Raw genomic sequence first — 54,138 nt, 5'->3', positions numbered from 1 at the left:
CATCGTCGACACCAATGGCAGAGTCTCCGCGATCTCCTCATGGAAGACGGAGACCAACGTCAACGGTAAACGGGTGGCAACTGGCATTGTTCAGGGCAGTAACGGAGAGGTTGGTGAGATCCTTCTCTCTGCGCAGCGGGTTGCGATCATCAATGGCATCGATGGGCCAGAAAGCAACTTGTTCGTCTTCCAGGACGGCCAGGCGTTTATCAACGCCGCCTTCATCAACAAGGCGTTCATCCAAGAGTTAATCCTTGGCATGACGCTGCGCTCGCAGGCTGTCAACTCACAGGGGCTCCCCTTGATTGAGCTGAACATGGTCACGGGGGCTGTCGCGATCCGTGGTCAATCTGCGGAAGGTTCGACCCTCCTGAATAACAATGGCCTCTACGTTTATGACCTCAACTTCATTGAGCGCACTGCAGTAGGGAGGATGTCCTGATGGCCGCCCAATATGGGATCCGGACGCGAGACGCGGCCGGTGCTATCACTCTCGATACGACGATTACCCCGACTGCTCAATGCTGGCAACTATGCCGCGGCCGCTGAGCAATTCCCGCGCTGGAACACCCGCGCCGCCATGGTGCTCTCCGACTTGCTCTCACGGGCTGATGCTCGAGCGGGAGAGCTGGCGTCAGCGTATGACCGTGCCAGAATAGCTGGGCTTGCGTGCGAGGCGTCCTATAATGCCTTGGTCAAACCGGCAGGATAATGTCGTGAAGCGAAGCATCGAAGGGCTAGCGCAGGCTGGCGAGCCGCTGATACGCGAGGCCCTTGAGGCAAGACGCGCGTATCAGGACGCTGCGGATGCTGGCGCGCCGGTTGAAGAGGTGAGGCGGCTGAAGCTGCTGGCCGATTCGCTTTACCAGGCCGTGATTGACTACCAGCTCCTAGCAGCTGGTAGACCTCCGTCGACGATCCAATAAGCAGGCCAAGCGCATGAAACGACCAGCACCACTCATGCCTGATCACCCCATGTATACAGACGCTGTCGCAGCATTCAAGCGGTATCAGGAAGCGCAGGAAGCCGGTGTGCCCGCTGAAGAAGTCGAGCAACTGCGGCAGCATGCTGAGTTCCTGTTCCAGTCAGTGACGGACTACCAGCTTGAAGCGTTGGGAGGCCAATCGCTTAACCGTCACTGAACCGGATCTATGAGGCCTGCGCCCTGGTTGCGCACGTTGCCGACAGCGGTGCCGACCCGGTACCAGTCGAAGGCCTCTGCAGGTTCTCCAAGGTTGGCACAATCTGTTCCGCGTACTCGCTGGACATGCCGGCCGCGATCCATTCGACGTAAGCGTCCAGCCAAGTGTTGCCTCACTCAGCGCTTAACGCTAGAGTCTGGCCTGGGCGTTCGCTGCGCCCGCGGTCCGCGCGAAGGGGCAACCCAGGCTCGCTTTACTCACTTTCTTTTCCCAACTCCCGGCTTGCGGGCGGACCGAGCCAGACAAGGAGTTGGCATGCCCGCCATTAATACTTCCCGCCATCACGGCCGCCTCGATCTACCCACCTTGCGTAAGCGCGCCAAGCGCATGTTGACGGCGTTGAAAGATAACCAGGCCAGCGAAGCTCGCGCACAGCTTTGTGCGCTCGGCCTGCCTGGCCCCTCTTACTGTCTTGCTGACACCCAGTGGCTGGTGGCCCGCGAGGCCGGCTTCGCCAGCTGGCCCAAGCTCAAGGCCCACGCCGATGCGGTGGCCTTCGCTGCGCGTCACCCGGGTTTCGTTGCCGATGGCGAGACCGCAGTACAGCACTGGCGCTGCGGCAACGATATCGAGCACAGCTTGCGCACTGCTGGCTTCCAAGGCGCGTTTCACATGTTCGACGACCCGATGGTGATGGGGCCAGTCCCCACATTATCGGAACCTGAGTACTGGCAGGTACGCAGCGCCTATGTGCAACAGGCGTTCGGCCTTGCCGCCAGTGATATCGCACAGCGCCAGGCCACACAGCGGTCGGCATTGGCGCAACTTCATGCCGATAGCGAAGTGGTGCTCTGGTGCGAAGCCGACGCCTATGACCAGTTGTTCCTGGTCCGGCTGCTGGCAAGTCTCTCCAGCCGACCGCGCCGACTCGAACTGATCGAAATTGCCCAGGTGCCGGGGGTTGAACGGTTTATTGGTATCGGTCAGCTGGCGCCAGACCTGCTCGCCTGGCTCTGGCCACAACGCCGCCCACTGGGGGACGACGCGCTGGCGCTGGCGCGCCAGACGTGGACCGCGTATACCGCGCCGGATCCGTGCGAATGGGCGCAATTGGCGGGCCAGCAGCATCCGGCCTTGCCGCTGCTGGCCCCCGCCCTAGCACGGCAACTGCAGGAGCTTCCGGGCGTAGACGACGGCCTGAGTCTGACCGAGCGTCTGGTGCTGCGCATCCTGGGAGAGCATGGCGAGCTGCCCGCAGGTCGGGTGTTCGCCCAATTGATGCAGCACGATGAGCCGCTACCGTACTTGGGCGACTTGATGTTCCATGCATTGCTGCGGCCATTGATCGATGCTCCTCAGCCGCTATTGCGCGAAGGGCTGGGAAACACCTGGCCGCAACGACTCCTTCAGTTGACGGAGCTGGGTGACAGGGTTCTGACCGGACAGGCGCATTGGCTCGACCAACAGCCGCCGGAGCGTTGGGTGGGTGGAGTACATTTAGCTGCCGGCAAGATGCCCTGGGTGGTTAGCACGCAGGGGCAGGTATGGCGGCGCTGAATGATTGCAGGCCTTCCTGGACGATCTGGGATTTGAACGGCTTTGGATAGGCGTTTCGTTGGTGCATGGCGATCCCGCTTGCAGGAGCTAAAAATGGTGTCCACTTAAATAGGTGGACACCATTGCCCTTAATGCAGGGATCAGGTAGCTGGTTTGGCCGGACGGTTACCATTCGACCGCCAGACATCACCGCCAGCGTCTTGCCCTGGGTGGGGTGCACGGCGCCGAGCGCCAGGGGAATCCAGTCGATCTGCGCCTTGAACACGGCAGACATTGCTCCGTGGCGCTCCGGCGAGCACCACACCTGGCCTTCCGACCACTGCACCAGATCGCGCAGCTCCTGCACCTTGGGGTGCTCTACCGGCATATCGTCAGGTAGCGGCAGGCCCGAAGGATTGAAGATGCGCGTCTCGGCGCCGAAGTGCTCCAGCAGGCGCGTGGCCTCTTCCACCAGCTGAGGGCTCAACAGGCCGACACTCCAGTCCGGAAAGCGCTACACATCCTGGTAATTTGCTCATCGTCTATTCAGTACCAGCAGTATTGATGTATGAGGCGGCAGCCTATGGCATCTTCAGGTGGTTTTGCATCGTACAGATAGAGACGGCCTGTGCTGGCTTGAACAGAGAAATCCTACTGTCTATAGTGATTTTGCGTACTCAATCGTCACGGCGCGCATGAGGCTCTCCTCAGTAATGGAAAATTCAAAACATGGAGTTGTTATGAAAAAGATATTCTCGAGTGCTGTGCTTGCTTCACTGTTTATGGTCGCCTCTTCACACGCTTTAGCCTCGCAAGATTATACGGTGCACTTCGAGAATACGAGTGCTAAGGCTAAATATGTTAAACAACTAAATAGCCAGTGCATGCACAGTCCGAAGGATGGTAGCACCAATACCGTTCCGCCTCGGGGAGGTATTGATTTGCCTATGACTGACTCGAATAACGTTTCTGGTGCATGCACGAATGGGTCAAAGGAAATAAACTGGGCTGTAGATGATGAAAACCCCACGATTGCAAACTTGACTTTCAAGCATTATAAGCTCAATGGTACTTGGTATACTAAAGTTAGTACTTCCTCTGGCTTGTCTGCGACCATTACTTGCAATAATAGAGACTGTTCGACATCTGGCAGCCCCGGTGTCTCTGGTGAGCCTTCGCCTATTATCATTACGTTTAACTGATGATTTTTGTTCTCCCCCGGACATGTCCAAGTGTCTGGGGGCAACTCAAATTTCCTTTAATGTTCGCCGGGGCGCACTCGGTTCGGTGATGATCCCGCGAGTCTGGGGGCGTGATCAGATCGATTCGCACCATGGCCAGGGCAGAGCGTTCTAGATCGTTCATGGTTTTCTCCATGCAGGCGCCTCCCTCCGTGCTGATGGTGACAATCTGGGAGGGATGGGGTATTACGGATGACCGGCATGGGCCGGGGCAAAAGGAATTTGAAAATGCATCACACTGCCACAGGCTCGTTCGACGTCGCCCTCAATCCGGAAGCTTTGAGCGGTGTAGCCAAGCAGTCAGGCCTCGGTCGATTGTCTTTGGATAAGAAATTTCAGGGCGATCTGGAGGCCACAAGCCTGGGAGAGATGTTGTCGTATCGCAGTAGCGTGCAAGGGTCTGCTGGCTACGTTGCGATGGAAACTGTGCAAGGAACCTTGCACGGCCGCCGCGGAAGCTTCGTACTTCAACATAGTTCGACGATGAATCGTGGGGCACCCGTCCAGTCTATAACTGTTGTACCTGACTCCGGTACTGACGCACTCTCTGGGCTGGCTGGGAGCATGGTCATCACGATTGTCGATGGGCAGCACTCATACACATTTGAGTATGTGCTACCCGATCCAGCCTGATTTGTAGTGGTCAACGAGTGCTACCCAACTTCCACTCATGTTCTAGACCAGAAGCATAATGGGGTAGCATCTCCATGGGATTCAGCTAACGTTTTCTGCGCAGTAATTTAGACATTCGTTTTGGACATCAGGGAGATTGTTCATGAAGAAAATGATTGCAGCCTCTGCCATCACGCTCTCGGCGCTGTTGACTCTGCAGATGGTGCATGCCGAGGGGGAGATTGCTGACGGTGTACGCCATGACGTGCGCGAGGTGGACGATGGCGTTGACCACGATGCCAAGGACATAGACAAAGGTGCCAAGCACGATGCCAAGGAAGTCGACAAAGGCATCAAACATGATGACAAGGAAATCGATAAAGGCGCCAAGCACCTTGGCAAAGAGGCCAAGAAGCACCTTTGAAAGATCATCGGCCCGCCAGGCGGGCCTTCGACAAGAGGGACTTTGCATGAAGAAGATCATCGTGCTGGCATTCTGCGCCATGCTGTTGCCTGGTTTCACCTTTGCCAAAGATGACCACCATGAGTGCGAGGCTGCACTGGACAAGCTGAAATCGGCCACGGAGTCCGACTTCACCAGCAGCGGACACCATGAGCACGAGCAGGCCAAGCAGGCGCACGCCGACGGCGACTTCAAGAAATGCGCCGATCAGGCAGAAAAAGCACTTTCCCACCAAAAGAACAGTTGAGCCCAGATAGAGTGCAAGGGGCGAATGCCCCTTGTATTCGCAATCACCCGGTGTTGAGGGTGCTGATACAAGGCTTTGCTAAAAGTGCAAGCGCGAGCATGCACTTCTCATCCAGGGGCACCCGTGGCCAGCGTCCGCTCGACGAACCTCAGGATCGCCGCATTCATCTGTTCCAGGCCGGGCTCCTCCAATGGGTAGTGACCTGCGTTGTCGAGCAGGGACGTGGTCACCTCGACATGGCGCAGGCGTTGCAGGAACGGCTGGCTAAGGGCAAGCGGTGTCCAGCGATCCGCCGCCGGCTGGGTCAGCAGAACAGGGCAGACCTTGAAGGTTTCCGGTTCTATGGCTGGTACGTAGCTGAGGTAGGAGCTCAGGAAGCGCAGGCTGGCCCAGTTGCCAGCCGAGGTGCGGTCCTCCAGGCAGGCCTTGAGCGCGGCTTTGTCGTTGACCAGAGCGTGCATCTTGCTGGCCAGCCACATGGGCAGCTTCAGGCCAGCCAGGGGCGTGCGCGCTGCCGCGTGGATCATGGGAATGCCCAGACGCCCCATCAGCGGGAACAGCGCAGTTTGTTCCCTGACGCGTGCCATTCGCTGATCGAGGAAGGTCATGCCAACGATGCCGGCGACGTGGCCGTTCAACGCAGCCGCGTGGTAGGTGAGCATTCCCCCAGCGCTGAGCCCGTAGAGGAATATCGGCCGGCGATCTCGGGTGCGTTCGTGCTCGATGAAGTCGCTGGCCAGCTCCACCCAGGTGTCGTAGCGGACCTTCGCGCCAGCAGCGACCTTCGTTTCGCCGTAGGTGGGCATGTCGATGGCCACGGTCTCCAGTCCCAGGCGGGCCAGAGGCCGGCCGGCGATAGTGGACATCTGTCGCCCGTTGGTGCCGACGCCGTGGAAGAGGATCACCTTGGCCGGCGCCGCGGCATGGGTATAGCGATCCAGATGCACTTGGTGTCCGCGCCAGGGCCAGTACTCTTCCTTCGGCGCACTGCTGGCATCGATGCGGTAGGCAGGGGGGAGGAAAGCCTGGATCACTTGCCACTGGGGCTGTTCTGCGTAGCTCATCGAGGTACTCGCACTGGACAGGATCGGTAGGGAAATCTATAAAGATGACATTTGTCACGATTGAAAACATAACATATGTCTGATTTTGTCGATATGCAAGCGTCTTCAGCACCGTCCAAGGGCAAGCGGGTGGGCCGCCTGCCACAGCAGGAGCGCTCGCAGACGCGCATCACGAAGGTGCTGGAAGCGGCGGAGCAGTTGCTGAGCGAAGTCGGCCCTGATGCTGCGTCCATACCGGAGATATCCAAGCTGTCAGGAGTGCCTCGGGCGAGCATCTACCAGTTCTTCCCTGACAAGTACGTGCTCTTCGCCCATCTGGCGCAGTTGCAGATGGAGCGTATAGGGCAGTTGATCGTCTCGATGCAGCCGCAGGTGAAGGAAGACTGGAGAGCCGCGATTGGCCGGGTCGTTCGCGGCGTAGTGGACTACTACAACGCCCACCCGGCAGCGGCTGCGCTTCTGATGCGCGGCAACTTCACCTCCGCCGATCGTCAGGCACACCAGGAGAAGGACTCGATGATCGGGTCGCTACTGCGCGAGTTCCTCCAGGCAGAGGGGGCTTTCGAGAAGCTTCCGCAACAGCCGGATACAGCCACCCTGTCGGTCGAAATTGCTTTTGCCTGCATGCGCTATGGCTACCTGGAGCAGGGGCACATCAGCGAGGCGATCTGCTCCGAATCGATCGAAGCCGTCATCGCCTACTTGTCACGCTGGGAGTAGTGACTCTGGCCGACGGCAGCTGGTGTGAGGCAACTGCCGACCCATAGCGGACGATCCATGCTTTGGGGGGAGTGCGGTGTTCGGATGTGATCGCCGGGAAATTTTCAGCGCCTATGAGATCGAGCGCCGCCCGCGCGGCGCATCGCGAGCTGCGCTCGCTCCCACATTTGTTTCGGGCCAGTAATGCCTGTGCCGGTCGGGCGCGACCGCCTTGTTGGTACGACGCGGTATCGAGTCAGGCGCTAAAGCGTTCGCGCGCAAACCTCACGGGAATGCTTCGATCCTCCCTCCCGCAGATGTCCGCTCAGGCTCGGTGACGGATGTCGAGAATATCGAGATGATGATCAAGCCTCTTGCGCCAGGCAGGCTGTCTGATTGGCCATTACTCACGTTGCAGCAATCACCGAAGATGGCGGTTCGACGCGGTAATACCTGCTGCTTGGCTACGCGACCATCACAGCCCTTCACGGCGATAGCGCAATAGGTCATCCTCGTCTGCGTATTTCGGCAGAACCCTGTACGAGAAGAAGAACCCAGTCAGGAGGATCGATATGGGCAAGACAGCCAAGCCGTTCTATTTCGCAGGCACTGCAGTGGTCGCTGTCGGCGTGATGTTCGCCGCCGTTGGCGCTTTTGGCCAGGTGGCATTCGGGTACACCGCCGTGGGCCTGCTGGTACCTGGCCTCATGCTGCTCGGCGCCGGTGCCTGTTCGAGCCGTCGGCGAGCTTGAGTGCGCAGAGGTGTCCAGGCAAGAGCGATTCAATTCTTCGAATGAGGTCAAGATGGCTGGATCAAGGGAGCTGTCGGATCAAGGCGCTTCACATGAGCTGTTGTGGGCGGGCGCCACGTTGCTCAGCCTTATCGCCTTTGCCGCCAATTCAATCTTCTGTCGATTGGCGTTGAGAAGTGGTGATATCGACCCCGAGTCCTTCACTGCAATTCGTCTACTGAGCGGTGCGATCTTCTTGCTCGTGCTCATGAAGGGCCAGGGCACAGGAACGCTCGGCGGAAGTTGGCGAGGAGGTCTGTACCTGTTCGTCTATGCCTACCTGTTTTCGCTTGCCTATACACACCTGGATGCCGGCGTGGGCGCGCTCATCCTGTTTGGGGCAGTACAGATCACCATGTTCGTACTGGCCTGGGCCAATGGCGAAAAGCTGCGGCCCAAGGTGGCGACAGGCATGCTCATCGCCTTTGCAGGCCTGATCGTACTGCTTTCTCCTGGAGGCAGCGCTCCACCGCTGCTCAGTGCACTGGCGATGGTCATCGCAGGGGCTGCCTGGGGGATCTATTCGATGCTTGGCAAAGCCTCAACCAATCCGGTCAGTGATTCCGCGGGAAACTTCTTGCGCAGCTTGCCGCTGGTAGGCCTGGCTGGCGCAGTAACCTTTGCGCAGGGTCAGGTGTTCATGACCCCCGCAGGGGCCCTTTATGCCGTGGCCTCGGGAGCGCTCGCGTCAGGGGCCGGATATGCCTTGTGGTATGCGGTGATCGCCCGGATGAGCGCGCAAACGGCGGCAACGCTGCAACTGAGCGTGCCGGTCATCGCTTCGGTCGCTGGCGTGATCCTGCTCGACGAGCCTCTGTCGGCTCGTCTGCTGCTCGCATCGCTGATTGTGCTTGGGGGGATCGGGTTCGCGCTGCTTGGTGCCCGAAGAAAACCCCAGGGTTGACTGACCATCGCGCGGTTTGCCTGGATCAGCTGGGTGAAACGCCAGCCTGCCAGCGCATGCTCAGTTCCATGGCCCCGGTATGTTCATCGACCCCCTCGGCAATGATCGAGAAGCCATGGCGCAGATAGAAGGCGATGGCTCGTTCATTCGCGCGGTACACGCTGAGTTCCAGGCTGTCTCGACCCGTTTTCACGTAATCGACCAGTCGTGTACCCAGCCCTTGTCCCTGGGCGGCGGGGCTGATGAACAACGCAGCCAGGCTATGCCCATGAAGCGAGACGAAACCCTGAACTTCACCATCGTGCTCATGGACAAACGTAGTGGCGGCCGGGATGTATTGAGTCCGCATGGCTTCGACCTGGCTTAGCCAGAAGTCTTTCGGGATGAAGTGGTGAGCGCGGATAGATGCTTCCAGCCAGATTTGCAGAACGGCATCACTATCAGAAGGGGTGTAGGGGCGGATCATGAACAGGTTTCCTGGCGGTGTCCTGGGACACTAAGCGAGGGCAGGCGCGCATGCAAGTCGTTCCCACCGGTCAATATTCCGATGCAAACCTGTGGAAATGGACTACGGTTGTTGTCTGGCCGTGGGACGGCAAGCGTCGCTCCCTGGGCATCGATTTCAGGATGGACCTGAATCAAGGCGTGGTGCACCGCCTTGGCGGTGGGTAGCCCGCCACCTCTTCCGTGTTAAGGAGAACACACATGGCAATCGATCAAGTACGCGAAGCAGCAGATCAGACAGCACTCGTGGAGGCCGAGGTATACCGTTGGTACAACCTCTTCTTCCCGTGGTCCCGCGGTAAGTGCAGTCAATCGGAAAGTGCCATCAAGCCCTTGTACGATGCGCTCGACGATGACTTCCGGGTAGTGCTCACCAACGGCCAGATCATGGGGCGGGCCGACTATTGGGCGCGACTCTGGAGCCTTTATGGCGAGCGTGAGGGGAGCCCGGAGTCGCACATCATCGATCTTTCGATCGAAGCGCTGCCAGGCGGTTTCTTCCTGACGGTGTTCGACCTCGTCAAGGACGGTATTCCCAAGAAGAAAGTCGACTCGGCGCTGATGCGCCTGGATCCGAAATCCCCCTCTGGCGTTTCGTGGATCTATGTCCACGAGAGTGAGCACGAGAGGGCGGCCGCGTAAGCGCTGCAGTTTTCGTCAGTGATAATCATCTGACGGGGACATGCGCTGGGGCGAGTGTGGGGGAGTGAAGTGGCTCTCCAACCATCCCCCTGAGCCTGAAAAAGGACAGGCCGCAGCTGCCGGCCTGTCCTTGGGCGTCTTTACTTGCGCTTGCCCGAAGCGTCCTGCTCGACCACGAGGTCCAGCACATAGACCTCGGACGAAGCGTCTGCCGGCGGGTTCTTCCATTCGTACTGCTTGACCCGCAACACGGTGCGCACGCCATCCTGGTGCTCGTAGCCCTGGATGGACTGGTACAGCGGGTGCCAGGTGTCCTGGGTAGGCAGTTGCAGACCGGCGTCGTCATAGCGACGTTCGCGCACTTGCAGGCACTGGTAGCCTGGGATCAGCGGGTGGCTGCACTTGGCAGTCTTGGCGGCCACTTCCAGAAACTTGATCTCGCCCTTGCTGCCGTAGAGGGTTTCCGGGGTAGCTTCGCCCTGGAACTTGAGCACCGAACCGTCCTGGGTGGTCAGTTGCAGCACGGGGGCCTGGGCATCATCGCTGGCAGTCGCACGCAGGTCACCCTTGATCAGATGGCCGACCTGGGCATCCAGGTCCATCAGGCTTTTATCGCAGGCCATCAGGGTCGAGGCCAGTGGCTGTACCTTCAGCACGCCGTTCTGGTAGCTGTAGCCGCCGAACTGGCGATTGCAGCCGCCGCTGATGTTCAGGCTCTGCTCGGCGAAGCTCAGGCGCAGCTTGCGCTCGATGCCAGTGGTCATGGCGGCGATTGGCTTGCCCGCTGCATCAGTGGCCGATTCCAGCTGCCAGTAGTAGGCCGGCAGCTTGGATTGGACGACGGCAGAGGTGGCGGTGACAGGCATGGAAGGCGATCCTTCATGGGAGGTGGACGTCGGGGCGCATGCCTGGAGCAGGGCCGCGCAGACGGCAACTAGGAGAATGTTCTGTTTCATGGTTCGCTCTTTCAGCCTTGAAAAGTAGGGGCGGCATCCTTGGGGAAGGCTGCCAGCGCCGGTAAAACGGGGTGTCGAGGTCGCCGCGGAGGTGATTCTGCATGCCCCTGGAGGCGCGTCGGGCGGTCTTGTCCGTTACCGATGGCAATCGGACAGTATCTATACCCTCTGGTTCACCAAACCCCTGTCCAGGAATGTTTCTAGATATTGCATCACGAAAAACAAACTGTTTTGCTGGGGCGACTTCACTCAAGGAGGTCTGGCGCATGTTTCATCTTTCGCTACCCGTCAATCGGTTTCACGAATGCCTGCGGTTCTACGTCGACTGTTTCGGCGCGCGGGTGGTCATGCTCGGTGATCAGGCGGCGAACCTGTTCGTCTTCGGTGCCCAGGTCACCTTTCATGACAAGCCGGACACCCCCTTGGGCGAGCAGGGGCGCAAGCAGATGCACTTTGGCCAGGTCGTACCTGCTGATGAGTGGATGAGCATTCGCGATGTCCTGATCGCCCACGGCCATGAAATCCTGCTCCAGGTGCCCCCGGGCTCGACCGAAACGGGCCGTGGCAAGCTGGTGGTCGAGGACCCCAGCGGCAACCTTGTCGAAATCAACAGCCATGCTCCGGCTTGATCAGCCTGCTTCTGGCAAGAACCATGATCACCACTTTCGTCCATGTTGTTTGCTGCGCTGCAGTCAGTAAAATGCAGCATGTTCACCCTGGTAAATTGCAAATGCTTAACTTTCGCATCATGGCGTTTTCCCTACTGATGGTCGGCCTGGCCGGTTGTGCTTCCCCAGGCTCGCCGACCGCCAGCAAGCTCACCCGCAAGGCGCCCGCCGATTATGCTGCTTGTGTCCTGCCCAAGTGGCAGGCTCTGGCGCCGCAGGCCACGCAGAAGTCGATCTCCAATGGCTACCGGCTGACTGCACCCAGCGCAGTGGCCTCGGACAACGTGCTGGAGGTCGTCAAGTCCCAGGACGGCAGTCGGGCGACCTTCTACAAGGGTAGCTTCCTGTCCAGCGACAAGCTGCGCATGGCCGCGCGGGAGTGCCTGGACTGACCGCCTACGCATGACGTGGCGCGATGATGAAACTCTAGCTAGGACCTGAACCTCCTGCCTGGGTGCGGTCAAAATTTGGCAAGGCCCGGTTTCTCCGGGCTGGAGACCATCACATGAAACGCACTACTGCTTGGGTCGTCATACTGTCTGGCGTGTTGTTGCTCAGTGGCTGCTGGCCTTACTGGCGTGAAGGGCATCATCACCGGCATTACTACGATGGCTACCGGGGTGGCCAGGAGTATCATCGCTACTGATCCGGAGCGGCCTCAGGCCGGCCCGGAGCGCATGGCGCTCTTGCCCTGAAGTATGCAAGGACGGGGCGTCGTGCGTGAACTGAGCCGAGCCTGGAACTGGCCGTCATGGGCGCGGAGCCTGGCAAGGGCATCGAATCATTTATGGATATCGCACATGACCCAGCCAGATCACCTTGCCCACTACGTCAGTGCCATCCTGGGGCATGCCTCGCTACGGACTGCCCGGGTCGAAGCGGCGAATGAACAGACCTGGTTCGACCAGGGCTGCCGGGTTACCGCCGAGGAAAAGATCTATGCCTTCGATGATGGCGCCTTGGTCAAGCGGCTGGCGGAGCAGGACGACTTTCCAGACGATGCGGTCTGCGCGGAATGCTGGATCAGCTACGAGGTGCTGCGTCAGCCCCACGGCAAGGTAGTCACCCCTTGCCGAGTGAGCTTCAACAACGCCTGCCGCGAGGCATACTGGTTGCGCTATTTCGGCAGCTAACCTCGTCAGGGCTCGCGGTATAGCAGTACGTAGTCGTTGTTGTCGAAGCGCCCGTTCAGTTGCGGGTGCAGCGCCTGGGCCGACGTCGCTTGCAATGCCTGGAAGTCGTGTCGATCCATCATCAACCATGCCGGGCCAGGCACGGCCTGCAACTGTGCAGGCGTTTCGCTGAATACCGGTTGCAGGTCCTGGTCAAGGTTGACCATGAATTTGATGGCCTTGGCGTCCTTGCCCAGGCGGTGCAGCACCAGCGGGGCAGGGTGCTGCGCGATCTCGGCGGCCACGGCCTGGCTGAAGCCACGGGTGTCGTACAGGCGCCGTTCCACGGGCTCGAATACCACCACGTACACCAACCACAGCGCGAGCACCGCACAGCCGGCCATGACCTCTGCTCGCCAGCGCGGCAACCACAGTCGAGACACTGCCGCCACTTGCAGTACCAGCAACACCGCAACGGGCACGCCGATGTCTGCCAACTGCGCGGGATATCGCCGTTGGACGATCAACAGTGCGATGGCCAGCAGGCCAGGCGTCAGCAGCCACAGTGCGAGCACGATGCGGCGCAACCAGGCAAAGCAACGCCCGTGGAGCACCTGGAACGGGTAGGCGGCAACGATCGCCACCATCGGCAGCATCGGCAGCAGGTAGCGGGCTTTCTTCGCCTGTGGGATCGACAGGCCGAGCATGACCACCAGCGCGGCTGCCGTGCAGTACCACACCAGGCTCAGCGCCGGCCCGCGCTGTTGCTCGCGCCCCAGCCAGGCGGCCAGCAGCCCGGGCAAGGCGAGGGGATAGGCCAGCGCGTAGTTGCCCAGCGAGCTGGTGAAATAGAACAGCGCGCCACTGGAGCCCTCGCTACCGTCCATGCGACCCATGAACTGCATGCGGATCACATCCTGCAGGAACGCTTCGCCGCCACTGACCCGTGCCAGCCACAGCAGCAGCCCGATACAGGCGGCAAGCAGCAGGCTGGCCAGCAGGCCAAACAGCAGCAGTCGCCGCCACTGGCCGGTGAGCAGGTAGTAACCACACAGCATGCCGGTCGGCACCACCAGGCCAATAGGGCCACGGATGCCGAATCCCAGCAGCAGCAAGACAAAGACCCAGGGCCAGCGCCGCCCGGCGCCACGGTGATCGTGGGCGTAGCCGAGGTAGAACACGGCCAGTGCGACAGCCGCGAGCATCAGGTCCTGGGACACGGCGCGCACTTCGCTGACGAAGGTCGCGGTCAGCAGCAGCAGGACGATGCTGCTCCAGGCCCAGCGCTGCGAGAAGGGCGCCAGCAGTCGGTACATCAAGGTGACGATGACCGCGCCGGCAATGGCGCTGGGCAGCCAAGCGCTCAAGCTGTCGACCGCGCCGAACGGCAGCGACAGCAGCCAGATGAACAACGTCGAGAGCGCCGTGTAGTCTGCGTAGGGCTGCCCGTAGGTGGTCGGGAACACGGTTGGCCCATGGCGCAGCATTTCCTGGGCGAACAGCACGAAGCGCGAGTCGAAGCCGATGGGCGCCTGCCCATGCGCCCCGGCGCAGAACAGCAACAGTGCCAGCAGCCCTGCGAACAGGGACTGCCGGCGGATGGCGGGCGACAGGGTCATCACGCCGCTGCCGTGGTCCGGCGCGGTTGCCCGGGGGCTACCGGCAACTGGCAGGAGTCGCCACGGCCGATCGGGAAGTACTTGAAGCCTTTGCGCGACAGGCGCTCGGCGTCATACAGGTTGCGCCCGTCGAAGATCACCGGTGCCTTGAGGCGTTGCTGGATCAACTCGAAGTCCGGTGCCTTGAACTGCTGCCATTCGGTGCAGATGATCAGCGCGTCGGCACCAGACAGCACCGACTCCGGCGTCCCCATCAGCATCAGCTTTTCCTCGTCCGGGTACAGGTGCTGGGTTTCCTGCATGGCCTCGGGATCGAACGCGCGCACGCTGGCGCCGGCGGCCCACAGCGACTCGAGCAGCACCCGGCTGGGCGCATCGCGCATGTCGTCGGTGTTGGGCTTGAACGCCAGGCCCCAGACCGCGAAGGTCTTGCCGCGCAGGTCGCCCTGGTAGAACGCCTTGATCCGTTCGAACAGCTTGTGCTTCTGCCGTTCGTTGATGGCCTCGACTGCCTGCAGCAGGTCGCTGGAGCAGTGGGCCTGCTCGGCACTGTGGATCAACGCGCGCATGTCCTTGGGGAAGCATGAGCCGCCATAGCCGCAGCCGGGGTAGATGAAGTGGTAGCCGATGCGGGTGTCGGCGCCGATGCCCTGGCGCACCGACTCGATGTCGGCGCCCAGGTGCTCGGCCAGTTCGGCGATCTGGTTGATGAAGCTGATCTTGGTGGCGAGCATGCAGTTGGCGGCGTACTTGGTCAGCTCGGCGCTGCGCAGGTCCATGAACATGATGCGGTCATGGTTGCGGTTGAACGGCGAGTAGAGGTCGCGCATCACGTCGCGCACATCCTCGCCTTCGCAGCCGATGACGATGCGGTCTGGGCGGCGGCAGTCGGCGACGGCCGAGCCTTCCTTGAGGAACTCCGGGTTGGAGACGATATCGATGCGCAGCTCGCGGCCACCCAGCGCGGCATCGATATGGGCGCGCAGCTTGTCGCCGGTGCCGACCGGCACGGTGGACTTTTCCACCAGGATCAGCGGCAGCTGGCGGTGGCGGGCCACTGCCTCGCCGACCGACATCACATACTTGAGGTCGGCCGAGCCATCCGCGCAGGAGGGCGTGCCAACGGCGATGAAGGCGACGCGGCCATGCTCGACGGCGAGCTTTTCATCCGTGGTGAAGTGCAGCCGGCCACCGTCCATGCCTTCGCGCACCAGGCTGGAAAGGCCTGGCTCATAGATGCTGACATGGCCCTGGCGCAACAATTCGACCTTCTTTTCGTCGACATCCATGCAGACGACATCGTGGCCGACTTCGGCCAGTACCGCGGCTTGCACCAGGCCGACGTAACCGCTGCCAAACACTGTGATTTTCATGGAGCACTCCTGAACGCGGGCGCACGGGCCGGACGGGTATTGATAGTGATGACACCGAGCATGACCAGTGCCACGCCCAGTGATTTGGTAAGAGAGAACGATTCGTCGAACAGCGGCAGGCTGGCCGCCAGCAGGTAGACCAGGGCGTAGCTCAGGCTCAGCAGCGAGTAGGCCCGGCCCAGCGGCAGGTCGCGCAGGGCCAGCAGCCAGCAGAGCATCGACAGGGCATAGGCGGCGATCGCTGCCAGCACCACGACCACGGGCAGGGCGGCGATGCCCTGGCCCGTGAGCGCGGCCAGCCATTCACTGGGCTGTGGCAGGCGAGTCATGCTCCAGCGCATGGCCAGTTGGGCGCCACTGACCAGCAGCACGCTGCCCAGGGCAAAGGTGATACCCAGGCGCTGGTTCATGCTTGCTGTCCCAGCAGGGCCACACCGGCGATGACCAGGGCCACGCCGAGCCAGTGACGGCGGTCGACCGGCTCATGGAAGGCGAAGCGTGCGATCAGGGTGATCAGCACGAAGTTCAGACTGAGCATCGGGTAGGCGATGCCGACCGCCATGCGCTGCAGCACCAGCAGCCAGACCAGCAGGCCGCTGCCAAGCGCGGCCAGGGCCAGCCACAGCCACCCGGAGCGCAGCTTGCTGGTCCAGGTGCTGTCCTGCCCGCGCCAGCTTTCCACGGCGAACTTCTGTGCCACCTGGCCCAGGCAGGTCAGCAGGCAGGCGCCCAGCAGCAACAGCCAGCTCATGGCGTGTCCCCGGGCAGGATGACGATCACCAGGTTGCCTTGCTCGTAGCGTGTGCCGTCGTCGGGCAGCAGGTCGAGCTCGCGGCGCTCGTCCTCGCCCTTGACCCGCATCACCACGGCGACCGGACCGGTCCGGCGGGCGTCGTCAATCCACTGCTCTACAGTGGTGTCGGTCACCCGTTGCGCGGCACCTTCAGGATAGGCCAGGCCGTACTTGAGTTCGCCGACGGTGTTGTACAGCGCGACTTTCGGCTGCTGCAGGCGCCAGGCCAGGGCCGACGCCGCACCGAGGTCGTTGCTCAGCAGGTGGGTGGCGCCGGACAACTCGTCGAGGTGTTCGAGAATGAACTGGTCGGGGGTCTTGTTGGCTTCCACCGACTTGGGCAGTGCGGCCGGCATCAGGCCGACCAGCAGCAGGCTGCCCAGTGCCGGTGCGGCCCAGCAACGCAGCGGCGACATGGCCTGGGCCAGGCTGGCGATGACCCATCCGCTCAGCGCCACGCACAGCAGCAGCAAGGTGGACAACTCGTGTTCATACACGGGTTTCTTCAACTGCAGCCAGGCCAGCGCGATCAGCGCGACCACGCCCAGGGCCAGGTTGATCCAGCCATTGATGCCCAAGGCCCGGCCTTGCTGCTGGCGCAGCCGGTCGGCCAGCGCGTGGCCCAGCAACAGGGCCAGGGGCAGCAGGCAGGGCAGGATGTAGGTCGGCAGCTTGCCTTTGCTCAGGCTGAAGAACAGCAAGGGCATCAGCAGCCACAGCAGCAGGAAGCCGATACGTGGCTGGACGCGTTCCTGCCAGGCCTGCTTCAGCGCTGTTGGCAGCAATCCGACCCAGGGCAGGCTGAAGGCTACCAGCAAGGGCAGGTAGAACCACCAGGGCGCGTCATGCTGGGCGTTGTTGCCAGCAAAGCGGCGAATATGTTCATGCCAGAAGAAGAACCGCCAGTAGTCCGGCTCCTGGGCATGCACGGCCAGCACCCACGGCAGGCTGACCAGAATCGCCACGCCGACCGCCACGGGGCCGTAGACCAGTAGCTCGCGCCAGCGTTTCTGCCAGAGTATCCACGGCAGTGCGATCAGCACCGGCAGCAGCCAGGCGAGAAAACCCTTGGTCATGAAGCCCATGCCACAGGCCAGGCCGAGTACCGCCCAGGCCGCCAGGCGTTGCCCGGTGCCGCGGCTGTCCAGGGTGAACCACAGGGCAACCAGGCTGAGGTTGACCCACAGGGTGAACTGCGGGTCCAGGTTGGCGTAGCCGGCCTGGCCGGCGACCATGGCGAAGCTCATGTAGAGCAGGGCGCAAGCCAGGCTCTTGCGTGGGTCGTTCCACAGGCGGCGGGCCATCAGGAAGCACAGCAGCACGCTCAGTCCGGTACTCAGTGCCGAGGCGAAGCGCACGCCGAACAGGTTCTGGCCGAACAGCCCCTGGCTGAGGGCGATCATCCAGTAGCCGGCGGCCGGTTTTTCGAAGTAGCGCAGCCCCATGAAGTGCGGCGCGACCCAGTCGCCGCTGAGCAACATCTCCTGGCTGATCTGCGCATAGCGGGTTTCGTCGGGGATCCACAGGCCGTGGCTGCCCAGCGGCAGCAGGTAGGCCAGCACGAACAGCCCCAGCAACAGCGGTAGTGTCCAGCGTTTGCTCATGCCCCTTGCACTCCCAGCCAGCCTTCACGGCCATCCAGGACGCCGCGCTGCACGCAGGCGATAGGCAGGGTGTCGAGCGAGGAGGGCAGCAAGTCCCCCAAAGGTTTGAACGTGATGCCACGCTGGCGTGCGTCAGCCAGCAACTGGCGAAAATCCTGAGCCATCAGAATCCCTTCTACTTCTGCATGGATGGTGTAGACGTTGAGTGCTTGTGGGCGGAATCGCCCGAGGATGAAGGCGTTGAAGTCCGCGGCGGCGACCTGCGGACCGACGACTTCGTCGAAGGTCGGCAGGTCCACCGGGACCTGTGGCGCCCCCGGCGTGCCATCGGCCAGGCGAGGGCGGAACAGGCTGGCTCCGCGGCAGTCGCTGTTATAGCGAAAGCCGAAGGCCTGCTTGGCCTCGATCACCCGTTCGTCCGCGCGCCAACCGGCGGCGGCCGAGCAGTCGACCGGCGCACCGAGAATGTCGCTGAGGGTGTCGACCCCCTGGCGGATCTGCTCGATCAGCTGCGTTTCGCTCCAGCGCCCGGCGTTGGCCTGCCAGCCATGGTGGTCCCAGGCATGCAGGCCGACCTCGTGGCCGGCGTCCCGGGCCTGACGCATCAGGTGCCCGAGGTCGCGACCTATCGGCTTGCCGGGCCAGGCGGTGCCGGCCAGGAGAATGTCCCAGCCGTACAGCCCGGCGGCATTGGAGCGCAGCATCTTCCACAGGAATTGCGGACGGATCAGCCGCCACAGGTGGCGGCCCATGTTGTCCGGCCCGACACTGAAGAAGAAGGTCGCCTTGACCTGGGCCTCGTCGAGCAGTTCCAGCAGACGCGGCACACCTTCACGGGTGCCGCGGTAGGTATCGACATCGATGCGCAACCCTGCCTGCATCAGCGTGCTTCTTCTGCCGGACGGGCCTCGATCTCGCGCATGGCTTCGCGCAGGAAGAAGTCCAGGGTGTTGCCGATGGTCTCGCGCATCTCCACGGTCGGCTCCCAGTTCAACAGGCGCTTGGCGTTGGCGATGCTCGGCTTGCGGTGGGACACGTCCTGGTAGCCGCCGCCGTAGAACGCCTTGCTCTCGACGTCGCGGAAACCGGCGAACGGCGGGAAGTGGCCACGCAGCGGGTGAGCTTCGAACTGACGCAGCAGTTCTTCGCCCAGCTGGCGGATGCTGGCCTCGTTGTCCGGGTTGCCGATGTTGATGATCTGGCCGTTGCAGACATCGTTGTCGTTGTCGATGATCCGTGCCAGGGCCTCGACACCGTCGGCGATGTCGGTGAAGCAGCGCTTCTGCTCGCCGCCGTCGAACAGGCGGATCGGCGTGCCTTCCACCAGGTTCAGGATCAGCTGGGTGATGGCCCGGGAGCTGCCGATGCGCGCGGAGTCCAGGCGGTCCAGGCGTGGCCCCATCCAGTTGAACGGACGGAACAGGGTGAAGTTCAGGCCCTTCTGGCCATAGGCCCAGATCACCCGGTCGAGCAGTTGCTTGGAGACCGAGTAGATCCAGCGCTGCTTGTTGATCGGCCCGACCACCAGGTTGGAGCTGTCCTCGTCGAAGTTCGGGTCCTGGCACATGCCATAGACTTCCGAGGTCGAAGGGAAGATCACCCGCTTGTTGTACTTGACGCAGTAGCGCACCAGACGCAGGTTTTCCTCGAAGTCCAGCTCGAACACACGCAGCGGGTTGCGGGTGTATTCGATCGGCGTGGCGATGGCCACCAGCGGCAGCACCACGTCGCATTTCTTGATGTGGTACTCGATCCACTCGGAGTGGATGCTGATGTCGCCTTCGACGAAGTGGAAGCGCGGGTGATGGCGCAGGCGCTCGATGGCGTCGGAGCCGATGTCCAGGCCGTAGATCTCGTAGCGCTCGTCACTGAGCAGACGCTCGGACAGGTGGTTGCCGATGAAGCCGTTGACGCCCAGGATCAGTACCCGGGTGCGACGTGCCGGCCGGCCAGCGTCGCCGCCGCGCAGCAGCGAGCCTTCGACCAGGCCCAGCTCGTTGGCCAGTTGCGGGCCGCTCAGGAACAGGCCGTTGTCGTTGCGCTGGCCGGCGCTGATCACCAGCGAGTCCTGGCCGCAGGCGATGCGCAGCGGGTCGGTGCTGATCACCCGGCCCGGGGCCAGGCCATCGTTGCCCTTGACCACGTCGGCGCTCCAGACGATCAGCTTGTGCTCGCCGACCGGGCAGAATGCGCCGGGGTAGGGCTGGGTCACTGCACGGACCAGGTTGAACAGGGTTTCGGCAGGCTGTTTCCAGTCCAGGCGGCCGTCGGCCGGGGTACGGCGGCCGAACACGGTGGCCTTGGACTCGTCCTGCGGGGTTTCGCTGACCTTGCCCTGGCGCAGCGCCGGCAAGGTGTCGCGCAGCAGGTCGGCGGCAGCGCTGCGCAGCTTGCCGTGCAGGCTCAGCGCGGTGTCGCTGCGTTCGATGGCGACGCGCAGTTGGGCGACGATGGCGCCAGCGTCGGCGCGCTTGACCATGCGGTGCAGGGTGACGCCGGTTTCGGTCTCGCCGTTGACCAGCACCCAGTTGGCCGGTGCGCGACCACGGTAGCGCGGCAGCAGCGAACCGTGCAGGTTGAAGGCGCCCTTGCGGCCGGTGGCCAGCAGCGGTTCGCTCAGCAGGTTGCGGTAGTAGAACGAGAACAGGTAGTCCGGGTTGAGCTGGCTGATGCGCTCGACCCACAGCGGGTGGTTGACGTCATCGGGCGCATGCACCGGGATGCCCTTGCGCGCGCACAGCTGGGCGACCGAGCCGTAGAAGGTGTTTTCCTTGGGATCGTCGGCATGAGTGAACACCGCTGCAATGTCGTAGCCGCAGTCGAGCAGGGCTTCAATGCCGGCGCAGCCGATATCGTGATAGGCGAAGACAACAGTTTTTGCACTCATGGGGTGACCTGACCAGAAGTAGAAGAAGTGAAACCATCAACCGTGACAGCGGCTGCCGGAGTAGGGGCAGGGCCGCTGCGCAGGACTTTCTCGATGAAGAACCGTGGGCGGGCGCGCACGTCGCTGTACATGCGCCCCAGGTATTCGCCCAGCAGGCCCATGCCGATGAACTGGCCACCGGTGAACACGAACAGGACGGCGAACAGCACGAACAGGCCGTTACCGGCCCAGCCCGGGCCGAAGGCCAGGCGCAGCACGATCAGGGCCACGGCGAACAGCACGCCGAGCGCGGCCATGCTGAAACCGACGATGCTCAGCAGACGCAAGGGCGTGGTGGTCATGCAGGTGATCAGGTCGAACATCAGGCTGATCAGGCGCATCGGGCTGTACTTCGAGTCCCCGTGTTCGCGCTCGGCGTGGTTCACGATGATCTCGGTGGTGTGGCGGGCGAAGCTGTTGGCCAGGATCGGGATGAAGGTGCTGCGCTCGCGGCAGGCGAGCATGGCGTCGATCACCGTGCGGCGGTAGGCGCGCAGCATGCAGCCGTAGTCGCTCATGGCCACGCCTGTGGAACGTTTCACGGCGTAGTTGATCACCTTCGATGGCCAGCGGCGCAGGGCCGAGTCCTGGCGGTTGCTGCGCACCGTGCCGACCACGTCGAAGCCGCGTTCGGCCTCGGCGACCAGGCGCGGGATTTCTTCCGGCGGGTTCTGCAGGTCGGCGTCGAGGGTGATCACCACGTCGCCCTTGCATTGCTCGAAGCCGGCCATGATCGCCGCGTGCTGACCGTAGTTGCGGTTGAGAATGACCGCCACGAACGGGCTGTTCTCGGCCTTGGCGGCGTCTTCGAGAATTTGCGCGGAGTCGTCACGGCTGCCGTCGTCGACCAGCACGATTTCATAGGGGTGGCGCAGTTGCTGGCAGGCCGCGCCGGTGCGGCGCAGCAGCTCGGGCAGGCTCTCCTGTTCGTTGTAGACCGGGATGACGATCGACACGCAGTTAATCGGGTAAGGTCTCACGCCTGTTTTTCCATAAGCAGTTCAATGGCACCCACGACCCGGTCCAGGTCGTGGTCGGTCATGTCGGGGAACAAGGGGATCGAGCACAGCCGTGCCGAGTTCCATTCGGTGTTGGGTAGCGACACATCGGGATAACGCTGGCGGTACCAGGTGTGCAGGTGGGTGGCGATGAAGTGGATGCCGGTGCCGATGCCACGTTCCTGCAGGCCTTTCATGAAGGCTTCGCGGTCGAGGCCGCAGCGTTCGCTGTCGATGCGCAGGATGTACAGGTGCCAGGCGTGTTGCTGCGCGTACTGCGGTACGGCCAGGGGCTGCACCGGCAGGCCTTCCAGGCGTTGCTGGTAGCGTGCGGCCAGTTCGCTGCGGCGGGCGTTGATCGCGTCCAGGCGCTTGAGTTGCACCAGGGCGATGGCGGCGTTGATGTCGGCGAGGTTGTACTTGAAGCCTGGCTCCATGACCTGGGCCTGGGGCTTGCGGCCGTGGGTCAGGCGGTCATAGGCGTCTACACCGAGGCCGTGGAACTTGAGCATGCGCACCCGGTTGGCCAGGGCTTCGTCGTCGGTGACGAACATCGCGCCCTCGGCGCAGGTCATGTTCTTGATCGCGTGGAACGAGAAGATCGCCGTGCCCTGGGCACCGACATGGCGGCCCTTGTAGCGGGTGCCGACGGCGTGGGCGGCATCCTCGATGACGCTGATGCCATGCTTGTCGGCCAGGGCGTACAACGGATCGAGGTCGAAGGCGGCACCGGCGTAGTGCACCGGAATGATGGCCTTGGTCCGCGCAGTGATGGCAGCCTCGATGCGCGCTGCGTCGGTCATCAGGGTGTCGCGGTCGACATCGACGAACACGGGTGTTGCGCCGAGCAGGGCGATCATGTTGGCGGTGGACACCCAGGTCTGCGACGGGGTGATGACCTCGTCCCCGGGGCCGATGCCCAGGGCCAGCAGGGCGATGTGCATGCCGCCGGTGGCGGATGACAGGGCGATGGCATGACGGCAACCGACGTACTGGGCGAACTGCTCTTCAAGTGCCTGGTTCTGTGGTCCGGTGGTGATCCAGCCCGAGCGCAGGACCTGCTCGACAGCCGCGATTTCTTCTTCGCCTATACTCGGGCGGGAGAAGGGGAGAAACGCCTCACTCATGAGCACCTCGGTGATGCAGGAAAATGACAGAACCCATTGATTTCATTGGATCCAATCACAGCGTAGACGCAAAAAAAGCTTTTGCATCCAGTGCATTGGCAAAAAGGTATTACGTTGCGCAGGGTCAGTTTTTCGGCATTGACCTGGCCGTGCATGCCTCAAGGCGTTATCCGGCAAAGGGTATGCCGGTTTTTGTGAAAGAAGTATGAAAAAGCAGTTGGTGTCTCGTGATATCTAAAATACCGACAGCTCTGGTTCAGGTTTGTGATTTAGTGTGCTTATGTTTAATAAAGTGTGAAGTTGGCAAGTAACTGACTCGGTTAGGGTTTTTTTATGCTTGCAATTGGCTGAAGTGTCACTTCTGCTGGCCGGTCAGGCCTTCGGTATATAAGCCACGCTCTGGTCTTCGCGGGCATGCAACCATCGCTCGCCCCTGCTGGGCAGGGTAGTGACGATCTGGTGATCGCCGCCCAGGTAACCGAACGGTGGCGTCTCGCCATGGCGGTAATGCGCCACGATGATCGTGCGCTGCGGATCCCAATGTTCGCCGCTGGTGCGCTCCAGCCAGGCCATGAGGGCGCTGGTGTCGCCGCTGCGCGGGTAGTCCTGGGTCTGCTCCACGTAGTAGAAGGGTGCGCCGCCGGTCTGCAGGTACATGGGCAGCTTGTTGTCCACCTCGACCATGACCAGTCGCCACTGTGTCAGGGGGGCCTGCCGGCTCGCCAGCTCGCGCACGGCCTCGCCGAAGCGGATCACGCCGCCACCGCTGTTGCTCCAGGGCACCAGGACACCAAGCACGGCCACCAGCAGCGCGGCAGTCACCCCGAAGCCCAGGTGCAGGCCACGCCCCTTGGATTGGCGCGCGGCCATCCAGCGCGTGACCCACCAGGCGCCGAGCAGTTGCGCGAAGGGCACCAGGGGCAGCACGTAGTAGCTGCGTCGGCTGCCGCTGGCGGTGAAGAACAGCATCAGCAGGCCAAGCCCCTGGATCAGCCAGCGGGTATCCGGCTCGACCTGTCGCCAGTGACGCAGGGCCACCCACAGCGCGAGGATCCAGCAGGGGGCCCAGGGCAGGGTGTAGACCGGCAGGTAGATCAGGTAGGTGTAGATCGGTCCGAGGTTGTCGAAGGGCTGGAAGAAACGCACCACATTTTCCCGCAGCACCAGCCCGAGGCCGCTTTCGCCGTAGTTGGGCGTGCCGTACAGGTGCGACAGCAGGAACGGCGTCATGTACAGCGCCCCGGCCAGCAGCAGGGCCGCCGCCAGGCGCAGGTTCAGGTGGCGACGCCAGCGCCGTTCACCGAGCAGGTGCGGCAACAGCAGCAGCCCCGGCAGGATGAAACCGATCAGCCCCTTGAACAGCGAGGTCAGGGCCAGCAGCCCGAAGAACCCGGCGTAGCGCCAGAAACGGGTGTCCTCCGGCCCCCGCCAATACCACCAGACCGCCGCCAGCACCCCGCACACGGTGAGGATATCGGCGGTGGCGACCCGCGCCCAGAACACGAAATAGAAGGTCGTGGCCAGCATCCAGCCGGCGATCAGGCCGGTACCCTTGCGAAACAGGCGCTCGCCCAGCAGGTACACCAGCCAGACACTCAACCACGCCGCGACGACCGAGGACAGGCGCAGCGACCAGGGCCCCAGGCCACCGGTCAGCCAGCTGCTGGCAGTGATCAGCCAGTACGACAGCAGGGGCTTGTCGTAATAGGCGCTGCCCTTGAGGTAGGGGTCGAAGTAGTCGCCGCTCTGCAGCATCTGCAGGGCGATGTTGGCCCAGCGGGTTTCCGCGCCCCACAGCTCGCGACTGCCCAGGCCGAACGTCAGCATCAGGGCGGTGGCGGCCAGCAATATCAGCAGGGCGCGTCGATCGGTACGGCTCGGGTTCATGGTTGGCTCTGAGGAATGATGAAGATTTCCAGCTTGCCGCGACGGTAGTGCTCGGCATCCTTGGGCAGCGCCTCGATCTCCTCCAGGTCCTGCTTGCCGTTGACCCGTATCACCACACCGATCGAGCCCTTGCTGCGAGCCTCGGCGAGCCAGGGCCCGATGTCCTCGAGGCTGACCTTGCGCGCGGCCATGGCCGGGTCGCCAAGGCCGTACTTGAGTTCGCCGACGGTGTTGAACAGCACCACCTCAGGCCGGCGCAGGCGCCACGACAGGGCCGATGCCGCGCCCAGGTCGTTGCTCAGCAAGGTGTGGGTTGCGCCCAGCGCCTGCTGGTGCTCGGCGATGAACTGGTCGGGCATCTTGCTGTCGACGATGCTCGCCGGCATCGCCGCCGGCAGCAGCGCGACCAGCATGCCGATGCCCAGTGCCGGCATTGCCCACAGGGTCAACGGGCGCAGGATCTGCAGTGAGTTGGCGATCAGCCAGGTGGTCAGCACGACACAGGCCAGCAGCAGGCTGAACATCTCGGCGTGCTGGTAGACCTGCCGGCTCGTCTGCAGGTAGGCCAGGGCCAGCAGGGCGGCGGCGGCGAGCACGGTATTGACCGCGCCATTCAGGCGCAGGGCACGGCTGTCCTGGCCTTCCAGCCAGCTGTTCACGCGCTTGGCCATCAACAGGGCCAGGGGCAGCAGGCAGGGCATGATGTAGGTGGGCAGCTTGCCGCTGCTGGCACTGAAGAACACCAGGGGCAGCAGGAACCACAGGGCGAGGAATGCCGTCTTCGGCTCCCGTCGCTCGCGCCAGGCGCGCAGCAGGGTAGAGGGCAGCAGCACGGCCCAAGGCAGGCTGGCGGCGAACATCAGCGGCAGGTAGAACCACCATGGGCGGGCATGCTGGGCATCCTCGCCGGCCGCGAAGCGGCGGATATGCTCGTGCCAGAAGAAGAACCGCCAGAAGTCCGGTTCCCGGGCATGCACCGCCAGCACCCAGGGCAGGCTGATCGCCACGGCTACCAGCACCGCGACCGGGCCATAGCGCAGCAGCTCGGCGAAACGCCGTTGCCAGAGCATGTAGGGCAGGGTGATCAGCACCGGCAGCAGCAGGGCCAGAAAGCCCTTGGTCATCAGGCCCATGCCACAGGCGGCGCCCAGCAGTGCCCAGGCCAGCAGGCGGGAGCGCGAGGTCTGGCTGTCGATGGCGAACCATACCGCCACCAGGCTCAGGTTGACCCACAGGGTGAACTGCGGGTCGAGGTTGGCGTAGCCGGCCTGGCCGGCGATCAGGCCGAAGCTCATGTACAGCAGGGCGGCGGCGGCGCTGATGCGCGGGGTGTTCCACAGCCGGCGGGCGATCAGGTAGGCCAGGCAGATGCTGATGCCGGTACTCAGGGCCGAGGCGATGCGTACGCCGAACAGGTTCTCGCCGAAGATCGCCTGGCCGAGGGCGATCATCCAGTAGCCGGCGATGGGTTTCTCGAAGTAGCGGATCCCCATGAAATGCGGGCCGACCCAGTTGCCGCTGAGCAGCATTTCCTGGCCGATCTGGGCGTAGCGGGTCTCGTCGGGGATCCACAGGCCATGGGACATCAGGGGCAGCAGGTAGAACACCACGAAGGCCAGCAGCAGGCCGGGAATGGCCAGGCGTTCGGCCAGTGAGGGTGTGGCGAGGGTGGGCAGGGAACGGACAGAGTGGCGCAGCGGACTGTTGTCGGACGTCATGAGTGGGCCTTGGTGCCAGGCGGTTCACAGGTTTCAGCGGGCGCTCGGGGCAATCCGATGCGAGCGCACCACTGGGTTGAATGAATACAGGGGCTTGACCTCGGGCTCGAGGTCCCGCATTCAGCGAACGGGCGCGCCTCCGGCGCGACGTTCTGACTGCAAGCCAAGCGTGAAAGCGGGAAAAGTCCAGCAGCATCAACAGTTTTGTTTGTTACCGTTTGTATTGCCGTTGGTAGTCGAACACGTCCCAGGCAACGCGTTGGCGAATCCTAGGCAGCAGGATGTACGGGCGCGGTGAAGAATCCGTGAAAAAGTTGCGAGGCTGATGCAGGCGTGGAATCCTCACGCCGATGTGCCCTTTGCGAGTCCATGGTCATGTTGAACGGTTTCAACCACCTCACCCTGGCGGTGTCCAGCCTGCCCGGCAGCATCGACTTCTATCAGCGCTTGCTCGGCTTCACGCTCAAGGCCCGTTGGGCGAACGGTGCCTACCTGTGCCTGGGCGAGCTTTGGCTGTGCCTGTCGCTCGATCCACTCGAGGGGCGACCTGCGCAGCACGGCTATACCCACTATGCGTTCTCCATCGACCAGCAGGATTTCGCCGCCTTCGGCCAGCACCTGCGCACGCACGACGTGCGCCTGTGGCGCCAGGACAAGAGCGAAGGGGACTCGCTGTATTTCCTCGACCCTGACGGGCATCAGCTCGAGGCGCATGTCGGCGACCTGCGTTCCCGGCTGGCGGCCTGCCGCGAACGCCCCTACGAGAACATGGTGTTCTTCGATTGATCGTGGAGGAGCGGTTCGCGCAAGAAAGCGGGTGCGTGTGCCGACTCGGATGGGTAGAGTGCCAGGTTCGTTCATTGCCCGGAGCTCAGCATGTCTTGCGCCTTCACCCTGATGCAATCGCCTGTCGGCGTGCTGACCCTGGCGGCACGTGGCGACCGCCTGGCCGCCGTGCTGTGGGAGCAGGAGCGGGAAAACCGGGTGCGCCTGGGCGAATTGCATCGTGACGACCAGCACCCGACGCTACGTGAAGCGGCGCGGCAACTGGGCGAGTATTTTGCCGGACAGCGCCAGTGTTTCGACCTTGAGCTGGATTTCGCCGGTACCGAGTTCCAGCGCCAGGTCTGGGCCGCGTTGCTGGCCATTCCATTCGGCCAGACCCGCAGCTACAGCGATATCGCCCGGCAGATCGGCAACCCCGACGCGGTCCGGGCGGTAGGCGCGGCCAACGGGCGCAATCCGATCTCGATCATCGCGCCTTGCCATCGGGTGATCGGGGCTTCGGGCCATCTGACCGGATTCGCCGGTGGCCTGGCGGCCAAGCAGTACCTGTTGGCGCTGGAGGGGCGGCAGAGCCTGGCCTTGGCGTTCTGAACGATGACACGCAAATCCCCTGGCCGCGGCATCAGCGCGTCGACAAGCGCACTCGGCTTCACCCTGCTTGGCGGTGTCCTGGCCTTCTGCACGCTGGCCCTGGCCTATGAGTGGATCGTCGACCTGCGCCGTGGCGTGCACCTGGTCTACAACCGTGCAGGGCCATCGCGGCTGTTCAGCCTGGCCGACGCGCCGGGTGCCTATTGGGCCTCGATGGTTGGTGCGGGCCTGGGCGTGCTGTTTCTGGCTGGCCTGACCTGGGTGTGCTTCTGGCTGGTGCGGCTGGTCCGGCAGTGAGCTGCCGGTTTCGAGCGCCCAAAGAAAAGCCCGCTGGGGGAGGCGGGCTAAGCGTTTCACGGATGAGGCTTCAACATGCCTGGGCAGGCGTGAAAATAATGTGAATAACCGAACATTTATTTTTTTATTTTCAATATCCACTCTAAATAATTATTCATTTCTGAAGTTTTGCAGTGCACGTCTTTAGTGACGCCTGATCTTTTATCAGGTATTGAAGCCGTTGCAGGGTTGAATTGGTTGTCATCTGGATATGTCGGACGTCATTGTTTCCCGCAAATGGATCCAGTTCATATAGCCAACTGACATAGTTCGAGCGGATTGCAACGCTAGAATCTACAAGTGCGATAACTAATAAAGGGGTTGTACCGTCCGTTGCTTGTCATCCATTACTGATGGGGGCTTGGAGGGTGTCGTATGAAACGCCTGGCGATAGACATGAGCCCGGCTTCGCTGATCAATGCGATCCTGGTGGCCTGCATGGCTGGCCTGTTCCTGGGAGGATGCGCGCAGAATGCCGATGTACGGGGCGGACACGACTACACCTCGGGAACCACGGTAAAGAACCCGCCCGACTACCTGGTATGCGTGCAGGACGAGTTGCCCAGCGGCTCGAAAGTGTATCTGTTGAACAACAGCAGCGCGATGGATTTGTACGTCGACAGCACGGACCCGAAGAAGGCCTCCGGCCTGGTCGAAGTCCAGGGCGCGGGCGCGCAGCACAAGTTCACCGCCTACCAGCGTGACGCCTGGTACGACCGCGGCCGGTTGCTCGATGCCGCGCTCCTGTGCGCGAGGACGTAGCGCCGGCCACGGCCGAGTCAGTCGAGCCAGACGGCCAGCAGCACCAGCGCGACGGCCAGCAGCGTGCCGACGAACAGGGCGTACTGCTGGCGGGCCCGTCGGGCATGGGCCTCGACCTCGCGCAGGTACTGGCCCGGCGGCGGCGCGTCCGGTCGGTGGCGCAGGCCTTCGGCCATGTCGGCGAGACGGCCGTTGACCAGCAGGCCGACCAGGTAGTAGCTGACGGCATAGCTGCCCAGCACCAGCAGCAGGTACTTCATGCGCTCGGTTCCAGCCGGCAGGCATGGGCGCTGGCATTGGCGGTGTCGAACAGCAGCAGGCCTTCAGCCTCGTGGTCCAGGCTTGCCAGCAGTTGCCCTTGAGCGTCCCAGGCCGCCGATTGTCCGGCTCCGACGAAGACGTCGGCCGGGCCCACGCAGTTGGCCATCAGCACTGGCATGCCCAGCTGCCGGGCGACCTTGGGGTAGTGCGCGAAGCCTTCCTCGATGCCCTTGGCGGTCTTGGCCACGCTGACCAGGTACAGGTCGGCGCCTTGTGCCCGGGCCTGTTCGGCATGGCCGAGGAACATCGACTCGTAGCAGATCGCCGGGGCCACCTGATGTTCGCCGACGGCAAATACCAGAGGCTGCGTGCCGGGCAGGAAGAACTCCAGTTCATCGCCGTGCAGGCGTTGCTTGGCGTAGCTCAGGGGGGCTTCATGGGGCCGAAGTACCAGCATGCCGATGCGCACGCCGCCGATCGCCGGCAGTGGCAGACCGACGGCGGCGCTGACGCCGCGGCGATCGCACAACGCCTGCAAGGGGGCCATCAGCGGTGCCTCGGCGGGGGTTGCCAACTGGCGTGCCAGGGAGGGCTCGTAGCCGGTCAGCGACAGTTCCGGGAATACCAGCAGCTCGGCGCCCATGGCGGCGGCCTGTTCGATGCAGCGCAGGTGGCGCTGGAGGTTGCCGGCCAGGTCGCCCTTGCGCGCGGCCAGTTGCACTGCGCAGATCTTCACGAATGAATCCGTCCTTGATCCAGATAGGAAAAGCGAGGATACAATTCCTTCGGGCGCCGCCACCAGTGCGCAGGCGTTGATTTCATGGAGGGAAATAGCAATGAGCCACGCCGCAGCCATTCCTCCCGACTCCCTGATTGCTGGGTACGCCACGCGGGCGGGTTTTCGTCATTGCCGGGCGATTCGCCTGACGGATGACGGGCGGCCCGCCATGGCCCACTTCCTGCGCCTGATGAGCAGCATGCCGGGCTGGATCGATGACCTGATGGTGCTGCGCAACCGGTTGGTCGGCATGTTCGGCTTGAAGGACCTCGGCCGGCTGACGGCGATCGACCCGCAGCGCGCGCCCGAGAGTTACCAGCCGGGAGAGCGGGTGGGAATCTTCACCTTGCTGGCCAACAGTGACGACGAAGTGTTGCTGGCCGACTGCGACCGGCATCTGGATGTGCACATCGCGCTGCTGCGTCGGCGCAGTCCCGACGGCCAGTGCCAGGTGTTGGTCAGCACGGTGGTGCGTACCCACAACTGGCTGGGGCGGCTGTATATGCTGCCGGTGGCGCCGTTCCATCGCCTGATCGCGCCGATTGCCCTGGGGCGGCTGCGGGGTTGAGGGAGCGCCGCCTGGCAATCACGCGGGCGTGGACAGGGTGTCCGTGCCATGCTGTGGGAGACCTGCAACGCCGGCACCGAAGCAGTAGCAGAGGAACGATGCGATGAACCGTTATCGGCGGTTGGCCGCCAACCTCCACGGGCGAGACCTGGCCGTGGGCGATATCCATGGATGCTTCCACCGTCTGCGTGCGTGCCTGGACAGTGTCAGTTTCGATCCTGCGGTCGATCGGCTGTTCAGCGTCGGCGACCTGGTCGACCGTGGGCCATACAGCGAGCTGGCCCTGGAGTGGCTGGCACAGCCCTGGTTCCACGCGGTGCAGGGCAATCACGAGACGCTGGCGATCGACCACCTGTACGGCGCCAGGGTGGACCTGGACTTGTACCGCAATGCCGGCGGCGAGTGGTTCCTGGATCTGCCCATTGAGCAGCAGCGCCCGTTTGTCGAAGCCTTCCTGAAGCTGCCGGTGGCCCTGGAGGTCGACACGGCGCGTGGACCGGTCGGCCTGCTGCATGCCGACAGTCCGTTCGCCGATTGGGCAGACCTGCGTGCGAGCTTGCAGCGTTACGACGATCCGGATGTGCGCGAGGTGTGTCAATGGTCGCGGCGACGCCTGAAGGAGAGCGACGAGCAGCCTGTGGAGGGGGTGCGGGCATTGCTGGTCGGGCATACGCCGGTGCTTCAGGTGAAGGTGCTGGGCAATGTCTGGCACCTGGACACCGGCGGTTGGGCAGGGGGGCACTTCAGCCTGCTCGACCTGGCCGACCTGACCTTGCTCACCCCCACGCCAGGTGCACCAGCACACCCACGGCCAGCAGGATCAGCATCACCCCCGAGGCCCGCTCCAGCCAGGGCAGGATCCGACTGAAGCGGCGCAGCACCCGCTGATTGCCGATGGCCAGGGCCACCAGCAGGTCCCAGGCCAGGACCATGGCGAACATCCAGCCACCGTACAGCGTCTTGGCCACGGGGCTGCTGCTGCCGAGCAGGCTTGCCAGGCTGGCGTAGAACAGCGCGTTCTTCGGATTGAGGATCCCCGAGGCGAAGCCCATGACCAGGCTGGTGCGCCAGTTGCCCGCAGGGTTGGCGAGCGGTTTTTCGCTGGCGACCAGCTGGGTAGAGCCGGCATGGCGCAGGAACAGCCCACCGATATACAGCAGGTAGGCGCAGCCGGCCAGTTGCAGGGCGATGAACAACCCGCTGCCCTCATGCAGGGCTGACACACCGGTGAAGGCGGCGCCGATGAACACGCCATTGGCCAGGGCGATGCCCAGGCAGGCGCCACTGGCCACCCGCCAGCCGGCGCTGGCCGAGGTGCGGGCGACCAGGAAGAAGTCCGGGCCCGGGGAGAGCAGGGCGAGAAAGTGGGCGACGGCGATGAGCAGGAACTGTTCCATGGGCGGCTTCTTGGCGAGGGAAACCGGCAGTCTGGCGAGGGCGGCGGCTGGGGTATTGAAGAATATTGCAGGCCTCGCAGGCCGCCTCATGAAGGCTGGTGCGATTACTACAGCGGTCGAGGCGCGTGGTTCGCCAGCAAGGCTGGCTCCTACAGGCGGAGGGCCGAGCGCCGGTACACCCCTGGCGTCACCCCGGCATGGGCCTTGAATACCCGCTGGAAGTGGCTCTGGTCGGCGAATCCGAGCCGGTAGGCGACCTCGGCCAGCCCGCTCCCTTCACGCAACAACCGCCGGGCCCGGTTGACCCGGGCATTGAGCAGATAGGCATGGGGCGTCATGCCGGTGGCGGCGGCGAACGCCCGGATCAACGGATAGCGACCGATTCCGGCCAGTCCGGCGAGGCGCTCCAGGCTGAGTTCGGCAGGGTCGCTCTGTTCTATATGTGCAATCAAGCGATCCAGTACCGAGGGGGCGAGCGGCGGCGCCGTCATCGTCGCCGGCTGTGTGGCGAAGTCATGGTCGCCGATGAAGCTCACCAGCGCAGCGTCTTTTTCCACTGCGGGTGCTGTTGAGAACAGCAACGCGTTCAGCGCGCAGAACTGTCGGTACAGCGCCGCCGAGCGGCTGATGCGCGCCGGTGCCTCCGGCGCGCCGGCAGCGATGCCCGACTCGAGGCGCAACTCGGCGAGCCAGGCGGCGTCCAGGTGCAGCATCTGGTAGCTCCAGGCCTGCCCGGCATCGGGGTTGCAGGCATGCACCCGTTGCGCGGGCACCAGCACCAGGGTGCCTGGCGTCAGCCGAACCTCGCCGTTGCCTGCGCCGGTGAAGCGGCTCGTGCCGGCATCCACGGCGCCGATGGAGAAGGTCGGGTGGCTGTGCGCCTTGTAGCAGGCGCGGCTATGGCAGGCACGCCGACTCTCCACGTGAGGCAGGGCGGGGTCGTGCCAGATTTCGCTGCGCGCCGGAGGCATGGCGGGTCACCTGAGGTCGGTAAGGTCGCCAGTCTAACGTGCGTTGCACTGTGCCGGCCATTTGCCGTGTGGCTGTGCTTGACGTCACCCCCTGGCAGGCCGAGGCTTGCGCTGTCCCCAAGGAGAAGAAGAATGGACCTGTCGAGCCTGCTGCTGTTCATCCCCGCCTGTTTCGCCCTGAACATGGCCCCCGGCCCCAACAACCTGTTGTCCCTGCACAATGCCAGCCGCTACGGCCTGCGCATCGCCTGCGTGGCCGGCGGCGGGCGGCTGCTGGCCTTCAGCGGCATGATCGCCCTGGCCGCCATGGGCCTGGCGGTGGTGCTGCATACCAGCGAGTACCTGTTCCTGGCGATCAAGGTGCTGGGTGCGGGCTACCTGTTCTATATCGCCTGGCAGCTGTGGCGCGCGCCGGTCGGCCAGGCGCAGGTGAGCGGTGAACAGCCCCGGGGCGTGTGGAAACTGGCGCGCCAGGAGTTCTGGGTAGCGGCGGGAAATCCGAAGGCGATCCTGATCTTCACCGCGTTCCTGCCGCAGTTCGTGTCGGTCGGTGGCAGTACGCCGGTCAGCCAGCAGTTCCTCCAGCTCGGGGTGTTGTTCCTGCTGCTGGAATGGGCGGCGATCGCCATCTATGCCGGGTTGGGCGCCTACTTGCAGCGCTGGTTCGAGCGCCCAGGGCCGCGCCGGCTGTTCAACCGGGTCAGTGCCTCGCTGCTGGGTTGTGCCGGGCTGGGGTTGCTGGCGGCACGGCGCTGAGGGCGTTTGCCACTGGCTGGCGGTTGTCTTCGAAGGCTTCACACATGGACGGATCAGTCACGGCAAGCGGGCTGATCCGTTTTATTTTGCGGCAACTGATCCTTGCGCTTTCCGAGTGCCTCCCGCGTATCGCGAATTTAGACAGAAATACGTCTATTGCGCTTGTTTGCCGCCGATTTAATCTTGACGCGACCCGCCTCATCCCCGAAGGTTGGGTGCACTTTCGGCTGCAACTTTGCTGCTGTTCGCGCAAGTGACGGCCATGCTGGAAATTCTCGACGAACTCATGGACCGATTCTGTCGGCCCAGTGACGGTGATGGGGTGCAGCCCCGGGGGTAGCGTGTGAAGTGGTGGAAGCAGTCGGGTCGCCAGGACCTGGAAATCAAGCAGCTCGCAGACACGGTCGAAACGTTGCGTGGGCAGTTGCTGGCAGCCGAGCAGCGCGCGGCGCAGGCGCAGGCGCAAGTCGTCGCGCTGTCGGCGCAGAACGAGGTGCTCACGCGCCTGGCCGGCAACCTGTCGGCGTTCTCCCACTCCCTGGAAATGACCCAGAGCTCGTTCTCCAACCTGGCCCACAGCATGGAGCAGGAGCGCGACTACGCCATCCGTATCCAGGGCATTGCCAGTAGCAACCAGGCCAGCATCGATGCCATCGCCATCAATCTCGAGCAACTGGCCGAGTCGTCGGGCGAGGCCTCGGAGAAGGTCGGCAAGCTGGACCATCAGGCGCAGCAGGTCGGCGGTGTGCTGCAGATCATCCGCGAGGTGGCGGACCAGACCAACCTGCTGGCCTTGAACGCGGCCATCGAGGCGGCGCGGGCCGGGGAGGCCGGGCGCGGATTCGCGGTGGTTGCCGATGAGGTCAGGACCTTGGCTCGGCGCACGGCGGAGGCGACCGCCGAGATCGGCACGCTGGTGACGGCTATTCGTGCCGACAGTGCGCAAAGCCGGGGTCATATCGCCACCCTGGCCGAGCATTCGGCATCCTACAGCGATGTCGGGCAGGGCGCGGCCAGCACCATGCGCCAACTGCTGGAAATGTCGAGCGTGGCCGAGAGTTCGGCCTCGGTCTCGGCGCTCAGAAGCTTCTGCGAACTGGCCAAGCTCGACCACCTGATCTACAAGTTCCGCGTCTACAAGGTGCTGTTCGGCGTGTCACAGGAGCAGGCGGCGGACTTCACCGACCATACCCATTGCCGCCTGGGCAAGTGGTACCGGGAAGGGGATGGCGCCACCTATTACGCCCATCTCGCCGGCTACCGGGAGATCGACGCGCCCCATGCCGCGGTGCACCGCTGCGCGTTCGAGGCCATCAGCGCGCATGTCGGCGGCGATACGGCGGCGATGCTCAGGGCCGTGGCGGAAATGGAAGTGGCCAGCCAGGGTGTCCAGGAGGGGCTGGAGCGCGTGGTCGCCAGCGGCGAGCAGGCCCCCGAACTGCTGGACCGGCGCCGTGGCAGCGAGGCTCAGTCGCGGTAGAACGTTTGCACCAGGTGATAACCGAACTTGCTCTTGATCGGTCCGTGCACCACGCGCAGGGGCTTCTTGAAGATCACCTGGTCGATGGCGCCGACCATCTGGCCCGGGCGGACCTCGCCGAGGTCGCCGCCGCGCTTGCCGGACGGGCAGGTGGAAAACTTCTTCGCCAGCACGTCGAAGGCTTCGCCATTGGCGATGCGCTGCTTGAGCTTCTCGGCTTCGTCAGCGGTCTTGACCAGGATATGGCGGGCTTGGGCTTTCATCGGGTAACACCTGTGCTTCGGGGCGAAAAAGGGCGCCATTATGCCTGATGCGGCCGGGTGAGGGGACTCCTGCAGGAGGCCGGCAGTCTTCTCCACGATAGCCGTTACTGGGCCAGCCATCCGCCATCGACGTTCCAGGCCGCGCCGCGGACCTGGCTGGCGGCCTCGCTGCAGAGGAACACGACCAGCTCACCCAATTGGCCAGGTGTCACGAAGGCCTGCGAAGGCTGCTTTTCAGCCAGCAAGGCCTGTTGCGCCTGCAACGGATCCTCGCCGTTGGCGACACGCTCGTCGATCTGCTTCTGCACCAGCGGGGTCAGCACCCAGCCTGGGCAGATGGCATTGCAGGTGACGTTACTGGTGGCGGTTTCCAGGCCGATCACCTTGGTCAGGCCGACCACCCCATGCTTGGCCGCCACATAGGCGGCCTTGCCGGTGGAGCCGACCAGGCCATGCACCGAGGCGATGTTGACGATCCGCCCCCAGCCGCGTGCGCGCATGCCGGGCAATGCCAGGCGGCTGCCATGGAACACCGCCGAGAGGTTGAGCGCGATGATCTTGTCCCAGGCCTCGACCGGGAACTGCTCCACGGGCGCCACATGCTGGATGCCAGCGTTGTTGACCAGGATGTCGACGCCACCGAACGCTTGCTCGGCCATGGCGAACATCTGTTCGATCTGGTCCACGTGCGCAAGGTCTGCCGGGTGGTGGAGTGCCTTCACGCCATGCCGGGTGATTGCGGCCAGGGCCGGGGCCGGATCGCCGAAGCCGTTGAGCAGGATATCGGCGCCTGCCGCGGCCAGCGCCTGGGCTATCCCCAGGCCGATGCCGCTGGTGGAACCGGTGACCAGCGCGGTCTTGCCTTTGAGTGTCATGCCGTTCTCCTTCAGAGGATGCCGGTGGCTTTGAACCTGGCGATGACCATGAACACTGCCAGATTCTCGCTCAAGGTCATACCGAAAGTGTCCTTGCTCCCGTAGGAGCGGCCTTGTGTCGCGAAAGGGCTGCGCAGCAGCCCCCGACAATCTGCAATTCAAGCAGCCCTTTCCCAAAAAATCGCAAACCCTTGAAAGAGTCGGGCCCCACGACAGATCAGGTCGGTCACCTTCGCGGGTCGAACGCTTCGCGCAGTGCCTCGCCGATGAACACCAGCAACGACAGGATCGACGCCAGGGCCAGGAACGCGGTAAAGCCCAGCCACGGTGCTTCCAGGTGCTGCTTGCCCTGGGTCACCAGTTCGCCCAGCGAGGCGCTGCCGGCCGGCATGCCGAAGCCGAGGAAGTCCAGGGCGGTGAGGGTGGTGATCGCGCCGGTGAGCATGAACGGCACATAGGTCAAGGTGGCGTTCATGGCGTTGGGCAGCACATGGCGCAGCATCACCTGGGTGTCCGGCAGCCCCAGGGCACGGGCTGCGGTGACGTACTCCAGGTTGCGCCCGCGGAGGAACTCGGCGCGTACCACGTCCACCAGGGTCAGCCACGAGAACAAGGCCATGATCCCCAGCAGCCACCAGAAGTCCGGCTCGACGAACCCGGACAGGATGATCAGCAGGTACAGCACCGGCAACCCCGACCACACCTCCAGCAGGCGCTGGCCGATCAGGTCGACCCAGCCGCCGTGGTAGCCCTGCACGGCGCCGGCGGCGAGGCCGATCAGCACGCTGAGCGTGGTCAGGGCGAAGGCGAACAGCAGCGACACCCGGGTGCCGTACAGCACCCGGGCCAGCACGTCGCGGCCCTGGTCGTCGGTACCCAGCCAGTTCACCGTGCTTGGCGGGCTAGGGGTCGGCACCTGCAGTTCGTAGTTGGGTGTGTCGGCGCCGAACGGAATCGGCGCGAACAGCATCCAGCCGCCTTGCGCCTCGATCAGCTGACGCACGTACTGGCTGCGGTAGTCGGGCTGGAACGGCAACTGGCCGCCGAACTGCTGCTCGGTGTAGCGCTTGAATGCCGGGCTGTACAGCGCGCCCTGGTAACCCAGCAGCAGCGGCTTGTCGTTGGCCACCAACTCGGCGCCCAGGCTCAGCAACAGCATGCCGGCGAACAGCCACAGCGAGATCCAGCCACGACGGTTGGCACGAAAGCGCTGCAGGCGGCGACGGGCGATGGGCGACAGCATCAGCGCGCCCTCGTGTCGAAGTCGATGCGCGGGTCGAGCAGGGTGTAGCAGAGGTCGCCGAGCAGGCGCATCAGCAAGCCGGCGAGGGTGAAGATGAACAGCGTGCCGAATACCACCGGGTAGTCCCGCGACACGGCCGCCTCGTAGCTCAGGCGGCCAAGGCCATCGAGAGAGAAGATCACCTCGATCAGCAGGGAACCGGCGAAGAACACGGTGATCAGCGCCTGGGGCAAGCCGGCCACTACCAGCAGCATGGCGTTGCGCAGCACATGGCCGTACAGCACCCGACGCTCGCTCAGGCCCTTGGCGCGGGCGGTGACCACATACTGGCGGGCGATCTCATCGAGGAAGGCATTCCTGGTCAGCAGGGTGAGGGTGGCGAAGCCGCCGATCACCAGCGAGCCCACCGGCAGCACCAGGTGCCAGAAGTAGTCGGCAAGCTTGCCCAGCAGGCTGAGCTGGTCGAAGTCGTCGGATACCAGCCCGCGTACCGGGAACCCGTTCAGCGAGGTGCCGCCGGCGAACAGCACGATCAGCAGCAGCGCGAACAGGAATGAGGGCAGGGCGTAGCCGACCACGATCAGCACGCTGCTCCAGGCATCGAAACGGCTGCCGTGGCGTACCGCCTTGCGGATGCCCAGGGGGATCGACACCAGGTAGGTGATCAGCGTCGCCCAGAACCCCAGCGACAGGGTGACGGGCAGCTTGTCGAGGATCAGCTCGGTGACCTTGGCGCCGCGGAAGAAACTCTGGCCGAAATCGAGCCGGGCGTACTGGCCGAGCATCAGCCACAGGCGTTCGCTGGCGGACTTGTCGAAGCCGTACTGGCGCTTGATCTCGTCGAGCAGCCTGGGATCCAGCCCGCGACTGGCACGGGACTCGCCGTGGAGCAGTTCGACCCGGGCACCCGGGGCGCTGCCGCCAAGGCCTTGCAGACGAGCCACGGCCTGTTCCACCGGGCCGCCGGGAGCGGCCTGGACGATGGCGAAGTTGACCAGCAGGATCGCCAGCAGGGTAGGGATGATCAGCAACAGGCGCCGGAGGATGTAGCGGGTCATGGCTGCTGTGCGCTCAGTTCGGTCATCTGCGCCTGGGTCAGCGGCGTCGGGCTGACCTCCCACCAGGTGTCCAGGCCCTCGTCATAGGTCGCCTGCACCTTGGGCAGGCCGAAGCGGTTCCACCACACCGTCGAGCTGCCCGGTGGGTAGTAGTTGGGAATCCAGTAGTAGTTCCACTGCAGCACCCGGTCCAGGGCGTGGGCATGGCGCAGCATGTCGGCCTGGCTGCTGGCGCGCACCAGGCCATCGAGCAGGTGATCGACGGCCGGGTTCTTGAGCACCATCAAGTTGTTCGAGCCCGGGTCGTTGGCCGCGGCCGAGCCGAAGTAGGTGTACAACTCGCTGCCCGGTGACAGGGTGACCGGGTAGCCGGTGATGACCATGTCGTAGTCGCGGGCCATCAGGCGGTTGACGTATTGCGCCGAGTCGACGTTGCGGATGTTCAGCTCGACGCCAATCTGCGCCAGGTTGCGTTTCCACGGCAACAGCAGGCGCTCCAGGCCCGACTGGCCGTTGAGGAAGGTGAAGCGCAGGGGCTCGCCCCGGGCATCGACCAGGCGATCGCCCTGCGGTCGCCAGCCGGCCGCTTCGAGCAAGGCCAGGGCTTGCAACTGCTGCGTCCGGATGATCCCCGAACCGTCGCTGACCGGGGCGGTGAACACCTGGTCGAAGACCTCGTCGGGCACTTGTCCACGCAGCGGCTCAAGCAGCTTCGACTCGTCGGCGTCAGGCAGCGCCCGGGCCGCCAGCGGGGTGTTGGAGAACAGGCTCTGCTGGCGGATGTACAGGTTGCGCATCATCTGCCGGTTGCTCCACTCGAAGTCCCACAGCAGGCCCAGGGCCTGGCGCACGCGACGGTCCTGGAACATCGGCCTGTCGAGGTTGAACACGAAGCCCTGGGCCACCTGCGGCTTGGCCGGACCCAGGTGGGCGCGGCGCAGGCGGCCGTCGTCGAGCGCGGCGCCGTTGTAGCCGAGGGTGAAGGCGGTGGCGGAGAACTCGCGGTTGTAGTCGTAGCCACCGCCCTTGAGCACCTGGCGGGCGACTTCGGTATCGCCGAAGTACTCGATGCGCAGACGGTCGAAGTTGTACAGGCCGCGCGCCACCGGCAGGTCGCGGGCCCACCAGCCCGGGTCGCGCGCGAAGGTGATGCTGCGGCCATTGTCGATTTGGCCGATGCGGTACGGACCGCTGCCGACCGGTTTGTCGAAGCCGCCGCCATTGGCGAAGTCGCGCTGTTGCCAGTCGTGCTCGGGCAGCACCGGCAAGCTGGCCAGGTCCAGCGCCAAGGTGCGGGCATGGGGCCGACGCAGGTCGAAGCGTACCTGTCGTGGCCCTTCGATGCGCACGCCGGCGACGTCGGCGAACTGGGTACGGTACTTGAGGCTGCCCTTGCTCATCAGCAGCTCGAAGGTGAAGCGCACATCCTCGGCGCGTACTGGCTTGCCGTCGGCGAAGGTGGCGCGCGGGTCGAGGTACACGCGCAACCAGGCATCGCCGGGGCCGCGCTCCAGGCGTTGGGCGATCAGGCCATAGACGGTGTAGGGCTCGTCCAGCGAGCGCGTGGCCAGTGGCGCATAGAGCCAGCCTTCGACCTGGCTGACGCCGATGCCCTTGTCGATGTACGGCAGGACATGGTCGAACTGGCCGATCTCGATGGCCGAGCGCCGTAGGCTGCCGCCCTTGGGGGCGTCGGGGTTAACGTAGTCGAAGTGGCTGAAGCCTGCGCTGTAGCGGGGCGCTTCGCCGTAGACGGTGAGGGCGTGGTTGGGGGCGGCTTGTAGCGATAGCGGGAGTATCAGGTACAGGCCACTGATCAGGGCACCACGGACGAGCGCGAGGGTGTGTCGGGAATGAGCTTGCCCTGGGCAGGCAGCAGGGGAGCAGGCTCGGACAAAGCCTGCTCCTGAAAAGCGCGCTCCTGCTGGGGAGGTCACGGCAGTGCCGGGTCAGTCCTGGCGGCTGGTCACTTCCAGCAGGTGATAGCCGAACTGGGTCTTCACCGGGCCCTGCACGACATTCAGTGGCGCGCTGAACACCACGGTATCGAACTCACGGACCATCTGGCCGGGACCGAACGAACCCAGGTCGCCGCCCTGGCGGCTGGAGGGGCAGGTGGAATTGGCCTTGGCGACTTCGGCGAAGTCGGCACCGGCTTCGATCTGGGCTTTGAGTGCGTTGCACTGGTCTTCGCTGCTGACGAGGATGTGACGGGCGGTGGCGCGGGCCATGGTGATGCTCCTTGTGGATGAAGGCGCAAGCCTAGCGCAAAGCGCGCGCGCTGTCTGTTGCAAGCGACAGCTCCAAGGCGCTTTACCTAGCATTTCTGTCAGTTGTGCCGTGACTGGTGGCAGTCGTTCAATCAGGCGACCGTTGACTCACTCCCACACTTCGAAGGGGCTCCAGCATGGCCAATAACACACGGAACAACTTAGTAGCCGTACAGCCGGAGGGTGGTTACTCTCTCCAGGACTTGCTGGATGCCTTTAACAAACTCAGCTTCACACCATCGATCAACGCCGCGGGTACCTTGCAGCGTATTTTCATTCCACGCCAGGTCTACCCGTTGCGTGGCACATCCGGCGCGCATGTCGGGGTCAACTTCCATATGGTCCAGGCAGGCATCAATGGCCTGGAAATTATCGTGCAAGCCTATCCGGAAATGAACGAGGGGGATCGGATCGAGGTGTTCTGGCGTGACCCGAATCTGCCTGTGGCCACTGGCATCGTCGGCCCGCCGCCAGCCGCCGGGCAACCACCGGTGTCCGGTCAGCCCGGTGCCCATTTCTTCCTCTATGTAGCGGCCGAAAAGGTGCCAGGGTTCGTCCGGCCTGGCGCAGATCCCTCGCCGGAACAGATCGAGGGTGTCGTGTCCGAGTTGTGGCATCGCGTCACTCGTGCCCCTTCGGGGAACACCGAAGAGTCCCTGCGCTTGAACGTACTGAGTCGGATGGTGCAGCCAGGGGGCGTTGATCCTGAGCCCGACAGGCCTGGTCATTTCCGGCTCTTGCCACCTCAGGCGACGGTACCGCCTGAGGGTGTGACCGGGCAGCAGGATATCAATGTAACCATCCCGGCCTACCTCTATATGCGGGCTTACGATCTCATCGTATTGAGCTGGGGTGGTGTGTTCGTAGAGCAAGTCGTTGAACCTGCGCAAGCCGGCACACCAGTGGTCATTACCGTGCCCAAAGAGGTGATCAGGGACGCCGGGCAGAGCGACAACCTTATTCTCGTTTATCGGGTTACGGATGAGGTTCAGCGTCAGTCCAGCGACTGGTCATTGCGTGGGGCAGTCAAAGTCGAGTTTGACGATGGCACCCTGCTCGAGCCGCTGATCATCGACGAGACTTCAGAACCAGCACAAGTGGATGTGATTGACCTTGGCAAGTTGGGTGCCAATGATCTTTCCGTCATGGTCGATGCTCGTGGGCTTGCACCTGGCTTCAATCTAACGGTAGGTGACGTTGTCACCCTTACCTGGCGCGGCATTACCGCGGCGGGTCAAGTCTTCGAGCATGAACTCCCTCCGCGAACCGTGAATAGCCTGGATGCTAGACGTGGGGTGACGTTCAGTATCGAAAATCTTCGTTTGCTGGCACTGGGCATGGGCGCCGGGATTGCATTTTACCGGATCCAGCGAGGGGCTGGAACGTTCCCTTCAAAACGCAGTTTCGTATCGTTCATTGGTCAGGCGCGACAACTGACGGCCCCCACCTTGCTCGAGGCCAAGGACGATAGGGTAGAGGCCAACAGCAAGACCGCTACCGTGCACATCGAGGCCGCCGTTGGCCTGCTGGCGCTCGATTGGGTGACGCTGTTCTGGACAGGGACCCGGGCGGATCAGACCCCATTGCGTTATAGCGAACGACGTCGAATCAGCAGCGCGCAGGCAGGCAAGGACTTCATCTTCAGGATCGACCCCGCCGTGAATCTGGTGTCGCTCGATGGCGGTAGCCTGGCGCTGAGTTTCCAGATTGAACGCGCTGGTCTGCCGATGCCTCTGGAATCGGAGACGACGTCCGTTGGGGTGGGCAGAAGCTTGTATGATTTGCCCGCGCCCGAGACATTCCCGGTATTTGCCGGCGGTAACGTCATTCCTGCCGACAATCTCGGTGGCATCGATGTGATCGTGCGTTTCTTTGCCCCACCGCAGACAACGATCCGTCTGAACTGGGCTGCAGAGAAAGGGGAGTCGTTCTTCGATGAGTTGCCTGCGGACCTGAATGAGCCCGCTTACTTCTCGATCGCTCACGATTTGCTACTCGATAACACGGGCGGCCAGGTAACGGTCACCTACACCATCCTTGAACCGGGCAAGCCTGATCGCATTTCTGAACCGCTGATCCTGAACATCGGCGTGGTGCCGAGCAAGGACCTGCCCCCACTGGAGTTTCTTGGCACGGGCGGGGTGGTGCTCGACCCTGCCAAGCCATTCGCGCCCAACGACCCGGTCACGCTGCGCATCGTCGCGGCTGCCGACTTGCAAGTCGGTGATGAGTGGGAGGTCAGTTGGGCTGGCCAAAATCCAGGCAGTGTCCATGTCTATTCGGAACGCGTCATCGAAGGCCAGCAAGGTCAGCCGCGGGAGCACCGGATCCCGGCCGATGTCGTCAGGGCCAGCAACAACGGCGATGTGGTGGTGCACTACAACGTGTATCGGCTCACGGGTGCTGAACAAAGCTCCAAACCGATCACGATACGGGTTCAAGGTGCCGCGTTGCCGTTGCCGATCTTCGTCGAGGCCGTCAATGGCAATCTCAATCCGGACGATGTGCGCAGCGGTGCCACGGTACACATCGCGGCAGCTGCTCAGTTGCGCGGTGGTGACCTGGTGACGCTGAAGCTGAACCATCCGAATGGGGCCAAGTATTACCCGAGGACTGTGCTGGCGAATGAGGCGGGCCTGGCGCTGAGTATCACCGTGCCCTATGCCGACATTTCAGCGCTACTCAATCAGAAGGTCGATTTGTCCTATACCGTTTTCCGTAACCCGAACGGCCCTACGGAACCTTCGGACAGCAGCGCTTACACCGTCAGCCGAGTGCTCAGCAGCGGTACCATGCGTCTGTTCGGTGCTCGTTACAACGTCTCCACATACCGGGCTTCAGGATCGTCTCGGGTGATCAGCGCCTACAGCACTACCACGCCCCCACGGCCGATCCTGGTGGAGTGGCAGTACCAGGGCGATACCACCTGGACCGCAGGTTACACCTGGCTGGACAAGGAGCCTTGGAAGGTACTGCGGGTGCGTAACCTGTCCGATGCGGTGCTGCTCAATCCCGGCAATGTGTTCGGCACCGGTAACGATGCCCAGGTTAACGGTACGGCGGCGTTCGCCGCACTGATCGAGAACCAGCCGCATACTCCCGGACGCTTTGCCTTGGCCTACTGGGGAATGGTGGGTTGGGGAGGACGTGGACCGGGAATGGCGTTGGACAATGCGCGTGGGCTTTGTACCACCCGCAGTGCCTGTGCGGCCTGGCTGGACAATGGCAACGTGGTGACCTGGGGCAATGCGGCCGAAGGCGGGGCATTGCGTGCCGAGGACGTGGGCAAGCCATTTCGCTTCATCCGCAGCAACTCCACCGTGTTCGTCGGCAAACGCCAGGACACCAACACACTCAGTGCCTGGGGGGTAATGGCCGATGGCGCGGACATCCCGCAGAACATTCGTCAGCTCACGGATATCGTAGAGGTCTATGGCGCAGGCCTGGCGTTTGCCGCCAAGCGCAGCAATGGCATGCTGCTGGCGTGGGGGCAGGCGGCCAACGGCGGCTCGATACCTGCGGCTATCGCCAACCGTACCGACAACTTCTATGTCAAAGGCAACTACGCGGCCTTCGTGGTACGTCGCAACGACATGAGCGTGGAGACCTGGGGCAACGCCACCTATGGCGGGAACGCACCGGCGAACATCAAGGCGCGCAAGGATATCGCCACCCTTGAAGGCGCCACAGCCCGGGCCTTCTCGGTCATTACCACGGCGGGCCAGGTCCTGGCCTGGGGGGCCTCCACCCATGGCGGTATCGTGCCGCCGAATATCGCGGCGCTCACCGATATCGTCGAGGTGACCAGCACCTGGCATGCCTTCTGTGCCCGCCGACGCAGCGGGCATGTGGTGGCCTGGGGCAATGTGACCAAAGGCGGCACCATCCCGGCCAACATCCTGCAACTGGACGACATCGTCCAGGTGGTGGGCAGTGCCTGGAGTTTCGCCGCACTGCGCAGCAACGGCACCGTGGTGGCCTGGGGGCACGCCACTTCGGGCGGCAATGTCACCACTGTGCCTGGATTGACCAACGTGCGGGCGATCTATGCCAACAGCAACGGTTTCACGGCCTTGACCTCCGATGGCCGGGTGGTGACCTGGGGGCATCCGACTGGGGGCGGTGACAGTTCGGCGGTGCAGTCCCTTCTGCGCAATCGTCTGGTGACCGGCCATCCGGACACAACGCCTGGCGCCAAGGTTGCAGCAGATAACGAACTGCGTCGCGTCTGACTCCCCTGCCTGTGTGAGCTGTCAGGGTCGCCAGACCCTGGCAGCCAAGGAGAACCGTTATGTGCCATTGGTTAAATAAAGGGCTGGCCAAGGGTGGCCTGGCCTGGATGTTTGGTGTGCTGTTGACTACCGTCGTGAGCCCTGCGTGGGCCGACTTGGCGGCGCCCACGACGACGTTGGTTACGGAAGGCGCAACGCTTGATCCGAGCGATATTCCTGGCAGTGGGTTGGAGGTCACGACCATGACCGGTGGCCCGGCCTACAACCAACAGAGCCTGGCTGTGAGGCTGTTGGTCAATGGGCAGGTGATCGAGGGACCGCGCACGGTGGTCGGTCTTTCAACGAGGCCTATTCGGCTACTGCTTGCCAAGGCCTTGTTCGAGCCCCACGCGGGTGCGGATGTGCAGATCAGCTACTGTGTCGGCGTCGGCGATCCAGCACTCCCGTTGCAGCGACTCTGTGAGCAGGCTGCCAGCCCGCCGCTCTCGTTCAAGCTCGCCCAAGGTTTTTCAGGCAGCTACATCCATGACCTGAGCAGCAAGCTGTTGGTAGCGGTCTATCGCAACGGTGAGATGTTGTTACCCAAGCCCGGGGTGGATCGCGAGGTCTTCAGTTTCGTGCGTCAGGCACCCGGTGCGACGGGCTACACCAGCAGTGACACAAGTGTCGCGACCGTGGACTCACAGGGCAGAGTCACTGTCCTGCGCAATGGCAACGCCACGATCAGCGCGCAATTGCCGGGGCAGCCGCAGGCTTATCAATTGACGGTACGGGGCATTCATCAATTCGAGGTGGTATCCAGCACGGGGGCGACCTGGGATCAGGCCAATCAGCAATGCGTAGGGCTTGGTGGGCGATTGCCGGAGGAGCTGGACTTCAACGACCTCAAAGGCCGCTTTGCGCTGAAGATGCGTGAGCTTGGACTGCCTGACTATCCGATTTGGGGGGGTAAGGCCGGCTTGGGTTCAGGGACGGCCACAACCTTCGATCCGCGCAGCGACAAAGTGACCTCCGAGACGACTGGCGCCAACACGCTGCGTCAGGTGCTCTGTTTCAGGAGCTGAGCTCGGTCCAGGTGAGCAGATAATCGTGGTGAGTGCTCGGGTCAGTCCAGAAAACAAGGCGGGAAAAAATGAACAGTGAGTTCGAAATGCCAGACGAGGAAACCCTGGAGCAGGCGCGCCAGCGTTTCAATGAACACTTCACCGATGCTGCAAGTCCTGGCCTGGCCAGTGTCGCTTTGCCGCGGATGTTCATTCCCGGTGCGCCACTTCTGGACAGGCTGGCCGAAGTGGGTGTCTACAGCGGCCTGCTGCAACCCGAGCCCCAGGGGCTCGTGGTCATGCTCCAGCGCTACCCGGACATGCGCGCCGATGATTTTCTCGAAGTGTTCTGGCATGGCCGAGGCAGCGATGCGAGTCCGTTGTTCACGGCTTATCTGGAAACCGAGCAGGTGGGCTGCGACATCCCCTTCTATCTGCCGAGCAATCAGGTGGTAGAGGGGATTGGCGACCTGTACTGTCGCATCACACGCAACGCAGGGCAGGAGCAGGTCGGTTGCACGACGGTACTTGAAGTACTGTGCAAGCCGACACTCCCTGGCGGTCCGGACCCGACACCTGATACCGCCTGGCATGGTGGCCTGGAGGCTCCGGTAGTGGATTCGCAGATAGTATCTGGAGAGTCGGCATGGGTGCTGATAAAGCCTTGGCTGTACATGCAGGCGGGCGGCTTGTTGCAACTGGCCTGGGGCAACCAGCTGGTGGAGTACCGCTTTGCCGATGACCAGGTCGGGCAACCCTTGCGGGTCGAGGTTCCCGCTGCCCATATCGCCAATGCCGGTGACAGCGGGCAGATACCGGTGCGTTATCGGATCATCGATGTAGTGGGCGATGTCTCGGAAAAGTGGTCGGCGGTCACCTGGGTATCGGTGCAACTGCAGCCAGGGCTGGGCGATGCGCCACGCGTAGAGGGCGCGATCGAGAAGCAACAGGTCGATTCTGCCGCCGCGACGGTACGGATCATGGTGTGGGCTTCGTGCCTGCAGGTAGCCGTCGGCGACGAAATCGAACTCGTACTCGAAGGTTTCGATTTCGTCGCCCGGCCACTGAGTCTCGATGCCAACTCGCTTGGGCTCGACCTGCGTCGACGCATCGATGAGACAGGCAAAGGTTACCTGTTTGAAGTACCGGCAGGCTGGTTGGCGCAACTGGCCGGTGGATGGTTGACGCTGGCCTGCCGTTATTGGCGCGAAGGGCAGGTGGTGGCACGATCCGGTACGCGCTACCTGGAAGTCAGCGGTGCCTTGCCTGGGCTGCCCTTTGCCGACCCCAGCGCCGATTTCGAGGGCCGGCTCGACCCCGCGCAACCGAGCCAGGCGGTGGTCGTGCGCTACTTTGGTCTGGCTTATGGCGATCGGGTGAAGTTGTGCTGGCAGGGTTTCACTGCCAACGGTCAGCCCTATGTCTGGGAAGTGACTCGCCGGGTAAGCCGCGCGGATGCTGGTCGCGGCCAGTTGGTATTCCTGATTCCGCCGCAGCACCTCGAGGCATTGGACGGAGGTAGCCTGCAACTGCGCTACAGCGTCGAGTGCCCGGGGCCGGCGGCGCCTCGCCAGTCCCCACGGTTGTGGTTGCAGGTCGGTCAGATGCCGGTGGCACTGCCGGCGCCACAGGTCGTCGACATGGACGAGGACAACGATGTGCGTGTGGTCGCCGGGCAACCCGTGAAGGTGCGACTGGACTACCCGGACCGCCATGAGGATGACCAGGTAACGCTCATCCTGCTGGGCGTGAACGCGGCTGCCAGTATCCGCCTCTGTGGTCATGGGCAGGAGTGGTCGCTACCGGCCGAGGTTCTGGCGGCCGGCCTGGAGCATCTCAGCGAATTGCACTACCGCGTCACGCGCCAGTCCGACCAGCAGGTTCGCCAGTCGGCAACCGTGGCCTTCACCGCCACGGCTGGGGTGCCGTTGCAGCTAGGCGCGCCGCAGGTGATGGAGGCCAATGCCAAAGGCTGCCTCGACCCCTCGCAAATACCGCCGCAGGGCGCGACCGTGCTGTTCCAGGGCCAGGCAGCCGGCCTGCGCCCTGGCGATAGCGTGCGTCTGCATGTGACGGGAGCGGTGACGTTCGACAGCGAGCCGTTGATTCACGACCCGGATCAGCCACTGAGCTTCCTGTTTCCCGCACGCTTGGTCACGGCAAGCCTGAACGGGCAGTTGACCTTCACTTACAGCGTGACGCGTGCGGGCCGGGAGAGAGGACGTTCAGAAGCGGTGCAACATGCTGTGCGCTACCAACTGTGGATGGCCACTGACACGCTGAACCTCAACGGGTTGTCGGTGAAATATGGTTGGCCCGCCAAGGGCCTCGACTCGATCGGCAATACCGCCGTGCGTACTGCCAGCGGCGGTTCGGGGGCTTGCCGTTACGTTTCCAGCAAGCCCACTGTAGCTTCGGTGGATCCTAGAAGTGGCAAGGTCACGGGCAATGCCAATGGCAAGGCAACCATCACCGCGACTGACGACGCGGGTACTCAGGTCAGTTATCTGGTGAACGTCAGTAACGTGTGGAACCTCAACTTGCGCACCGATATGCGTAACCCGAAATGGAGCTGGCCCCAGGCTATCCAGTGGATGAACAGCCTGGGTGGAAGTCCGGTCACTGCCGCGTTCATCGCCGATATGCAGCGGGTCTACGGAGCACCGCTGCCATTGCCCAGGTACATATGGAACTGCGTCAAAGTGAGCAGTGATGCTGGCATGTTCTACCACCATGCCTATGCGTTCTCCGGTTATTTCTGCTCTGCCAACACGCCTAACACGAACATCTATGGTGGCATGTGCGTGACGCCACGCAATGGATGATGCCGAGCCCAGATACGGGACAGGAGAAGAAAGATGGATTCGACAAACCTGGGGCGTGTGCTGTCGTGGGTGATGCTTTGCGTGATCGCAATGCCTGGCGCACATGCCATGAGTGGTGTGGAAACCGCCATTGCCTTGAACCAGCGGGTGGCGGCAACGCCTGCGCGCTGCCTGGGCAATGAGCCCGTGGACGCCTGCAGCGGCGTGCTGATGCGGCCGATGATAGAAGCGCATCAGCGTGAATTCTGGCGTCACGACTCCTTGGCCGAGTGGCGGCAATACGAGCCTTTCCAACTCTTGCGCCGCGATGGCAAGACCGTGGGCAACCCCGAGCGCAGCGGTTATGTCATGCACTCAGGGTTCGATGCAGCGGCCCAGGGCAAGCTTTACCAGGTCGTGGGTCGCGAAGGCAACGAGGTTCGCCTGGGGTACTGGGACGCCAGCCAGCCGAAGCAGTTGCCAGTGCAGGCAATCTACTACCAGCCGGGGCTTACCAATGCGTTGCTGCGCGCTCAGCGCAGTCAGATGGCCTGGTTCCAGGCCACTGGACAGTGGCTCCCGGTATTGCGCTATGTGGCGGGGGATGCACCGTTCGGCTTCGATCAGCGTGAGCAGCTGTATAACGGTTATGAGGTGGCGGAGGCGATCAATGCGCGGTACGACAGTAAGGACACTGTCTGCCCGGATGGTCGCTCGCGCTTCTTCTGCAATGGAGTGCTGGTGCGTGGTACGGGAGTGGGTAGCTTCAAAGCGTGGAATCCCAGCCCAGCCTCGCAACGTAACAATGGTGTCTCGTTCAGCTATTTTTCGGTGGACGCGGGGTTGGATATCACGATCTGGCCGCAGGGATACATCGTATCGCCATTGGGGGTCCCGGTCACTCGACGCCTGATCATGAGCTGTATCTATCCATTCGATGGCGGTACCAGCAACCTCGGACAACCTTGTCTGGATCGGGGAATCTGTTCTGGGATTACCGACGACACGGCATGGCTGAAAAGATATCCCACCCCACCTCGCAACTCCTGCGCGTTTCGCCCTGATCCGGCAGAGTTTGATGTTGGCGTGAAAGCGCATCGATGGAGTCTCGAGGAGCACAGGCGTGTCAACGAAGACTATGACTCGGAAGACTATGACTGGAACGAGGTGATTGTGCAGGCGTGGCCCCAGGACAAGCCAGGGGAACTGCCACTTGAGGCGTTTTTCTACAGTCCGAAGGTGCGTTACCCTCCTGCGGAGCCGGGGCCTGCCAATGCTCGTCGCTTTCAACGTGAGTACGTGACGGAAACGCATCGGTACTTGCCAGTACTGCGCCTGGACCCCAAGGCGCCTGACGGGAAGCTGGTGACCTATCTGCCCTTGGATCAGGCGACTGAATAAGGTCCACTCGGGTTGTGGCGCGACAGTGGGCGACTCGCTACCCGGCCCCGGCAGCCCTTCAATACCTGCAAGGGCTGACCCCGACTATCTGAGGTGTGACGCTGGCATACGGGATTCAGCGCAGGGCTATGGCCGCCTGGTGCAACAGCCGGGCGGTATTGTCCCAACCCAGACACCCGTCGGTAACCGACACCCCGTACTTCAGCGCGCCCTTGCCTAGCGCCTGACAGCCCTCGAACAGGTGGCCCTCGATCATCATGCCGACGATCGAACGGTCACCGGCCAGGCGTTGGCGCAGCACCGCCTCGAACACCGCCGGCTGGCGCGCCGGGTCCTTGCCGCTGTTGGCATGGCTGCAGTCGACCATGATCCGCGCGGCCAGTCCGGCCTTGGCCAGCCCTTGGCGAGCCAGGGCGATGCTCTGGGCGTCGTAGTTGGGTCCCTGGTGTCCGCCGCGCAGTACCAGGTGGGTGTCGGGGTTGCCCAGGGTCTCGATGATCGCTGGATGGCCTTGCGCGTCCATGCCGAAGTGGCGGTGCGGGTGCGCGGCGCTGCGCATGGCGTCGCAGGCGATGCCTACGCCGCCGTCGGTGCCGTTCTTGAAACCCACCGGCAGTGCCAGGCCGCTGACCATCTCGCGGTGGATCTGCGACTCGGTGGTGCGCGCGCCGATGGCGGCCCAGCCCAGCAGATCGTCGAAGTAGCCGGCGGCCATCGGTTGCAGCAGTTCGGTGGCGACCGGTAGGCCGCGTTCGATCATGCCCAGCATCAGGCCGCGGGACAGGGCGATGCCGGCGTGCATGTCGTCGCTGCCGTCCAGGTGCGGATCGTAGGCCAGGCCTTTCCAGCCGACGGTGGTGCGGGGTTTCTCGACATAGGCGCGCATCACCAGCAGCAGCTTGTCGTCGACTTCGCGGCTCAGGGCGGCGAGGCGCTCGGCGTACTCCAGGGCCGAGCGCGGATCGTGCAGTGAGCACGGACCGACCACCACCAGCAGGCGCTCGTCGCGGCCTTCGAGAATGGCGCGGATCGCTTGACGGTGGGCGTGGACTTGCTGGGCGAGTTCGCTGGGCAATGGCATCTGCTGCTTGAGCAGGTGCGGGCTGGGCAGACGCTGGCTGACGGTGGTGTTGGCCGCGTGTGGCTGGGTCAGGGGCAGGGCGAGGTTCGAGGCGTGCATGGCGTGTTCTTCCCTGGGCGGACGGCGGGTTCTGGCCCGCGCGGTCGGCCCTATAGAGGTGTTCGACAGATCGTCAAAAGGGGTGTTTGTGCGGCAGTGCCACCGGAAATCGACCGAACGGAGGCGGCAGGCTGGCCCGAACGGAACTGGCTAAATCGCCATGCATAGGTGCGGTAGTAGGTGGTGTAGTTCATGAATCTGTCCTCAAGATGAATCGGTGTGTACAAGGCCCGGAAAAACAAAACCCCCGGTCGGGGAGCCGACCGGGGGTTTGAGTATTCTCATGTTCGGCGGCCCCTCGAAGGTGGGCGCCGGGTGGGAATCGGCGCCTAGTGGCTAAACCAATACCCAAAATAAAACGCAGCAACGACGTCACGACCGGCAACGGCCAGCACACGGTGCGCAGGGCGACCGGTGAGGTTGGCGTGGTTGCAGGATTGTTTCGACATGTTGCTCTCCAGTGAATGAGCCCGAGCTTACTGCACCTTCGGCCCGGCATTCAATAAGTAATTGCTATCGGCGCGATCAGGGTTTGGGCGGTGACACCCGATGCGGTTAGCATGCCGTGGCACGCACTGAGCCAAGGAGACACGCATGAACCGTTACCTGTTGCTGTTGGCATTGCTGGCCGGCCAGGCGCCGGCCTGCGAGGTGCAGACCGACAAGGCCTACAAGGACGAGCGCTTCGGCAACTGGGTGATTCCGGTGCGGCTCGCGCGCGGCGAGCGTTGCGTGATTCACGACTACACCACGGCAGAGGGGCAGAAGACCTGGCGCGAGCGGTGGGCGCGGGTGGAGAAGATCGGCCCGTTGCACCCTGACCGGCTGGGTCGCCTGCGACGTGAATACCAGCCGGGCGATCCGCTGCGGGTCAATCGCTACGTCTACACCGCCGGCCACCAGGCGGGCGAGGAGGACGTGGTGTTCGCCGCGTTTCCCGATGGCCAGGAGCGGCGCGCGGTGGCCTATCACCTGGTGATTGACTGAGGCGCCTTGCAATCGGCCGATCCGCACCCATCTAGCAGGCCTTGTCTTACTGGAAAACCGGCCATGGAACCCAACCGTTTCGGCGATATCGCCGCCTTCGTCAGCGCCGTCAAGGCCGGCAGCTTCACCGCGGCGGGCCGCGCCCTTGGGCTGACCCGCTCGGCGGTGGGCAAGAGCATCGCCCGCCTGGAGGCGCGCATGGCGGTGCGCCTGCTCAACCGCACCACGCGCAAGCTGAGCCTGACCGACGAAGGGCTGGTGGCGTTCGAACGCTGGCGGCAGATCCTCGACGACCTTGACGAGGTCGACACCACCATGGCCCAGCGCCGTGGCCAGCCCAGCGGCACCTTGCGCCTGACCGCGCCGTTGTCGTTCGGCCAGCGTCATGTGCTGCCGATCCTCGATGCCTACCTCAAGCAGTGGCCCGACCTGCGCGCCGACATCCGTTTCACCGACCGCTGTCTCGACCTGGTCGAGGAGGGCGTCGACGTGGCCGTGCGCATCGGGGTGCCGAAGGAAGATTCGCAACTGCTGACCCGTACCGTGGCCTGGCAGCAGTTCGCCACCTGCGCCTCGCCCGAGTACTTGCAGCGTCATGGCACGCCCCAGGTGCCGGCGGACCTGTACGGCCATGACAAGATCGCCTTTCTGGTGGGGGAGAAGTCCAGCCCGTGGCGCTTTCGCACCGAGGCAGGGTTGCACCTGTGCGAGGAGCCGGGGCGGCTGAACATCGACAGTTCCGAGGCGATGCTCGAGGGCGCGCGTGCCGGTTTCGGGCTGATCCACTTGCCGACCTATATCACCGGCGATGACCTGCGTAGTGGTCGGCTGGTGGAGGTGTTGCACGATTACCGGCCGCCGGCTGAGCCGATCCGTATCGTCTATCCGAGCAAGCGTCATCTGTCTCCGCGGGTGCGCGGGTTCATCGACCTGCTGGTGGCGCGTTGGGCGCAGGGTGTGCCGTGGGAGGCCCAGGGCTAGGTGGTTTGGTGGCGAACCGGGTGCTGTGGGGCGCAGAGGAAGGGGGGTAGGAGCAGGTGATTGCCGAAAGAGTTATAGCGCCTGTGAGATCGAGCGCCGCCCGCGCGGCGCATCGCGGGCTTTCGCCCACTCCCACATTTGTTTCGGGCCAGTCTCTCCTGTGGCATTGCCTGGTCCGCCTTGTTGGCATGGCGAGGTTTCAGCGTGGTCGCTGCTGGCGCTTCGCCTGGCTTGAGACATGCACCAAGGCGTACAGCGGTACCTTCACAGGACTGCATCGCCCGAAACAGATGTGGGAGTGGGCGAAGCCCGCGATGCGCCGCGCGGGCGGCGCTCGATCTCAAGAGCGCTACAACTCTCCCTGTAGTGGTCTACTAACCCCGGACACCTTTTTAGGCGAAGATGATCGCCACACAGAGGTGTTCAATGAGCAGACAACGACGTACTTTCACCCCAGCCTTCAAGCGTGAGGCTGCCAGCCTGGTGCT

Annotated in this window: 57 protein-coding genes and 1 pseudogene (1 of these 58 only partly in view); 32 read left to right on the top strand and 26 right to left on the bottom strand. The window is 63.4% G+C overall.

Annotated elements, in window-relative coordinates; all coding sequences use genetic code 11:
* The 5 genes from F3J43_RS21945 to F3J43_RS21925 all read left to right on the top strand — a co-directional run.
* Window positions 1-442: the 3' portion of a phage tail tip fiber protein gene (locus F3J43_RS21945; protein ID WP_166892021.1), read on the top strand. It extends 116 nt beyond the left edge of the window; only the last 442 of its 558 coding nucleotides appear in the window; its start codon lies beyond the left edge, outside the window; it ends in the stop codon at window positions 440-442.
* A gap of 12 nt (window positions 443-454) precedes the next feature.
* Window positions 455-712, top strand: a complete 258-nt coding sequence (locus F3J43_RS23880; RefSeq protein WP_205298029.1) for a DUF2514 family protein — start codon at window positions 455-457, stop codon at window positions 710-712.
* 4 nt (window positions 713-716) lie between these two features.
* Window positions 717-926 (top strand): hypothetical protein, encoded by a 210-nt coding sequence (locus tag F3J43_RS21935; RefSeq protein ID WP_166892019.1) that lies wholly within the window; start codon window positions 717-719, stop codon window positions 924-926.
* Between the two features lie 13 nt (window positions 927-939).
* Window positions 940-1,143 (top strand): hypothetical protein, encoded by a 204-nt coding sequence (locus F3J43_RS21930; RefSeq protein WP_166892016.1) that lies wholly within the window; start codon window positions 940-942, stop codon window positions 1,141-1,143.
* 315 nt (window positions 1,144-1,458) lie between these two features.
* Window positions 1,459-2,700 (top strand): DUF1835 domain-containing protein, encoded by a 1,242-nt coding sequence (locus F3J43_RS21925; RefSeq protein ID WP_166892013.1) that lies wholly within the window; start codon window positions 1,459-1,461, stop codon window positions 2,698-2,700.
* A 145-nt stretch (window positions 2,701-2,845) separates the two neighbouring features.
* Here F3J43_RS21925 and F3J43_RS24195 read toward each other — a convergent pair.
* Window positions 2,846-3,154, bottom strand: a pseudogene (locus F3J43_RS24195) (NAD(P)H-dependent oxidoreductase); the annotation flags it as partial.
* Between the two features lie 265 nt (window positions 3,155-3,419).
* On the opposite strand from F3J43_RS24195, the gene F3J43_RS21915 reads away from it, so the two are divergent.
* The 4 genes from F3J43_RS21915 (at window position 3,420) to F3J43_RS21900 (ending at window position 5,242) form a co-directional block, all read left to right on the top strand.
* Entirely contained in the window at window positions 3,420-3,881 is a 462-nt protein-coding gene (locus tag F3J43_RS21915) for a hypothetical protein (RefSeq protein WP_166892010.1), read from the top strand.
* A gap of 267 nt (window positions 3,882-4,148) precedes the next feature.
* Window positions 4,149-4,553 (top strand): DUF3224 domain-containing protein, encoded by a 405-nt coding sequence (locus F3J43_RS21910; RefSeq protein ID WP_166892007.1) that lies wholly within the window; start codon window positions 4,149-4,151, stop codon window positions 4,551-4,553.
* Window positions 4,554-4,695: 142 nt separating this feature from the next.
* Window positions 4,696-4,956: a hypothetical protein gene (locus tag F3J43_RS21905; protein WP_205298027.1), complete on the top strand. Its 261-nt coding sequence runs from the start codon at window positions 4,696-4,698 to the stop codon at window positions 4,954-4,956.
* A gap of 46 nt (window positions 4,957-5,002) precedes the next feature.
* Window positions 5,003-5,242, top strand: coding sequence for a PA2433 domain-containing protein (locus F3J43_RS21900; RefSeq protein ID WP_166892004.1), 240 nt, complete (start codon window positions 5,003-5,005; stop codon window positions 5,240-5,242).
* Window positions 5,243-5,349: 107 nt separating this feature from the next.
* On the opposite strand, the gene F3J43_RS21895 is transcribed toward F3J43_RS21900, so the two are convergent.
* A complete protein-coding gene (locus tag F3J43_RS21895) occupies window positions 5,350-6,306 on the bottom strand; it encodes an alpha/beta hydrolase (RefSeq protein WP_166892001.1) in 957 nt (318 codons plus the stop codon).
* Between the two features lie 75 nt (window positions 6,307-6,381).
* Here F3J43_RS21895 and F3J43_RS21890 point away from each other — a divergent pair, with 75 nt between their 5' ends.
* The 3 genes from F3J43_RS21890 (at window position 6,382) to F3J43_RS21880 (ending at window position 8,700) form a co-directional block, all read left to right on the top strand.
* Window positions 6,382-7,026 carry a TetR/AcrR family transcriptional regulator gene (locus F3J43_RS21890; protein WP_166891998.1) on the top strand — a complete coding sequence of 215 codons (645 nt, stop codon included), beginning with the start codon at window positions 6,382-6,384 and terminating at the stop codon, window positions 7,024-7,026.
* A 551-nt stretch (window positions 7,027-7,577) separates the two neighbouring features.
* Window positions 7,578-7,757 carry a hypothetical protein gene (locus F3J43_RS21885; protein ID WP_166891995.1) on the top strand — a complete coding sequence of 60 codons (180 nt, stop codon included), beginning with the start codon at window positions 7,578-7,580 and terminating at the stop codon, window positions 7,755-7,757.
* A 52-nt stretch (window positions 7,758-7,809) separates the two neighbouring features.
* Complete coding sequence (locus F3J43_RS21880) at window positions 7,810-8,700, top strand: DMT family transporter (protein ID WP_166891992.1); 891 nt, start codon at window positions 7,810-7,812, stop codon at window positions 8,698-8,700.
* 25 nt (window positions 8,701-8,725) lie between these two features.
* Here the strand turns inward: F3J43_RS21880 and F3J43_RS21875 are convergent, their stop codons facing one another.
* Entirely contained in the window at window positions 8,726-9,166 is a 441-nt protein-coding gene (locus F3J43_RS21875; protein WP_166891989.1) for an N-acetyltransferase, read from the bottom strand.
* 239 nt (window positions 9,167-9,405) lie between these two features.
* Here F3J43_RS21875 and F3J43_RS21870 point away from each other — a divergent pair, with 239 nt between their 5' ends.
* Window positions 9,406-9,846, top strand: coding sequence for a hypothetical protein (locus tag F3J43_RS21870; RefSeq protein ID WP_166891985.1), 441 nt, complete (start codon window positions 9,406-9,408; stop codon window positions 9,844-9,846).
* Between the two features lie 140 nt (window positions 9,847-9,986).
* Here the strand turns inward: F3J43_RS21870 and F3J43_RS21865 are convergent, their stop codons facing one another.
* Window positions 9,987-10,712, bottom strand: coding sequence for an META and DUF4377 domain-containing protein (locus F3J43_RS21865; RefSeq protein WP_205298026.1), 726 nt, complete (start codon window positions 10,710-10,712; stop codon window positions 9,987-9,989).
* Window positions 10,713-11,068: 356 nt separating this feature from the next.
* Between F3J43_RS21865 and F3J43_RS21860 the strand changes: the two genes are divergently transcribed.
* The 4 genes from F3J43_RS21860 (at window position 11,069) to F3J43_RS21845 (ending at window position 12,603) form a co-directional block, all read left to right on the top strand.
* Window positions 11,069-11,431 carry a VOC family protein gene (locus F3J43_RS21860; RefSeq protein ID WP_166891978.1) on the top strand — a complete coding sequence of 121 codons (363 nt, stop codon included), beginning with the start codon at window positions 11,069-11,071 and terminating at the stop codon, window positions 11,429-11,431.
* Between the two features lie 101 nt (window positions 11,432-11,532).
* Window positions 11,533-11,862 carry a hypothetical protein gene (locus tag F3J43_RS21855; protein WP_205298025.1) on the top strand — a complete coding sequence of 110 codons (330 nt, stop codon included), beginning with the start codon at window positions 11,533-11,535 and terminating at the stop codon, window positions 11,860-11,862.
* A 113-nt stretch (window positions 11,863-11,975) separates the two neighbouring features.
* Window positions 11,976-12,116: a hypothetical protein gene (locus tag F3J43_RS21850; protein WP_166891975.1), complete on the top strand. Its 141-nt coding sequence runs from the start codon at window positions 11,976-11,978 to the stop codon at window positions 12,114-12,116.
* A gap of 154 nt (window positions 12,117-12,270) precedes the next feature.
* Window positions 12,271-12,603: a hypothetical protein gene (locus F3J43_RS21845; RefSeq protein ID WP_166891973.1), complete on the top strand. Its 333-nt coding sequence runs from the start codon at window positions 12,271-12,273 to the stop codon at window positions 12,601-12,603.
* Window positions 12,604-12,608: 5 nt separating this feature from the next.
* Here F3J43_RS21845 and F3J43_RS21840 read toward each other — a convergent pair whose 3' ends face one another.
* The 9 genes from F3J43_RS21840 to arnB are packed head-to-tail and all read right to left on the bottom strand — an operon-like array spanning window position 12,609 to window position 23,022.
* Window positions 12,609-14,201 (bottom strand): ArnT family glycosyltransferase, encoded by a 1,593-nt coding sequence (locus F3J43_RS21840; RefSeq protein ID WP_205298024.1) that lies wholly within the window; start codon window positions 14,199-14,201, stop codon window positions 12,609-12,611.
* Window positions 14,201-15,574 (bottom strand): UDP-glucose dehydrogenase family protein, encoded by a 1,374-nt coding sequence (locus tag F3J43_RS21835; protein WP_166891967.1) that lies wholly within the window; start codon window positions 15,572-15,574, stop codon window positions 14,201-14,203. The genes F3J43_RS21840 and F3J43_RS21835 overlap by 1 nt, the downstream gene beginning before the upstream one ends.
* Window positions 15,571-15,984 (bottom strand): 4-amino-4-deoxy-L-arabinose-phosphoundecaprenol flippase subunit ArnF, encoded by a 414-nt coding sequence (gene arnF / locus F3J43_RS21830; protein WP_166891964.1) that lies wholly within the window; start codon window positions 15,982-15,984, stop codon window positions 15,571-15,573. The genes F3J43_RS21835 and arnF overlap by 4 nt, the downstream gene beginning before the upstream one ends.
* Entirely contained in the window at window positions 15,981-16,325 is a 345-nt protein-coding gene (gene arnE, locus F3J43_RS21825) for a 4-amino-4-deoxy-L-arabinose-phosphoundecaprenol flippase subunit ArnE (protein ID WP_166891961.1), read from the bottom strand. Before arnE ends, arnF begins: the two co-directional genes overlap by 4 nt.
* Window positions 16,322-17,971 carry a lipid IV(A) 4-amino-4-deoxy-L-arabinosyltransferase gene (gene arnT / locus F3J43_RS21820; RefSeq protein ID WP_166891958.1) on the bottom strand — a complete coding sequence of 550 codons (1,650 nt, stop codon included), beginning with the start codon at window positions 17,969-17,971 and terminating at the stop codon, window positions 16,322-16,324. Before arnT (F3J43_RS21820) ends, arnE begins: the two co-directional genes overlap by 4 nt.
* Complete coding sequence (arnD, locus tag F3J43_RS21815; RefSeq protein ID WP_205298031.1) at window positions 17,968-18,855, bottom strand: 4-deoxy-4-formamido-L-arabinose-phosphoundecaprenol deformylase; 888 nt, start codon at window positions 18,853-18,855, stop codon at window positions 17,968-17,970. Before arnD ends, arnT (F3J43_RS21820) begins: the two co-directional genes overlap by 4 nt.
* Window positions 18,852-20,858, bottom strand: a complete 2,007-nt coding sequence (gene arnA, locus F3J43_RS21810) for a bifunctional UDP-4-amino-4-deoxy-L-arabinose formyltransferase/UDP-glucuronic acid oxidase ArnA (protein ID WP_166891952.1) — start codon at window positions 20,856-20,858, stop codon at window positions 18,852-18,854. Before arnA ends, arnD begins: the two co-directional genes overlap by 4 nt.
* Complete coding sequence (arnC, locus tag F3J43_RS21805) at window positions 20,855-21,877, bottom strand: undecaprenyl-phosphate 4-deoxy-4-formamido-L-arabinose transferase (protein WP_166891947.1); 1,023 nt, start codon at window positions 21,875-21,877, stop codon at window positions 20,855-20,857. The genes arnA and arnC overlap by 4 nt, the downstream gene beginning before the upstream one ends.
* Entirely contained in the window at window positions 21,874-23,022 is a 1,149-nt protein-coding gene (gene arnB / locus F3J43_RS21800; RefSeq protein WP_166891944.1) for a UDP-4-amino-4-deoxy-L-arabinose aminotransferase, read from the bottom strand. Before arnB ends, arnC begins: the two co-directional genes overlap by 4 nt.
* A 23-nt stretch (window positions 23,023-23,045) precedes the next feature.
* Here arnB and F3J43_RS21795 point away from each other — a divergent pair, with 23 nt between their 5' ends.
* Window positions 23,046-23,231, top strand: a complete 186-nt coding sequence (locus F3J43_RS21795; protein WP_166891939.1) for a hypothetical protein — start codon at window positions 23,046-23,048, stop codon at window positions 23,229-23,231.
* 163 nt (window positions 23,232-23,394) lie between these two features.
* On the opposite strand, the gene F3J43_RS21790 is transcribed toward F3J43_RS21795, so the two are convergent.
* Window positions 23,395-24,909, bottom strand: a complete 1,515-nt coding sequence (locus F3J43_RS21790; protein ID WP_166891936.1) for an ArnT family glycosyltransferase — start codon at window positions 24,907-24,909, stop codon at window positions 23,395-23,397.
* On the bottom strand, window positions 24,906-26,627 hold the full coding sequence (gene arnT, locus F3J43_RS21785) for a lipid IV(A) 4-amino-4-deoxy-L-arabinosyltransferase (RefSeq protein WP_166891916.1): 1,722 nt from the start codon (window positions 26,625-26,627) through the stop codon (window positions 24,906-24,908). The genes F3J43_RS21790 and arnT (F3J43_RS21785) overlap by 4 nt, the downstream gene beginning before the upstream one ends.
* 375 nt (window positions 26,628-27,002) lie before the next feature.
* Here arnT (F3J43_RS21785) and fos point away from each other — a divergent pair, with 375 nt between their 5' ends.
* The 4 genes from fos to F3J43_RS21765 all read left to right on the top strand — a co-directional run bounded on the left by fos (window position 27,003) and on the right by F3J43_RS21765 (window position 29,102).
* Complete coding sequence (gene fos / locus F3J43_RS21780; RefSeq protein WP_166891913.1) at window positions 27,003-27,413, top strand: fosfomycin resistance glutathione transferase; 411 nt, start codon at window positions 27,003-27,005, stop codon at window positions 27,411-27,413.
* A 90-nt stretch (window positions 27,414-27,503) separates the two neighbouring features.
* Window positions 27,504-28,004, top strand: coding sequence for a methylated-DNA--[protein]-cysteine S-methyltransferase (locus F3J43_RS21775; RefSeq protein ID WP_166891910.1), 501 nt, complete (start codon window positions 27,504-27,506; stop codon window positions 28,002-28,004).
* Between the two features lie 3 nt (window positions 28,005-28,007).
* Window positions 28,008-28,301: a hypothetical protein gene (locus tag F3J43_RS21770; RefSeq protein WP_166891907.1), complete on the top strand. Its 294-nt coding sequence runs from the start codon at window positions 28,008-28,010 to the stop codon at window positions 28,299-28,301.
* A 435-nt stretch (window positions 28,302-28,736) separates the two neighbouring features.
* Window positions 28,737-29,102 carry a hypothetical protein gene (locus F3J43_RS21765; protein ID WP_166892045.1) on the top strand — a complete coding sequence of 122 codons (366 nt, stop codon included), beginning with the start codon at window positions 28,737-28,739 and terminating at the stop codon, window positions 29,100-29,102.
* A 17-nt stretch (window positions 29,103-29,119) separates the two neighbouring features.
* On the opposite strand, the gene F3J43_RS21760 is transcribed toward F3J43_RS21765, so the two are convergent.
* Both F3J43_RS21760 and F3J43_RS21755 read right to left on the bottom strand, forming a co-directional pair.
* Window positions 29,120-29,362: a hypothetical protein gene (locus F3J43_RS21760; RefSeq protein ID WP_166891902.1), complete on the bottom strand. Its 243-nt coding sequence runs from the start codon at window positions 29,360-29,362 to the stop codon at window positions 29,120-29,122.
* Complete coding sequence (locus tag F3J43_RS21755) at window positions 29,359-30,099, bottom strand: carbon-nitrogen hydrolase family protein (protein WP_166891899.1); 741 nt, start codon at window positions 30,097-30,099, stop codon at window positions 29,359-29,361. The genes F3J43_RS21760 and F3J43_RS21755 overlap by 4 nt, the downstream gene beginning before the upstream one ends.
* 100 nt (window positions 30,100-30,199) lie before the next feature.
* On the opposite strand from F3J43_RS21755, the gene F3J43_RS21750 reads away from it, so the two are divergent.
* On the top strand, window positions 30,200-30,709 hold the full coding sequence (locus F3J43_RS21750) for a DUF2867 domain-containing protein (protein WP_166891896.1): 510 nt from the start codon (window positions 30,200-30,202) through the stop codon (window positions 30,707-30,709).
* 103 nt (window positions 30,710-30,812) lie between these two features.
* On the top strand, window positions 30,813-31,577 hold the full coding sequence (locus F3J43_RS21745) for a metallophosphoesterase (RefSeq protein ID WP_166891892.1): 765 nt from the start codon (window positions 30,813-30,815) through the stop codon (window positions 31,575-31,577).
* Here F3J43_RS21745 and F3J43_RS21740 read toward each other — a convergent pair.
* Both F3J43_RS21740 and F3J43_RS21735 read right to left on the bottom strand, forming a co-directional pair.
* On the bottom strand, window positions 31,486-32,106 hold the full coding sequence (locus F3J43_RS21740; RefSeq protein WP_166891889.1) for a LysE family translocator: 621 nt from the start codon (window positions 32,104-32,106) through the stop codon (window positions 31,486-31,488). The two genes, F3J43_RS21745 and F3J43_RS21740, sit on opposite strands and share 92 nt — an antisense overlap.
* A gap of 149 nt (window positions 32,107-32,255) precedes the next feature.
* Window positions 32,256-33,077 carry an AraC family transcriptional regulator gene (locus F3J43_RS21735; protein ID WP_166891886.1) on the bottom strand — a complete coding sequence of 274 codons (822 nt, stop codon included), beginning with the start codon at window positions 33,075-33,077 and terminating at the stop codon, window positions 32,256-32,258.
* A 132-nt stretch (window positions 33,078-33,209) separates the two neighbouring features.
* Here F3J43_RS21735 and F3J43_RS21730 point away from each other — a divergent pair, with 132 nt between their 5' ends.
* Together F3J43_RS21730 and F3J43_RS21725 are read left to right on the top strand one after the other, a co-directional pair.
* Window positions 33,210-33,833 carry a LysE family translocator gene (locus F3J43_RS21730; protein ID WP_166891883.1) on the top strand — a complete coding sequence of 208 codons (624 nt, stop codon included), beginning with the start codon at window positions 33,210-33,212 and terminating at the stop codon, window positions 33,831-33,833.
* A 343-nt stretch (window positions 33,834-34,176) separates the two neighbouring features.
* Window positions 34,177-35,313, top strand: a complete 1,137-nt coding sequence (locus tag F3J43_RS21725; RefSeq protein ID WP_166891880.1) for a methyl-accepting chemotaxis protein — start codon at window positions 34,177-34,179, stop codon at window positions 35,311-35,313.
* On the opposite strand, the gene F3J43_RS21720 is transcribed toward F3J43_RS21725, so the two are convergent.
* From F3J43_RS21720 to F3J43_RS21695, 6 genes are all read right to left on the bottom strand, one after another.
* Window positions 35,301-35,615: a peptidylprolyl isomerase gene (locus F3J43_RS21720; protein WP_502706624.1), complete on the bottom strand. Its 315-nt coding sequence runs from the start codon at window positions 35,613-35,615 to the stop codon at window positions 35,301-35,303. The two genes, F3J43_RS21725 and F3J43_RS21720, sit on opposite strands and share 13 nt — an antisense overlap.
* A gap of 65 nt (window positions 35,616-35,680) precedes the next feature.
* On the bottom strand, window positions 35,681-36,451 hold the full coding sequence (hbdH, locus tag F3J43_RS21715; RefSeq protein WP_166891878.1) for a 3-hydroxybutyrate dehydrogenase: 771 nt from the start codon (window positions 36,449-36,451) through the stop codon (window positions 35,681-35,683).
* 226 nt (window positions 36,452-36,677) lie between these two features.
* Entirely contained in the window at window positions 36,678-37,694 is a 1,017-nt protein-coding gene (locus F3J43_RS21710; protein ID WP_166891875.1) for an ABC transporter permease, read from the bottom strand.
* Complete coding sequence (locus tag F3J43_RS21705; protein WP_166891871.1) at window positions 37,694-38,752, bottom strand: microcin C ABC transporter permease YejB; 1,059 nt, start codon at window positions 38,750-38,752, stop codon at window positions 37,694-37,696. The genes F3J43_RS21710 and F3J43_RS21705 overlap by 1 nt, the downstream gene beginning before the upstream one ends.
* A complete protein-coding gene (locus tag F3J43_RS21700; protein WP_205298023.1) occupies window positions 38,749-40,689 on the bottom strand; it encodes an extracellular solute-binding protein in 1,941 nt (646 codons plus the stop codon). Before F3J43_RS21700 ends, F3J43_RS21705 begins: the two co-directional genes overlap by 4 nt.
* A 12-nt stretch (window positions 40,690-40,701) precedes the next feature.
* A complete protein-coding gene (locus tag F3J43_RS21695; protein WP_166891867.1) occupies window positions 40,702-40,983 on the bottom strand; it encodes a peptidylprolyl isomerase in 282 nt (93 codons plus the stop codon).
* Between the two features lie 176 nt (window positions 40,984-41,159).
* On the opposite strand from F3J43_RS21695, the gene F3J43_RS21690 reads away from it, so the two are divergent.
* The 4 genes from F3J43_RS21690 to F3J43_RS21675 all read left to right on the top strand — a co-directional run bounded on the left by F3J43_RS21690 (window position 41,160) and on the right by F3J43_RS21675 (window position 50,502).
* Window positions 41,160-45,254 (top strand): RCC1 domain-containing protein, encoded by a 4,095-nt coding sequence (locus tag F3J43_RS21690; RefSeq protein WP_166891864.1) that lies wholly within the window; start codon window positions 41,160-41,162, stop codon window positions 45,252-45,254.
* 59 nt (window positions 45,255-45,313) lie between these two features.
* Window positions 45,314-46,318, top strand: coding sequence for an Ig-like domain-containing protein (locus tag F3J43_RS21685; RefSeq protein ID WP_166891861.1), 1,005 nt, complete (start codon window positions 45,314-45,316; stop codon window positions 46,316-46,318).
* 68 nt (window positions 46,319-46,386) lie between these two features.
* Window positions 46,387-49,122 (top strand): Ig-like domain-containing protein, encoded by a 2,736-nt coding sequence (locus tag F3J43_RS21680; RefSeq protein WP_166891858.1) that lies wholly within the window; start codon window positions 46,387-46,389, stop codon window positions 49,120-49,122.
* Between the two features lie 33 nt (window positions 49,123-49,155).
* A complete protein-coding gene (locus F3J43_RS21675) occupies window positions 49,156-50,502 on the top strand; it encodes a hypothetical protein (RefSeq protein WP_166891855.1) in 1,347 nt (448 codons plus the stop codon).
* 115 nt (window positions 50,503-50,617) lie between these two features.
* On the opposite strand, the gene F3J43_RS21670 is transcribed toward F3J43_RS21675, so the two are convergent.
* Window positions 50,618-51,682, bottom strand: coding sequence for a 3-deoxy-7-phosphoheptulonate synthase (locus tag F3J43_RS21670; RefSeq protein ID WP_166891852.1), 1,065 nt, complete (start codon window positions 51,680-51,682; stop codon window positions 50,618-50,620).
* Window positions 51,683-52,276: 594 nt separating this feature from the next.
* Here F3J43_RS21670 and F3J43_RS21665 point away from each other — a divergent pair.
* Together F3J43_RS21665 and F3J43_RS21660 are read left to right on the top strand one after the other, a co-directional pair.
* Window positions 52,277-52,669: a hypothetical protein gene (locus tag F3J43_RS21665; RefSeq protein WP_166891849.1), complete on the top strand. Its 393-nt coding sequence runs from the start codon at window positions 52,277-52,279 to the stop codon at window positions 52,667-52,669.
* A 63-nt stretch (window positions 52,670-52,732) separates the two neighbouring features.
* On the top strand, window positions 52,733-53,650 hold the full coding sequence (locus F3J43_RS21660; protein WP_166891846.1) for a LysR family transcriptional regulator: 918 nt from the start codon (window positions 52,733-52,735) through the stop codon (window positions 53,648-53,650).
* The last annotated feature ends 488 nt before the right edge of the window (window positions 53,651-54,138 follow it).

Source organism: Pantoea sp. Cy-639 (assembly GCF_011752525.1).
In the GTDB taxonomy this organism is placed as follows: Bacteria; Pseudomonadota; Gammaproteobacteria; order Pseudomonadales; family Pseudomonadaceae; genus Aquipseudomonas.
This window is presented reverse-complemented; position numbering and strand designations above follow the sequence as displayed.

What these genes read in the sequence shown, in the direction of transcription:
- F3J43_RS23880 (WP_205298029.1), top strand. Translation starts at nt 455, where the DNA reads ATGGGATCCGGACGCGAGACGCGGCCGGTGCTATCACTCTCGATACGA.
- F3J43_RS21910 (WP_166892007.1), top strand. Translation starts at nt 4,149, where the DNA reads ATGCATCACACTGCCACAGGCTCGTTCGACGTCGCCCTCAATCCGGAA.
- F3J43_RS21740 (WP_166891889.1), bottom strand. Translation starts at nt 32,106, where the DNA reads ATGGAACAGTTCCTGCTCATCGCCGTCGCCCACTTTCTCGCCCTGCTC.
- arnT (WP_166891958.1), bottom strand. Translation starts at nt 17,971, where the DNA reads ATGAGCAAACGCTGGACACTACCGCTGTTGCTGGGGCTGTTCGTGCTG.
- F3J43_RS21750 (WP_166891896.1), top strand. Translation starts at nt 30,200, where the DNA reads ATGAGCCACGCCGCAGCCATTCCTCCCGACTCCCTGATTGCTGGGTAC.
- F3J43_RS21680 (WP_166891858.1), top strand. Translation starts at nt 46,387, where the DNA reads ATGAACAGTGAGTTCGAAATGCCAGACGAGGAAACCCTGGAGCAGGCG.
- F3J43_RS21675 (WP_166891855.1), top strand. Translation starts at nt 49,156, where the DNA reads ATGGATTCGACAAACCTGGGGCGTGTGCTGTCGTGGGTGATGCTTTGC.
- F3J43_RS21880 (WP_166891992.1), top strand. Translation starts at nt 7,810, where the DNA reads ATGGCTGGATCAAGGGAGCTGTCGGATCAAGGCGCTTCACATGAGCTG.
- F3J43_RS21860 (WP_166891978.1), top strand. Translation starts at nt 11,069, where the DNA reads ATGTTTCATCTTTCGCTACCCGTCAATCGGTTTCACGAATGCCTGCGG.
- F3J43_RS21850 (WP_166891975.1), top strand. Translation starts at nt 11,976, where the DNA reads ATGAAACGCACTACTGCTTGGGTCGTCATACTGTCTGGCGTGTTGTTG.
- F3J43_RS21710 (WP_166891875.1), bottom strand. Translation starts at nt 37,694, where the DNA reads ATGCTGTCGCCCATCGCCCGTCGCCGCCTGCAGCGCTTTCGTGCCAAC.
- F3J43_RS21760 (WP_166891902.1), bottom strand. Translation starts at nt 29,362, where the DNA reads ATGAAGTACCTGCTGCTGGTGCTGGGCAGCTATGCCGTCAGCTACTAC.
- F3J43_RS21885 (WP_166891995.1), top strand. Translation starts at nt 7,578, where the DNA reads ATGGGCAAGACAGCCAAGCCGTTCTATTTCGCAGGCACTGCAGTGGTC.
- arnB (WP_166891944.1), bottom strand. Translation starts at nt 23,022, where the DNA reads ATGAGTGAGGCGTTTCTCCCCTTCTCCCGCCCGAGTATAGGCGAAGAA.
- fos (WP_166891913.1), top strand. Translation starts at nt 27,003, where the DNA reads ATGTTGAACGGTTTCAACCACCTCACCCTGGCGGTGTCCAGCCTGCCC.
- F3J43_RS21735 (WP_166891886.1), bottom strand. Translation starts at nt 33,077, where the DNA reads ATGCCTCCGGCGCGCAGCGAAATCTGGCACGACCCCGCCCTGCCTCAC.
- F3J43_RS21845 (WP_166891973.1), top strand. Translation starts at nt 12,271, where the DNA reads ATGACCCAGCCAGATCACCTTGCCCACTACGTCAGTGCCATCCTGGGG.
- F3J43_RS21890 (WP_166891998.1), top strand. Translation starts at nt 6,382, where the DNA reads ATGTCTGATTTTGTCGATATGCAAGCGTCTTCAGCACCGTCCAAGGGC.
- F3J43_RS21690 (WP_166891864.1), top strand. Translation starts at nt 41,160, where the DNA reads ATGGCCAATAACACACGGAACAACTTAGTAGCCGTACAGCCGGAGGGT.
- F3J43_RS21795 (WP_166891939.1), top strand. Translation starts at nt 23,046, where the DNA reads ATGACAGAACCCATTGATTTCATTGGATCCAATCACAGCGTAGACGCA.
- arnT (WP_166891916.1), bottom strand. Translation starts at nt 26,627, where the DNA reads ATGACGTCCGACAACAGTCCGCTGCGCCACTCTGTCCGTTCCCTGCCC.
- F3J43_RS21660 (WP_166891846.1), top strand. Translation starts at nt 52,733, where the DNA reads ATGGAACCCAACCGTTTCGGCGATATCGCCGCCTTCGTCAGCGCCGTC.
- arnA (WP_166891952.1), bottom strand. Translation starts at nt 20,858, where the DNA reads ATGAGTGCAAAAACTGTTGTCTTCGCCTATCACGATATCGGCTGCGCC.
- F3J43_RS21745 (WP_166891892.1), top strand. Translation starts at nt 30,813, where the DNA reads ATGAACCGTTATCGGCGGTTGGCCGCCAACCTCCACGGGCGAGACCTG.
- F3J43_RS21720 (WP_502706624.1), bottom strand. Translation starts at nt 35,615, where the DNA reads ATGGCGCCCTTTTTCGCCCCGAAGCACAGGTGTTACCCGATGAAAGCC.
- F3J43_RS21775 (WP_166891910.1), top strand. Translation starts at nt 27,504, where the DNA reads ATGTCTTGCGCCTTCACCCTGATGCAATCGCCTGTCGGCGTGCTGACC.
- F3J43_RS21925 (WP_166892013.1), top strand. Translation starts at nt 1,459, where the DNA reads ATGCCCGCCATTAATACTTCCCGCCATCACGGCCGCCTCGATCTACCC.
- F3J43_RS21895 (WP_166892001.1), bottom strand. Translation starts at nt 6,306, where the DNA reads ATGAGCTACGCAGAACAGCCCCAGTGGCAAGTGATCCAGGCTTTCCTC.
- arnF (WP_166891964.1), bottom strand. Translation starts at nt 15,984, where the DNA reads ATGAACCAGCGCCTGGGTATCACCTTTGCCCTGGGCAGCGTGCTGCTG.
- F3J43_RS21915 (WP_166892010.1), top strand. Translation starts at nt 3,420, where the DNA reads ATGAAAAAGATATTCTCGAGTGCTGTGCTTGCTTCACTGTTTATGGTC.
- F3J43_RS21695 (WP_166891867.1), bottom strand. Translation starts at nt 40,983, where the DNA reads ATGGCCCGCGCCACCGCCCGTCACATCCTCGTCAGCAGCGAAGACCAG.
- F3J43_RS21770 (WP_166891907.1), top strand. Translation starts at nt 28,008, where the DNA reads ATGACACGCAAATCCCCTGGCCGCGGCATCAGCGCGTCGACAAGCGCA.
- F3J43_RS21865 (WP_205298026.1), bottom strand. Translation starts at nt 10,712, where the DNA reads ATGCCTGTCACCGCCACCTCTGCCGTCGTCCAATCCAAGCTGCCGGCC.
- F3J43_RS21730 (WP_166891883.1), top strand. Translation starts at nt 33,210, where the DNA reads ATGGACCTGTCGAGCCTGCTGCTGTTCATCCCCGCCTGTTTCGCCCTG.
- F3J43_RS21855 (WP_205298025.1), top strand. Translation starts at nt 11,533, where the DNA reads ATGCTTAACTTTCGCATCATGGCGTTTTCCCTACTGATGGTCGGCCTG.
- F3J43_RS21900 (WP_166892004.1), top strand. Translation starts at nt 5,003, where the DNA reads ATGAAGAAGATCATCGTGCTGGCATTCTGCGCCATGCTGTTGCCTGGT.
- F3J43_RS21705 (WP_166891871.1), bottom strand. Translation starts at nt 38,752, where the DNA reads ATGACCCGCTACATCCTCCGGCGCCTGTTGCTGATCATCCCTACCCTG.
- F3J43_RS21835 (WP_166891967.1), bottom strand. Translation starts at nt 15,574, where the DNA reads ATGAAAATCACAGTGTTTGGCAGCGGTTACGTCGGCCTGGTGCAAGCC.
- F3J43_RS21765 (WP_166892045.1), top strand. Translation starts at nt 28,737, where the DNA reads ATGAGCCCGGCTTCGCTGATCAATGCGATCCTGGTGGCCTGCATGGCT.
- hbdH (WP_166891878.1), bottom strand. Translation starts at nt 36,451, where the DNA reads ATGACACTCAAAGGCAAGACCGCGCTGGTCACCGGTTCCACCAGCGGC.
- F3J43_RS21870 (WP_166891985.1), top strand. Translation starts at nt 9,406, where the DNA reads ATGGCAATCGATCAAGTACGCGAAGCAGCAGATCAGACAGCACTCGTG.
- F3J43_RS21670 (WP_166891852.1), bottom strand. Translation starts at nt 51,682, where the DNA reads ATGCACGCCTCGAACCTCGCCCTGCCCCTGACCCAGCCACACGCGGCC.
- F3J43_RS21875 (WP_166891989.1), bottom strand. Translation starts at nt 9,166, where the DNA reads ATGATCCGCCCCTACACCCCTTCTGATAGTGATGCCGTTCTGCAAATC.
- F3J43_RS21930 (WP_166892016.1), top strand. Translation starts at nt 940, where the DNA reads ATGAAACGACCAGCACCACTCATGCCTGATCACCCCATGTATACAGAC.
- F3J43_RS21840 (WP_205298024.1), bottom strand. Translation starts at nt 14,201, where the DNA reads ATGACCCTGTCGCCCGCCATCCGCCGGCAGTCCCTGTTCGCAGGGCTG.
- F3J43_RS21685 (WP_166891861.1), top strand. Translation starts at nt 45,314, where the DNA reads ATGTGCCATTGGTTAAATAAAGGGCTGGCCAAGGGTGGCCTGGCCTGG.
- arnE (WP_166891961.1), bottom strand. Translation starts at nt 16,325, where the DNA reads ATGAGCTGGCTGTTGCTGCTGGGCGCCTGCCTGCTGACCTGCCTGGGC.
- F3J43_RS21665 (WP_166891849.1), top strand. Translation starts at nt 52,277, where the DNA reads ATGAACCGTTACCTGTTGCTGTTGGCATTGCTGGCCGGCCAGGCGCCG.
- F3J43_RS21790 (WP_166891936.1), bottom strand. Translation starts at nt 24,909, where the DNA reads ATGAACCCGAGCCGTACCGATCGACGCGCCCTGCTGATATTGCTGGCC.
- F3J43_RS21905 (WP_205298027.1), top strand. Translation starts at nt 4,696, where the DNA reads ATGAAGAAAATGATTGCAGCCTCTGCCATCACGCTCTCGGCGCTGTTG.